At 61.4% G+C, this 56147-nt stretch carries 55 protein-coding genes and 2 pseudogenes (1 of these 57 cut by a window edge); 25 read left to right on the forward strand and 32 right to left on the reverse strand.

What is annotated here, in order from left to right; all coding sequences use genetic code 11:
* On the forward strand, positions 1-580 hold the 3' portion of the coding sequence (locus C0Z19_RS11745) for a hypothetical protein (RefSeq protein ID WP_102609989.1). It extends 461 nt beyond the left edge of the window; only the last 580 of its 1041 coding nucleotides appear in the window; its start codon lies off the left edge, out of view; it ends in the stop codon at positions 578-580.
* A gap of 94 nt (positions 581-674) precedes the next feature.
* On the opposite strand, the gene C0Z19_RS11750 is transcribed toward C0Z19_RS11745, so the two are convergent.
* Complete coding sequence (locus C0Z19_RS11750) at positions 675-1046, reverse strand: hypothetical protein (protein ID WP_102609990.1); 372 nt, start codon at positions 1044-1046, stop codon at positions 675-677.
* 30 nt (positions 1047-1076) lie between these two features.
* Between C0Z19_RS11750 and C0Z19_RS11755 the strand changes: the two genes are divergently transcribed.
* Complete coding sequence (locus C0Z19_RS11755; protein WP_102609991.1) at positions 1077-1355, forward strand: 7(1) septoil knot domain-containing protein; 279 nt, start codon at positions 1077-1079, stop codon at positions 1353-1355.
* A 69-nt stretch (positions 1356-1424) separates the two neighbouring features.
* Here the strand turns inward: C0Z19_RS11755 and C0Z19_RS11760 are convergent, their stop codons facing one another.
* Positions 1425-1673, reverse strand: coding sequence for a hypothetical protein (locus C0Z19_RS11760; protein ID WP_102609992.1), 249 nt, complete (start codon positions 1671-1673; stop codon positions 1425-1427).
* Positions 1674-1735: 62 nt separating this feature from the next.
* Positions 1736-2707, reverse strand: a complete 972-nt coding sequence (locus tag C0Z19_RS11765; RefSeq protein WP_102609993.1) for a sigma 54-interacting transcriptional regulator — start codon at positions 2705-2707, stop codon at positions 1736-1738.
* A gap of 713 nt (positions 2708-3420) precedes the next feature.
* On the opposite strand from C0Z19_RS11765, the gene C0Z19_RS11770 reads away from it, so the two are divergent.
* Entirely contained in the window at positions 3421-4371 is a 951-nt protein-coding gene (locus C0Z19_RS11770) for a hypothetical protein (RefSeq protein ID WP_102609994.1), read from the forward strand.
* Positions 4372-4481: 110 nt separating this feature from the next.
* Here the strand turns inward: C0Z19_RS11770 and C0Z19_RS11775 are convergent, their stop codons facing one another.
* A complete protein-coding gene (locus C0Z19_RS11775; RefSeq protein ID WP_175083945.1) occupies positions 4482-5882 on the reverse strand; it encodes a sigma-54 interaction domain-containing protein in 1401 nt (466 codons plus the stop codon).
* A gap of 267 nt (positions 5883-6149) precedes the next feature.
* Between C0Z19_RS11775 and C0Z19_RS11780 the strand changes: the two are divergent.
* The 3 genes and pseudogenes from C0Z19_RS11780 to C0Z19_RS11790 all read left to right on the forward strand — a co-directional run bounded on the left by C0Z19_RS11780 (position 6150) and on the right by C0Z19_RS11790 (position 9627).
* A pseudogene (locus C0Z19_RS11780) lies at positions 6150-7032 on the forward strand (MBL fold metallo-hydrolase).
* Between the two features lie 38 nt (positions 7033-7070).
* Positions 7071-8738, forward strand: a complete 1668-nt coding sequence (locus C0Z19_RS11785) for a bifunctional protein tyrosine phosphatase family protein/NAD(P)/FAD-dependent oxidoreductase (RefSeq protein ID WP_102609995.1) — start codon at positions 7071-7073, stop codon at positions 8736-8738.
* An 82-nt stretch (positions 8739-8820) separates the two neighbouring features.
* Positions 8821-9627, forward strand: a complete 807-nt coding sequence (locus tag C0Z19_RS11790) for a sulfite exporter TauE/SafE family protein (protein ID WP_102609996.1) — start codon at positions 8821-8823, stop codon at positions 9625-9627.
* 175 nt (positions 9628-9802) lie between these two features.
* Here the strand turns inward: C0Z19_RS11790 and C0Z19_RS11795 are convergent, their stop codons facing one another.
* The 8 genes from C0Z19_RS11795 to hyfB form a co-directional block, all read right to left on the reverse strand.
* Positions 9803-10891 carry an ArsO family NAD(P)H-dependent flavin-containing monooxygenase gene (locus C0Z19_RS11795; RefSeq protein WP_102609997.1) on the reverse strand — a complete coding sequence of 363 codons (1089 nt, stop codon included), beginning with the start codon at positions 10889-10891 and terminating at the stop codon, positions 9803-9805.
* 126 nt (positions 10892-11017) lie between these two features.
* Positions 11018-11362 (reverse strand): hypothetical protein, encoded by a 345-nt coding sequence (locus C0Z19_RS11800; protein WP_102609998.1) that lies wholly within the window; start codon positions 11360-11362, stop codon positions 11018-11020.
* A gap of 135 nt (positions 11363-11497) precedes the next feature.
* Positions 11498-12013, reverse strand: a complete 516-nt coding sequence (locus tag C0Z19_RS11805) for an NADH-quinone oxidoreductase subunit B family protein (RefSeq protein ID WP_102609999.1) — start codon at positions 12011-12013, stop codon at positions 11498-11500.
* Entirely contained in the window at positions 12013-13575 is a 1563-nt protein-coding gene (locus tag C0Z19_RS11810) for a hydrogenase large subunit (RefSeq protein ID WP_102610000.1), read from the reverse strand. The genes C0Z19_RS11805 and C0Z19_RS11810 overlap by 1 nt, the downstream gene beginning before the upstream one ends.
* Positions 13576-13578: 3 nt before the next feature.
* Positions 13579-15042 carry a hydrogenase 4 subunit F gene (locus C0Z19_RS11815; protein ID WP_102610001.1) on the reverse strand — a complete coding sequence of 488 codons (1464 nt, stop codon included), beginning with the start codon at positions 15040-15042 and terminating at the stop codon, positions 13579-13581.
* Positions 15035-15694 (reverse strand): formate hydrogenlyase, encoded by a 660-nt coding sequence (locus tag C0Z19_RS11820; RefSeq protein WP_102610002.1) that lies wholly within the window; start codon positions 15692-15694, stop codon positions 15035-15037. Before C0Z19_RS11820 ends, C0Z19_RS11815 begins: the two co-directional genes overlap by 8 nt.
* Positions 15695-16645 carry a respiratory chain complex I subunit 1 family protein gene (locus C0Z19_RS11825; protein ID WP_102610003.1) on the reverse strand — a complete coding sequence of 317 codons (951 nt, stop codon included), beginning with the start codon at positions 16643-16645 and terminating at the stop codon, positions 15695-15697.
* Positions 16639-18645 (reverse strand): hydrogenase 4 subunit B, encoded by a 2007-nt coding sequence (gene hyfB, locus C0Z19_RS11830; RefSeq protein WP_102610004.1) that lies wholly within the window; start codon positions 18643-18645, stop codon positions 16639-16641. Before hyfB ends, C0Z19_RS11825 begins: the two co-directional genes overlap by 7 nt.
* Before the next feature lie 259 nt (positions 18646-18904).
* On the opposite strand from hyfB, the pseudogene C0Z19_RS11835 reads away from it, so the two are divergent.
* Positions 18905-19197, forward strand: a pseudogene (locus tag C0Z19_RS11835) (DUF1275 family protein); the annotation flags it as partial.
* Between the two features lie 180 nt (positions 19198-19377).
* Positions 19378-19563: a ribbon-helix-helix protein gene (locus tag C0Z19_RS11840; protein WP_102610005.1), complete on the forward strand. Its 186-nt coding sequence runs from the start codon at positions 19378-19380 to the stop codon at positions 19561-19563.
* 167 nt (positions 19564-19730) lie between these two features.
* Here C0Z19_RS11840 and C0Z19_RS11845 read toward each other — a convergent pair whose 3' ends face one another.
* The 5 genes from C0Z19_RS11845 to C0Z19_RS11865 are packed head-to-tail and all read right to left on the reverse strand — an operon-like array spanning position 19731 to position 23803.
* Complete coding sequence (locus C0Z19_RS11845; RefSeq protein ID WP_102610006.1) at positions 19731-20312, reverse strand: YceI family protein; 582 nt, start codon at positions 20310-20312, stop codon at positions 19731-19733.
* Between the two features lie 30 nt (positions 20313-20342).
* Complete coding sequence (locus C0Z19_RS11850; RefSeq protein WP_102610007.1) at positions 20343-20906, reverse strand: YceI family protein; 564 nt, start codon at positions 20904-20906, stop codon at positions 20343-20345.
* A 13-nt stretch (positions 20907-20919) separates the two neighbouring features.
* Entirely contained in the window at positions 20920-21474 is a 555-nt protein-coding gene (locus C0Z19_RS11855) for a cytochrome b (protein ID WP_425330245.1), read from the reverse strand.
* A gap of 40 nt (positions 21475-21514) precedes the next feature.
* Entirely contained in the window at positions 21515-22525 is a 1011-nt protein-coding gene (locus tag C0Z19_RS11860; protein ID WP_102610008.1) for a fumarylacetoacetate hydrolase family protein, read from the reverse strand.
* 6 nt (positions 22526-22531) lie between these two features.
* Positions 22532-23803 (reverse strand): MFS transporter, encoded by a 1272-nt coding sequence (locus tag C0Z19_RS11865; protein ID WP_102610009.1) that lies wholly within the window; start codon positions 23801-23803, stop codon positions 22532-22534.
* A gap of 531 nt (positions 23804-24334) precedes the next feature.
* On the opposite strand from C0Z19_RS11865, the gene C0Z19_RS11875 reads away from it, so the two are divergent.
* The gene (locus tag C0Z19_RS11875; protein WP_102610010.1) at positions 24335-25396 is read left to right on the forward strand and encodes a LacI family DNA-binding transcriptional regulator; all 1062 of its coding nucleotides are present in this window, start codon (positions 24335-24337) and stop codon (positions 25394-25396) included.
* Here the strand turns inward: C0Z19_RS11875 and C0Z19_RS11880 are convergent.
* From C0Z19_RS11880 to C0Z19_RS11905, 6 genes are read right to left on the reverse strand one after another with little or no spacing between them, the layout of a single operon-like run.
* The gene (locus C0Z19_RS11880; RefSeq protein ID WP_102610011.1) at positions 25371-26219 is read right to left on the reverse strand and encodes a 3-hydroxybutyryl-CoA dehydrogenase; all 849 of its coding nucleotides are present in this window, start codon (positions 26217-26219) and stop codon (positions 25371-25373) included. The genes C0Z19_RS11875 and C0Z19_RS11880 overlap by 26 nt on opposite strands.
* Positions 26216-26524 (reverse strand): hypothetical protein, encoded by a 309-nt coding sequence (locus tag C0Z19_RS11885; RefSeq protein WP_175083946.1) that lies wholly within the window; start codon positions 26522-26524, stop codon positions 26216-26218. Before C0Z19_RS11885 ends, C0Z19_RS11880 begins: the two co-directional genes overlap by 4 nt.
* A 48-nt stretch (positions 26525-26572) precedes the next feature.
* Positions 26573-27547, reverse strand: coding sequence for an electron transfer flavoprotein subunit alpha/FixB family protein (locus C0Z19_RS11890; protein ID WP_102610012.1), 975 nt, complete (start codon positions 27545-27547; stop codon positions 26573-26575).
* A 10-nt stretch (positions 27548-27557) separates the two neighbouring features.
* Entirely contained in the window at positions 27558-28319 is a 762-nt protein-coding gene (locus C0Z19_RS11895) for an electron transfer flavoprotein subunit beta/FixA family protein (protein ID WP_102610013.1), read from the reverse strand.
* Positions 28320-28346: 27 nt separating this feature from the next.
* Complete coding sequence (locus C0Z19_RS11900; protein WP_102610014.1) at positions 28347-29585, reverse strand: CaiB/BaiF CoA transferase family protein; 1239 nt, start codon at positions 29583-29585, stop codon at positions 28347-28349.
* A 6-nt stretch (positions 29586-29591) separates the two neighbouring features.
* Positions 29592-30779 (reverse strand): acyl-CoA dehydrogenase, encoded by a 1188-nt coding sequence (locus C0Z19_RS11905; protein WP_102610015.1) that lies wholly within the window; start codon positions 30777-30779, stop codon positions 29592-29594.
* A 130-nt stretch (positions 30780-30909) separates the two neighbouring features.
* Between C0Z19_RS11905 and C0Z19_RS11910 the strand changes: the two genes are divergently transcribed.
* Entirely contained in the window at positions 30910-31818 is a 909-nt protein-coding gene (locus tag C0Z19_RS11910) for a LysR family transcriptional regulator (protein ID WP_102610016.1), read from the forward strand.
* A gap of 5 nt (positions 31819-31823) precedes the next feature.
* Here C0Z19_RS11910 and C0Z19_RS11915 read toward each other — a convergent pair whose 3' ends face one another.
* The gene (locus C0Z19_RS11915; protein WP_102610017.1) at positions 31824-32978 is read right to left on the reverse strand and encodes a porin; all 1155 of its coding nucleotides are present in this window, start codon (positions 32976-32978) and stop codon (positions 31824-31826) included.
* A 299-nt stretch (positions 32979-33277) separates the two neighbouring features.
* Between C0Z19_RS11915 and C0Z19_RS11920 the strand changes: the two genes are divergently transcribed.
* Genes C0Z19_RS11920 through C0Z19_RS11930 form a run of 3 tightly spaced genes read left to right on the forward strand, consistent with a single transcriptional unit; the run spans position 33278 to position 36936 of the window.
* A complete protein-coding gene (locus C0Z19_RS11920) occupies positions 33278-34240 on the forward strand; it encodes a C-terminal binding protein (protein WP_102610018.1) in 963 nt (320 codons plus the stop codon).
* Positions 34241-34283: 43 nt separating this feature from the next.
* The gene (locus C0Z19_RS11925; RefSeq protein ID WP_269844839.1) at positions 34284-35312 is read left to right on the forward strand and encodes a phosphotransferase family protein; all 1029 of its coding nucleotides are present in this window, start codon (positions 34284-34286) and stop codon (positions 35310-35312) included.
* Between the two features lie 55 nt (positions 35313-35367).
* A complete protein-coding gene (locus tag C0Z19_RS11930) occupies positions 35368-36936 on the forward strand; it encodes a methyl-accepting chemotaxis protein (protein WP_102610020.1) in 1569 nt (522 codons plus the stop codon).
* Between the two features lie 109 nt (positions 36937-37045).
* On the opposite strand, the gene C0Z19_RS11935 is transcribed toward C0Z19_RS11930, so the two are convergent.
* Positions 37046-37849 (reverse strand): fumarylacetoacetate hydrolase family protein, encoded by an 804-nt coding sequence (locus tag C0Z19_RS11935; RefSeq protein WP_233196108.1) that lies wholly within the window; start codon positions 37847-37849, stop codon positions 37046-37048.
* Between the two features lie 162 nt (positions 37850-38011).
* Between C0Z19_RS11935 and C0Z19_RS11940 the strand changes: the two genes are divergently transcribed.
* The 6 genes from C0Z19_RS11940 (at position 38012) to C0Z19_RS11965 (ending at position 43511) form a co-directional block, all read left to right on the forward strand.
* On the forward strand, positions 38012-38587 hold the full coding sequence (locus C0Z19_RS11940; protein WP_102610022.1) for a cupin domain-containing protein: 576 nt from the start codon (positions 38012-38014) through the stop codon (positions 38585-38587).
* A 112-nt stretch (positions 38588-38699) separates the two neighbouring features.
* Positions 38700-40010, forward strand: coding sequence for a phosphopyruvate hydratase (gene eno / locus C0Z19_RS11945; RefSeq protein ID WP_102610023.1), 1311 nt, complete (start codon positions 38700-38702; stop codon positions 40008-40010).
* 69 nt (positions 40011-40079) lie between these two features.
* Positions 40080-41087, forward strand: a complete 1008-nt coding sequence (locus tag C0Z19_RS11950) for a VOC family protein (protein ID WP_102610024.1) — start codon at positions 40080-40082, stop codon at positions 41085-41087.
* A gap of 23 nt (positions 41088-41110) precedes the next feature.
* The gene (locus tag C0Z19_RS11955; RefSeq protein ID WP_102610025.1) at positions 41111-41644 is read left to right on the forward strand and encodes a carboxymuconolactone decarboxylase family protein; all 534 of its coding nucleotides are present in this window, start codon (positions 41111-41113) and stop codon (positions 41642-41644) included.
* Positions 41645-41741: 97 nt separating this feature from the next.
* A complete protein-coding gene (locus C0Z19_RS11960; protein ID WP_102610026.1) occupies positions 41742-42851 on the forward strand; it encodes an alcohol dehydrogenase catalytic domain-containing protein in 1110 nt (369 codons plus the stop codon).
* Positions 42852-43166: 315 nt separating this feature from the next.
* A complete protein-coding gene (locus C0Z19_RS11965) occupies positions 43167-43511 on the forward strand; it encodes a DUF4148 domain-containing protein (RefSeq protein ID WP_102610027.1) in 345 nt (114 codons plus the stop codon).
* Between the two features lie 45 nt (positions 43512-43556).
* On the opposite strand, the gene C0Z19_RS11970 is transcribed toward C0Z19_RS11965, so the two are convergent.
* The gene (locus C0Z19_RS11970; protein ID WP_102610028.1) at positions 43557-44507 is read right to left on the reverse strand and encodes a LysR family transcriptional regulator; all 951 of its coding nucleotides are present in this window, start codon (positions 44505-44507) and stop codon (positions 43557-43559) included.
* A gap of 70 nt (positions 44508-44577) precedes the next feature.
* Positions 44578-45138, reverse strand: a complete 561-nt coding sequence (locus C0Z19_RS11975; RefSeq protein WP_102610029.1) for an NADPH-dependent FMN reductase — start codon at positions 45136-45138, stop codon at positions 44578-44580.
* Between the two features lie 67 nt (positions 45139-45205).
* Between C0Z19_RS11975 and C0Z19_RS27950 the strand changes: the two genes are divergently transcribed.
* Both C0Z19_RS27950 and C0Z19_RS29070 read left to right on the forward strand, forming a co-directional pair.
* Entirely contained in the window at positions 45206-45964 is a 759-nt protein-coding gene (locus C0Z19_RS27950; RefSeq protein ID WP_146012045.1) for an AraC family transcriptional regulator, read from the forward strand.
* A 206-nt stretch (positions 45965-46170) separates the two neighbouring features.
* On the forward strand, positions 46171-46695 hold the full coding sequence (locus C0Z19_RS29070; protein ID WP_102610031.1) for a P-loop nucleotide/nucleoside kinase family protein: 525 nt from the start codon (positions 46171-46173) through the stop codon (positions 46693-46695).
* Positions 46696-46736: 41 nt separating this feature from the next.
* Here C0Z19_RS29070 and C0Z19_RS11990 read toward each other — a convergent pair whose 3' ends face one another.
* The 5 genes from C0Z19_RS11990 to C0Z19_RS12010 all read right to left on the reverse strand — a co-directional run bounded on the left by C0Z19_RS11990 (position 46737) and on the right by C0Z19_RS12010 (position 51290).
* A complete protein-coding gene (locus C0Z19_RS11990; RefSeq protein ID WP_233196109.1) occupies positions 46737-47996 on the reverse strand; it encodes an MFS transporter in 1260 nt (419 codons plus the stop codon).
* A 197-nt stretch (positions 47997-48193) separates the two neighbouring features.
* Positions 48194-48787 carry a malonic semialdehyde reductase gene (locus C0Z19_RS11995; RefSeq protein ID WP_102610032.1) on the reverse strand — a complete coding sequence of 198 codons (594 nt, stop codon included), beginning with the start codon at positions 48785-48787 and terminating at the stop codon, positions 48194-48196.
* Positions 48788-48828: 41 nt separating this feature from the next.
* On the reverse strand, positions 48829-49368 hold the full coding sequence (locus C0Z19_RS12000) for a cupin domain-containing protein (RefSeq protein ID WP_102610033.1): 540 nt from the start codon (positions 49366-49368) through the stop codon (positions 48829-48831).
* 83 nt (positions 49369-49451) lie between these two features.
* Positions 49452-50561 (reverse strand): alcohol dehydrogenase catalytic domain-containing protein, encoded by a 1110-nt coding sequence (locus C0Z19_RS12005; RefSeq protein ID WP_102610034.1) that lies wholly within the window; start codon positions 50559-50561, stop codon positions 49452-49454.
* A gap of 147 nt (positions 50562-50708) precedes the next feature.
* Positions 50709-51290, reverse strand: coding sequence for an amino acid synthesis family protein (locus C0Z19_RS12010; RefSeq protein WP_102610035.1), 582 nt, complete (start codon positions 51288-51290; stop codon positions 50709-50711).
* 128 nt (positions 51291-51418) lie between these two features.
* On the opposite strand from C0Z19_RS12010, the gene C0Z19_RS12015 reads away from it, so the two are divergent.
* From C0Z19_RS12015 to C0Z19_RS12030, 4 genes are all read left to right on the forward strand, one after another.
* A complete protein-coding gene (locus C0Z19_RS12015; protein WP_102610036.1) occupies positions 51419-52270 on the forward strand; it encodes a fumarylacetoacetate hydrolase family protein in 852 nt (283 codons plus the stop codon).
* Positions 52271-52302: 32 nt separating this feature from the next.
* The gene (locus C0Z19_RS12020) at positions 52303-52866 is read left to right on the forward strand and encodes a VOC family protein (RefSeq protein ID WP_102610037.1); all 564 of its coding nucleotides are present in this window, start codon (positions 52303-52305) and stop codon (positions 52864-52866) included.
* Between the two features lie 103 nt (positions 52867-52969).
* Positions 52970-54409, forward strand: a complete 1440-nt coding sequence (locus C0Z19_RS12025; RefSeq protein WP_102610097.1) for an aldehyde dehydrogenase family protein — start codon at positions 52970-52972, stop codon at positions 54407-54409.
* 83 nt (positions 54410-54492) lie between these two features.
* The gene (locus tag C0Z19_RS12030) at positions 54493-56106 is read left to right on the forward strand and encodes a bifunctional 3-(3-hydroxy-phenyl)propionate/3-hydroxycinnamic acid hydroxylase (RefSeq protein ID WP_102610038.1); all 1614 of its coding nucleotides are present in this window, start codon (positions 54493-54495) and stop codon (positions 56104-56106) included.
* Positions 56107-56147: the final 41 nt, after the last annotated feature.

Genomic DNA, 56147 nt, shown 5'->3' on the forward strand with positions numbered 1-56147 from the left:
TGGCCCGGGCATGGTCACGGCCCTGCTGCCCGAGCATCACTATGTCGCCATGGACGCATTGAACCGGCGCGCGCAGCATGCCACCGCAAGTCCCGCACTCAAGACGGCGAACGAAGTATTGCGTTCAGAAGTCACGCATCCGCACTTGTTGGACAACATCGACCTCAGTTCGATGGTCATGAAGATCGGCACCACGACCGAGCGACGCGGCAAGCCCTCCATGAAATCGAATGACCCGGGTTCCGACTTCAAGCTGCGCGAAAACGCGACGCGCTATCAATCGTTCATGAACGCGCACGGCGCCGAGCAAACCGACATCCACAATGAAATGGCCATCAACTACCGGGGGACAGGTCATTCGACAGCCGCGATCGAAATGAAGACTCGAATGATTCAGCCGACGAAGAAGCTGCCGGATACGACCGTGTTCGGCGTAGTGGTTAGACGAGGAAAGACGGTGCCGGATCTCGACTCTCCCATGGTTCCGGTCATGCAGCCGGAGGACTCGACCCGCAATACGAGAGCGCTGAGCACCGTTCTGAACCAGCCGCACGCGCCGTATCCGGTGCTGAAAAAATAAGGCGGCAACCTCGATGAGATGGGCGCATTGGGCGGCCCCGCTCTCCTGCTCCGTCCATGTCCCCGAAGATCTCGGCGCTTGAAGATGCAAGCCGTCACGAATCGATCGTCGGGTCCGGCACGATCAAAGGCTGGCTGCCGGACTTCGCGCTGTCGTCATTGCGCGTGTGCGACGGACTCGAGCCGCCGCCGTCGAGACAATCCTGCACGGCGCGCGGCAGGCGATGCGTCAGTATCGTTTGTGCGCGCCGCGGCAAGGGGAGTTCGATCGACGCGAGCGGCTGCTGACGCGGGGAGCGTCCGGCCCCGCCGGCCTGCTCAATGGTGGCGGCGCGCCTGTCTTCGTCCCCCGGATCGCGTGTTCCGAGCACCGGGCGCGTTGAGCCGTTGGGAACGATCATCTCGACGCGATGGGCATCACCGCGCAGACGCATCGTCGGAGCCTTGAATGGCTTATCTTTTCGCATGATTTCACTCTACGCGAGGTGGCACATCACATGGCGCGCATTTACCAAACACCAAGCATGGGAGAAGCCCATGTCAGGGTCAATTTGTCCGAACGCGGCACGGCGGACCTGCTCGTGCATCGCGTATCCAGTTGGGGCCTCGCGCGTGGAGACGCGCTCTGGTTCATCACGAAAGACAAGCAAGTCGCCGATGTATGGCTTTACTTCACGAGCCCGGGCATGGCCGAGGTCAGGATTTGCTTCGTCGACAGTTACGGCGAAGCGGGCTGGCAAACCCCTCATCGCCTCCAAGGCCGCTTCGGCCGCTGATGGTCGCGCTCTCTCACCTCATCACGCCGCGGCACCGCGAAACCTTCGGATACCGCTTCGCGCACCCTGTCACGGGCCTGCTCGATCGCTCTGCCGTATCGCCCGCCACAACATGCGGTTGCCGACCGGCACGTTCATGATCGCGCCTTGTTCGAGCAGGTACTCAAGCGCCGCCTGAGTGACATCGAGAGATTCCTGCGCGCACTGCGCGCCGATCCAAAAAGCATGCACGCCTTCAACCGTGTCGGCGGCGGCGGGATTGCGCTCGAGATAGCGCGCAATATGGGCGGCGACGCGTTCAATCAGCTCGTCGTTCATGGTGCACACCCGCCGTCAAGGAAATGTAAAGCTGTGAGCTTACCTCAATGGCCGCGCGTCGCTTAATCCGAGCGGTCGCGCGCTAATCCATGTTTGCGCACGAGTTTGCCGAAGGCGCTGCGCTCTTCGCCCGCCAGCCGCGCCGCTTGCGAGAGGTTGCCGTTCGCCTCGACCAACAGGCGCCGCAGATAACCGACCTCGAAACTTGCGATGGCCGCGGCGCGCTCGGTCTTGAACGGACGAGCGCCCGAGAGCGCGTCGGCCTGCGGATCGGCAGCTTGCGCCGGCTCGCCGAGCCGAAGAAAACCATCATCGGCCAGCAAGAACGCCCGATGCACGGCATTCTCGAGCTCACGCACGTTGCCGGGCCACCGATGTTCGCGCAAATGCACGAGCGACTGGCTATCAAAGCGCATCTCATGCTTTGAATACCGCGAACGCAACCGTTCGAGAAACGCTTCGGCCAACTCGATCGCGTCGCCTCCACGCTCACGTAAAGGTGGAATGCGCAGCGTGACGACATCGAGCCGATAAAGCAGATCGCGCCGGAACTGCCGCGTGTCGGCAAGCGCATGCAGATCGGCGTTGGTCGCCACGACGACGCGCACATTCGCGTGCCGGATCTTCGTGCCGCCGACGCGACGATAGGTGCCGTCTTGCAAGAACCGCAGCAGCGCCGCTTGTGCTTTGAGGCTCAATGCGTCGACTTCGTCGAGAAATAGCGTGCCGCCGTCCGCTTCGCCGATCAGCCCGGCGCTGTCGAACTTGGCATCGGTGAATGCGCCGCGCTCGTGACCGAACAGTTCGCTTTCGACGAGCGCTTCGGGCAAAGCGCCGCAGTTGACGGGAACGAACGGCGCCTGATGACGGCGGCCGAGATAGTGAATCGCCCGCACCGCGAGCTCTTTGCCTGTCCCCGTGTCGCCCAGCACGGTCACCGGCACGTCGACGCTCGCGATTTTTTCGATCTGCCGTCTAACCGCATCCATGGCGGGAGACGAGCCGATCATGTTGAGACGGGCGAACTGGTTCATACGCACTCCGAAGCTGGTCTTTGACCCTTGGCGACGCAATTGCAACGTCGCGGCAGATCTGTTTATGGTCGAGCGGTACGGCGGTGCAACATAAAACGGGCGAAACTCGACGGCGAATGGCCGTCGACATCGGGCGCTCCCCGGACGGTGACGTGCGACACACGGCACCAAAGCGTCCTACGCGGGCATAATCCTAATTTCAATCTTCTGACGTGAAAAGCTGTATCTGAAAAATATCCGTGAAATACCGATTGCAAACCCTTACAGATGCATAACCGCCGCCCAATTTCGCGCTACATAACGCGGCCGGATCACGATACCTCGTGGGGAAGCGGGCACGCAAAAACTCACGATAGGTCGAAAAACACCCACTCAGTGAAATCCTGAAATCCCCTGATTCCATGATGCCTTGCAACGCTGGAAAAGCGTCTGGACGGCGCCTTCGCTGAAGCGGATGGGTATAAATCGACCCAGCATCGATAGCAAAATAAGAAATCAACGTCGAATCGATGGGTTGGTCGCCCTGATTCAAATGGCACACACATTGCTTTTGCGGTGTCCGAAGCGATCTTGGCCGCGGCGCACGTTCACTGAAGCCATTGCGCGGATGTATGACACTTCACGAGGCGGTGCGCATAGGCCAGAAGCAGCCGCCCCCGAAACAGGTGCTTGGCGTCGTGCAAAGTATCCAAAAAAATCATTGAAACCGATTCATGTTGCCGAAATCAGCTAAAAAGCAGGACGATCCGAAATCCGCCGGCAAAAAAAAGGCAAGCGGTTCGGGCCAAGACTTTCCGGATGCGAGTTCGGTCCTGGGCAAACGAGCGCGAGACGCCGACGTTGCAAGCCGCGGCGGGCGACTCTCTGCGTTCAATCACACAGGCCCCATCAAGTCCTCAGTGCTTGCAATGGGCTCGGGTGGAAAAACAACCGCCAAGCAATTCAGGGACGATTCGGCCCACTCGTCGGAATTGCCGCCCAATATCGGCCGGGGGCGGCACGAGATATCGTCCACGTCCAAGCGAGACGTACTATCGGGCAACCCGGTGGCCGTGAGCGTTGCAGCAACGGCGCGCATCTCGACGGCGCTCGCGCCGCTCGTCAACGGCAGCGGCGAGGTCATCGGCCACACCGGCGAATTCTCGCCTGAAATGACGTCGGGCCAGTCCGGCGCTCATCAGATATTTCACGATTTCGGACCGACCCTGGCAACGCAGACCGACCCATTCGTGGCCGCCGCCTTGGCGATTCACACCGCGCTGACGGGCACTGCGACGCCGGACCAAATACGGGCCTCAGGCACCTTGACGGGCGCCAGATGGGTGGGAGGAAACGCAGCGATCGAGCCGCCGGACACGTCGCGCGGCACGGACGACGGCTACGACAGCGATACCGAGCGCGGCCGCTATGCCCGCCGCGTCGGCGTTGGCCGGGAACACTTGAAGGATTCGCTTACGGCCATCCGGGCTGCGTCACAAGACGCTTTCGACACAGTCCCGCCGCCGAGCCCGAGACGCACGCGCGGCGGCAGGCCCGACCCGACGGTGAGCGCAAGCCGCGCGACGCTCACGCTGCCCGACGTGTCGGCCGATTCGGACGAGGATGCCGCGGCGAAACTCACGACTTTCGCGTTCGCGGGTTTTCAGACGCTCAAGCACAAATAGTCGATGTGCCCCCGGCAAGCGTGACCTACCCGCAACCCTACCCACAGATACATTTCAGATCAGATAGGTCTCATCTCCATCGCAAAGCACCCCCACAGGGAACGACGGCGCTAGCTCAGGCCAAGCCCCTTGAGACGGCGGTAGAGCGTGCGCTCGCTCCATCCGAAATGCGATGCAAGTTCCTTGCGCGTCCCGGAGAAGGTCTTCACGAAGGTCGCCAATTCGTCGTCTGACGGCGCCGGCGCGGCATGCGCAGATGTCGGGCGCTCGATCAAGCCCCCCGATAACGCCGCACCTCGCTGCACGTTGTCAGGCAAATGCGCCACGCGAATCACGCCGTTATCGGACAGCAGGCAAGCGCGCTCAAGCACGTTGCGTAATTCCCGGATATTGCCGGGCCACGCATAGTTTTCCAGTCTCTCAAGCGCATCCGGAGTGATCACAAACTTCTCATTCGGCGCGCGGCCGGACGCATCGCCTGCATTACCGATGCGCTGGAGCATCGAATCGACAAGCAGCGCGATATCACCGCGCCGTTCGCGCAGTGGCGGCAACTGAATGGGGAATGCACTGATCCGATAGTAGAGGTCTTCCCGGAATCGCCCCTCACGCGCCATGTCGAGCAAAGGCTTGTGCGTGGCCGCAACGAGGCGAAAGTCGGCATGCAGTGCTTCCGTTCCGCCAACACGGCGAAACGTGCCTGTCTCGATCAGACGCAGAAGTTTGACTTGCATGGACAAAGGCACGTCGCCGATTTCATCCAAAAACAGCGTACCGCCTTGCGCCGTTTCGACAAGGCCCGGCTTTCTCGTCATCGCTCCCGTGAACGCCCCCTTCTCATAGCCGAAGAACTCGCTTTCGAACAACGACTCTGTAATGCCCGAACAATCGACAACGACCAGCGGACTCTGCGCGCGCGGACTTGCCTCGTGCAAGGCAGTCGCAAAAAGCTCCTTTCCGGTTCCTGATTCGCCGAGCAACAGCACCGGCAACTTCGAAGGCGCGACGCGCTCGAGCGCTGAAATAGCGGCGTTAAACGCTGGCGATCGCCCGACAAGCCCGTCGGCGCTTGGTTTGGCCGACGCACTGCGCACCGTGACCAACCGCTCAACATAGGCGATGACGGCATTTGTCGAGTCGTAGATCGGACGCAACTCGACATCGACGTGCTCGGGGCCACGCGGCGTGTGATGAATGTGAAGCACGCGATCGGGACCATGCAGTTCTCGTGCACGCTTCATGGGGCAGTGCTCGCCCGCTTGATCACACGGCACGTCGTAGTGGTGCGAGATCTGGTAGCACGTGTGACCGATGTACGGGTGGCCGACCACACCGAACTGACGCTGGTAAGCGGTATTCGCGGCGAGGATTCGATACTGTGGATCGAGCACCATCATGGGCTGCGGGTCATGCTCGAGGTACGAGACGAGCGCGCCAATGTCTGGTGCCTGCTGCTCGGCCCAAATGATCGCCGATAGCTCGGAACCGCTGGGGGGAATGCGTGATTTCATGCGCGACTGCATCCAAAAACAGAGCGCCACTATAGCGGGCCGCCCCACCTCTGCCAATCCGGCAAAACCACTGCCACGTCACTGCCAGAAACTGCCAATCCCCGGCGGTGACACGGCTGGCCGCATCCCAATCGACGAGAGCCATGGCCGCGTCGAAACGGTAAACGCAGTGAAATCAGGGCGTTGCCGGACCCACCCGCACGGGGACGGCTGATGGCACGAGACTTGTATAAGCCCGCCGTCAATGACCGATATCAAGGAAACATGATGAACAATACGGGCCCCATGGTCATCGAGGGCTTCTTCGATCCGGAACCTTCACCATCAGCTATTTGGTCGTGGACGCGGACACAAGCGACTGCGCTCTGATCGACAGCGTGCTGGATTTCGATCCAAAGTCCGGTCGCACCAGCACGGCACACGCCGACAAGCTGATTGCCCGGGTTCGCGAACTTGGAGCCCGGGTAACCTGGCTGCTCGAGACGCATGTTCATGCCGATCACCTCTCGGCCGCGCCCTACCTGAAGCAACAGACCGGCGGACGAATCGCAATCGGCGCCAAGGTAATCGAAGTCCAACAGGTCTTCGGCAAGCTGTTCAACATGGGGCTCGATTGCGCGAGCGACGAGAAGCCATTCGACAAATTGCTCGCCGATGGTGAGCTGTTTGAGATCGGCAGCCTCAGTGTGCGTGCGATTCACACGCCTGGCCATACCCCCGCATGCATGACCTATGTGGTCAGCGACGGTCGAGAAAGCGCGGCTTTCGTGGCGACACGCTTTTCATGCCGGACTATGGGACGGCACGCTGCGACTTCCCGGGCGGAGATGCGAGGACACTGTTTCGCTCGATCAAGCATCTGCTGAGCATGCCCGCGGAAACCAGACTGTACATGTGCCACGACTATCAGCCAGGCGGGCGCGAGGTGCAATTCATCAGCACCGTCGCGCAGCAACGCGAGCGCAATCTGCACGTGTGCGACGGAACCAGCGAAGAAACGTTCGTCGCCATGCGCACCGCACGGGATGCGACGCTCGATGTGCCGCAACTGATGCTGCCATCGGTACAAGTGAACATGCGGGCCGGCCGACTGCCGGAAGCCGAGGACAACGGCATCTCGTACATCAAGATTCCGCTGAACGCGCTTTGAGCACAGCATCGATGGACGAATTCTTTGGAGACAGCAGCATGGAGTTCAAGAGGTTGACGGACACGTTGTCAGTGTCGCCGCAGATTACCGTGGCGGATATGCCGGCCATTCGCGCCGCGGGATATCGCGCCATCATCTGCAATCGCCCCGACGGGGAAGGCGCCGATCAACCGACGTTCGCGGAAATCGAGGCGGCGGCGCTCGAGTACGGCATAGCGGCGCATTACCTCCCGATCGAGTCGGGCGCGATACGCGACGATCACTACGTTGCGTTCGCCGACCTTACGCAGAAACTCGGCAAGCCAGTGCTTGCCTACTGTCGTACCGGCATGCGGTCAGCGACACTTTGGGGCCTTTCCAAGGCATCCTCGACACCCCTGCCCGAGATTCTCAGTGTCGCGCAACTCGCCGGCTACGATTTACGCGGCATGACCCGCCGTATTGTCAACGGCGGCAAGGCGCCGCTGCAAGTCTCGACGGCAAGCCATGACATCGTCATCGTTGGAGCGGGCGCCGCTGGTCTCGCCACCGCGGCGAGTCTGCTGGCGCGTGACAAACTTCTCGACATCGCCGTGATCGATCCCGCCGACACGCACTACTATCAGCCCGGCTGGACGATGGTGGGCGGCGGCATCTTCCAGCCGCAGACGACCGCGCGCCAGATGGCGGCCGTCCTGCCGCGAAACGTTCACTGGATCAAAGCGGGCGTCGCCGCATTCGAGCCCGACGATCACGCGGTGATTCTCGAGGGATGCCGTGTCGTCAAATATCAAAGACTCATCGTGTGCCCCGGTCTCAAGCTCGACTGGGGGGCGATCGCAGGGCTGCCGGAAACGCTCGGCCGCAACGGCGTCACTTCCAACTATCGCTATGATCTCGCGCCGTATACGTGGTCGCTCGTGCGCAATATGAAGCAAGGCCGTGCGCTCTTCACGCAACCGGCGATGCCCATCAAGTGCGCCGGCGCTCCGCAAAAGGCCATGTACCTGTCATCGGACCACTGGCTGAGAACGGGGCGATTGCAGGACATCGACGTTCAGATGTACAACGCCGGGGCCGTCTTGTTCGGAGTCGCAGACTATGTCCCAGCGTTAATGGAGCACGTCGAACGATACAACATCGATCTGAACTTCGGGTACAACCTCGCGCAGATCGATGGCCCGAACAAGCGCGCCACCTTTCGCCGCGCATTGCAAGACGGCACATTCGAATCGATTACCCGCGAATTCGACATGATCCATGTCGTGCCGCCGCAAAAGGCGCCTGACTTTATCCGCGTCAGTCCATTGGCCGATCAAACCGGTTGGGTCGACGTCGACCCGAGCACGCTGCGCCACAAGACGTTCCCCGACGTTTTCGCGCTGGGCGACGTCATCAATGCACCGAACGCGAAAACCGCAGCGGCTGCGCGCAAGCAAGCCCCCGTCGTCGCGCACAACGTGTTGGCCAGCCTGGGGAAGGCGCAAGGGCTCGCCGCGTATGACGGTTACGGGTCATGCCCCCTCACGGTTGCACGGGGCAAGATCGTGCTTGCCGAATTCTTGTATGGGGGCAAACTCGCGCCGTCATTTCCCGAATGGCTCATCGATGGAAAGCGCCCTTCGAGATTGGCGTGGCTGCTGAAGGAGCGGATATTGCCCATGGTCTATTGGCGCGCGATGCTCAGGGGCCGCGAATGGCTCGCGAAACCCGAGATCGTCGGCTAACGCTGGCACCCTTCCGATCCTGCCGTTGCCGCGTAGCCTTGGCGCATAGCCGGCTCCGCGGCCGATTCTTTCTTACCGAATCATGTTGACTTCACTAATACTGGGCGCCCTTGTCGGCGCCGTGCTCGGTTTGACCGGCGCCGGCGGCGGCATTCTGGCCGTGCCGGCTCTCGTCGTGGGAATGGGTTGGCCTATGCAGCAGGCGTCCCCCGTCGCGCTGATCGCGGTGGCCGGGAGTGCTGCCATTGGCGCGATCGAAGCGTTCAGGCGTGGCCTGGTGCGCTATCGCGCCGCGTTATTGATGACGATCACCGGCGTGCCGGTAACGGCGCTCGGCGCCCATCTCGCACACGAACTGCCGCAACGATTTCTGATCGAGTGCTTTGCGGGCGTGATGCTGCTCGTCGCGTTTCGACTTCTGAACCAGGCAATGGGCCGCAAAGCCTCGGGCGAAACGACGTCGCCATTGTGCGTCGGGCGGATGGACCCCGACACGGGACGCTTGTCGTGGAACTGGTCAACGGGCGCCGCGCTGGCGGGAACAGGCGCACTGACGGGGCTGATGACTGGCCTGCTGGGCGTGGGCGGCGGCTTCGTCATCGTGCCGATGCTACGCAAGCTCACGGACGTCTCGATGCATGGCATCGTCGCCACTTCCCTCATGGTGATCGCGTTGGTCGGCAGCGGGGGAATCGTCTCGACAATACACGCGGGCGTGTCTCCGCCCGTCGTGCTGACGCTCTTGTTCAGCATCACCACGGCGGCCGGCATGATCGTGGGGCGCTTCGCTTCGCATCATCTTTCCGCTCGGCGCGTACAAATCGGCTTCGCGGGCGTGCTGATCTGCGTGTCGCTGGGGATGTTGGCGAAAGCCGTGTTCAGCGGCTGAGCGCGAAAGGGGCAGCGGCAGAGCCCCGGGTTCGACGTTCGACAGGTAATCGGCCTCGCTGCCGCCTTTGCCCCGCAGTTGCTATACCGTCGCTGGCGCGGATCAGTTCCTCGCCGCGCCGTCCGCGACCAAAAGCGAGAACCGTGGGAGGTTTTCGCGCAGGCCGAGACGAGTGTCAGTCGAGTGCATGGCTCAGTTCGCCAGACTCAGGTGAAAGAAGAAATTGCGCGATTTCCTGCGCCGTGTCACGGGCACCGCGCATCACACCGATCAGGGTTGCCGACGCGGCGCCGCACCATTCGCCGTAGCCGACAAACCACAAGCGAGGCTCCTCTCTTGCCCGTGTCCCATCGGTCCTCGGCACGCCGTCGACGTCTCGGAGTTGCAGCGGGCGCAGGAAGTCGAGCGCGGGGCGGAATCCCGTACACCAGATCACGGCGTCCACACGCGAATGGACACCGTCATCCCACACGACGCCGTCTGCGTCGAAGCGGCTAAACGGGCGCCGCGCATTCAAAACACCTCGGTTACGCGCCTCCCGTACGGGCGGCACCATGACGATGTCGCCCAAACCGCCTACCGGAACAGCCGGCGTTAGCCCGTCACGCAGGGCCTTCCATCTGGCCGTCGCGCGTTCGAACAGCACTTGACCATCGACGTCGTCCGGAAGAAACACCGGTTCGTGCAACGTCACCCAGGTAGCCTTGCACTCCTTGGATACCTCCGCCAAGATCTGTGCGCCCGAGTTGCCGCCGCCGACCACCAGCACTTGCTGTCCTTGGAACTCGTTAGGGCTGCGATACTGCGCCGAATGCATCTGACGACCGCGAAAGACCTCACATCCGGGATATGCGGGGATGTAGGGCGCGCTCCAGGTACCCGTCGCGCTAACGACTGCCTTGGCTGACCATTCTCCGCGATCGGTCGTGACGAGCAGCCCTTTCGTGAGCCGCGAGACCGATAGGACGTGTACCGGGCGAAGGACCGGAAACTGATAGCGTTCCTCATACTTCGTCAGATATTCGATGACCTCATTGCGCGATGGGTACTCGTCCTGCGACGCGGGCATGAGCCAGCCCGGCAGTGAACTCCACTGCGCCGGCGAGAACAGGTGCAGCGAGTCCCATGTATGCCGCCATGCGCCTCCGGGCGCGCTTTGGTCATCCAAGACAACATAGTCGATCGCCGCGCGGCGCAGGAAGTATGAGGTAGCGAGCCCTGCCTGCCCGCCGCCGATCACGACGACGTCAACCTGCGTAGCCATAAGCGATTGTCCTGTCTGCTGACCTGAATGCTGTCTGCGGCCTCGGGTACCACGCTCAACAACGGGTGCGAGCGACCAAGCTACAGCCCCATAACGAAGGCCGCGGCAACCAATGGGCCGTCACGTTCAATGCGGAGCGAGATCGGAGTCAGCTTGAACGTCGGCGGCCAGCTTCTGCCGTTCAACTGCCACGTCAGCCACGCCGGCCGCCGGCCAATCAAGGGCGACACCGTTGACCAGTGACTCCCGAACGAGCGACTGATACGCCCAATCGGTGATCATGCCGTGCTTCATTCGATCGGCGATCTCGCGTCGAAATGTCAATGGAAAGCCCGCGTATGCGTGTGACAATGCTGCATACTGCCTCGCATCGATTTCCTTCGACGACGGCACGGCTACCCAGATGACAACCGTCATGATTGCCATGAATGGAATCGCTGTATAGCGAAAAACAAATTTGATCGGGGTCATGAAACACTAGGATTGGTCATTACGAACAATTGTTGCTCTGCGGTGGTCGTCAGCATGGATGATCCGAATCCCGATGGGCAGCGGCTTCGCATGTTGCACATGCGTCGAAAAAATGTATCTTCACGCAAATTCGACTCAGCTTCGACGCGTTTTGCAGGCCGTTAGGATGCCCCGCAGCAAATCTGCAGGCGGAGGCGGGCATCCTGGGATCGTCACGTCTACGGGCAGGATTGACGACACGGGTCCGCACACGGCGTAACTGTCGACGAAAATGCCGCCCGTGCATGCGCACTCGCCGGCAGCCACGACGAGCTTCGGCGCCGGTGTCGCCTCGTACGCGGCAAGCACGGCTGCCCGCATGTTCAGCGTTACGGGTCCCGTCACGAGCAGCATATCTGCATGTCGAGGGCTTGCGACGAATTTAATCCCCAGCCCTTCAATGTTGTAGTACGGGTTGTTCAGCGCGTGGATCTCCAGTTCGCAGCCGTTGCACGAGCCGGCGTCGATCTGCCGGATACACAATGCCCGGCCGAGCAGATCCAAAATGTCCTGACGGAACTGACGCTCCTTTCCGTGCCAGGCGTCTTCGACCGCCGGCACAGGTTCGTCGGGAAAATCGGTGCGCGCGAATTGCCGGATGAGTTGCCACATCAGAGATCGTGCCCCGCATAGTTCAGATTGAACGATTTGTTGATCAACGGGAAATCGGGAACGATGTTGCCGATGATCGCGTGCTCGAGCGCCGGCCAGTTTTGCCAGGACGGATCGTGACAATGGCAGCGCGCGATTACGTCGCCCGGTTCGATCTCGAGCGCGACAAACACGTCTCCGCGCCAGCCTTCCACCCAGCCTACGCCCCTGGCAGCGGCCGTTGCGGGCGTCACGTCCACGGAGATCGGACCGTCCGGAAGACCGGCCAGCAGCGCGCGCATCACGCGCAGAGACTCGTCGATTTCGGCAAAGCGCACAGCGACCCTCGCCGCAACGTCGCCACGTTCGTCGCTCGTCGGATCAACGCGCACGGTGTCGTACGGCGCCGGCCGCATGTTCGCTCGTACATCGAACGTCTGTCCGCTGGCACGGGCAGCCATCCCTCGTACGCCAAAGTGTTTGACGACGTCAGAGGTTAGCCGGCCGGCGCCGAGAAACCGATCCTGCAGTCCAGACTGATCCTCGTAGACCTTGCGCATCACGTGCACCTCGTGATCGATGCGTTCGCACTGTGCGGCCAGGACGACCGCATCCGCGGGATCAATGTCCACTGCCACCCCGCCCGGCACGATCCGATCCATCAGGTATCGATGCCCGAAGGCGCAGGCGTTCGTTCGTATCCAGTCCTCCTTGAGCCGCGAGAACTGGGCGAGTCCGAACCCGAACCCTGCGTCGTTGCCGAGCGCACCGAGGTCGCCGAGGTGATTGGCAATACGCTCCCGCTCGAGCAGGAGTGCCCGCAGATAAAAGGAGCGCTTCGGCAATACCGCATCGCACGCCTGTTCGAGCGCCATGCAGAAGGCCCACGAGAACGCCACCGTCGAGTCGCCCGCGATCCTGCCAGCGACGCGGTGGCCGTCCGATGCCCGCGTCCGCTCGAACAACCGCTCGACGCCGCGATGCAGGTATCCGAAACGCTCTTCGAGGCGCAGCACCTTCTCGCCGACGACCGAGAACCGAAAGTGCCCCGGCTCGATAGTGCCGGCGTGAATGGGCCCGACCGCGATCTCGTGAACGCCATCGCCGGCCACCGGCACGAACGAATAATTCGCCTCGTGCGACTCGAATCGTTCATTGCCCAGCACCTCCTTGCGCAGCGGAAAATAGTCGCCGGGCCAGTTTCCATGATTGAGCCACGGGCGCGTGTCGCAGGCGCCGCGGGCGCGCAAGCCGCTCAGATCGAAGATCGCACGCTGCATACGCGTTGCACAGGGAAACAGACGGGCGAGATCGGGGTAGTCACCGTCTGCTTGCGGTGTGGGCCCCGTCGTGAGGCGTGTCCACAGCACGCCGTCCTCGCATTCATAGGCTGCGTTTACCGAAAATACGCTTTCGGGCGCTTCGCCGCCCCACATCGCGATGAGCCGACTCTGCTGCGAGTGCGCAATGCGCGCGATCTCGTACCACCGCCGCTCGTCGACCTCGACGACGATTGAGGGAATGTGGCCCTCGCCGTCCATAAGGCGGGTCGATCCATCGATTCGCGTCAAGTCGAGTCGCATCTTCTACCCCAGCAGCATAGTTGCGGCCTGGCGATACCACATCGCCAAGTAAGGTGGCACGTAAAGGCCAAGCATAAGACCCAGCCCCAGGTGCACGAACACCGGTAACAGCGCCGGCCGGTGCTCGAGCGACACCGCCGTTGTCGTTCCGCCAAACACCATCCCCTGCACGCGTGCGAAGATCGCCGCGAATGCGACGGCGAGCCCGAGCAGCAAGAACGGCGCGGCCCACGGCAGCGTGTTCATTGCGGTCGTCAGAATCAAGAATTCGCTTGCGAAGACGCCGAATGGTGGCAAGCCGAGAATCGCGAGCGTGCCGAGCATCATCCCCCAGCCAACCGTCGGACTGACTTGCAGCAGCCCGCGAATGGCATCGATCGCTTGCGTGCCTGCCTTCTGTGCAGCATGGCCCACCGCGAAGAAGATCGCCGACTTGATCAGAGAGTGAACCGTCATGTGGAGCAGTCCAGCGAACGTCGCGACCGGGCCGCCGAGGCCGAAAGCGAACGTCATCAGCCCCATGTGTTCAATTGACGAATACGAAAACAGGCGCTTGACGTCCTTTTGCCGGAACAGCGAGAACGAAGCGATCAGCACCGACACGAGCCCGAACCCGATGAGCAATCGCCCCGGCAAGCCATTGCCGAGCGCGCCGTCGGCGAGCACCTTACAGCGCAGCACCGCATACAGCGCGACGTTAAGCAGCAGGCCGGACAGTACCGCCGAAATCGGCGTCGGCCCTTCGGCGTGCGCGTCCGGCAGCCAGCTATGCATCGGTACAAGCCCGACTTTCGTGCCGTAGCCGACGAGCAGAAACACGAAGGCGATCGACATGATCGTCGGGTCCAGGTGCGTTTTGATCGCGGCAAGGCTCGTCCACAGCAGCGCGTCACCGTCGGTCAGCTGCCGGCTCGCGGCGAGGTACAGCAAGATCGTGCCGAACAGCGCCTGGGCAATGCCGACGCCGCACAAGATGAAGTACTTCCACGCCGCCTCGAGACTGGCGGCAGTTCGGTAGACGCTCACGAGCAGCACCGTCGCGAGCGTTGCGGCCTCCATCGCCACCCATAGCACGCCAAGGTTGTTGGTCAAGAGCGCGAGCAGCATCGCGAATATGAAAAGCTGGTACATGCTGTGATAGAGCCGCATTCGCGGGGCCGTCATCCGGCCGCGGGCTTCCTCCACTTGCATATACGGCCCGGAGAACAGCGATGTCGTCCACCCGACGAACGCGGTCAGCGCAACCAGATAGACATTGAGCGGATCGACGAAGAATGCCCGCCCAAATGCGAACGATGGCCCCTGTTCGACGGTGCGCGCGGCGAGCGCGAGCGTCGCCGCGAACGTCAGGAGGCAAAAGCCGATGTTCAGGCTGCGCGCGAGGCGGCTCGCCCGCACACACGCGAGGCATGAGGCGCCCGCGAGCGGCATGCCCAGCACGGCGAGCACGACCTGAGCGTCATTCATCTTTGAGTCTCTCCAGATGATGGATGTCCAGGCTGTCGAACTGCTCGCGAATCTGGAACATGAACACGCCCAGAATCAGGATGCCGATCAGCACGTCGAGCCCGATACCGAGCTCGACGATCATCGGCATGCCGTTAGTGGCGGCCGTGGCCGCGAAGAATAGCCCGTTTTCCATCGACAGAAAGCCGATCACTTGCGGAACGGCCTTCGCGCGCGTGATCATGGCCATGAACGACAGCAGCACGCACGCGAGCGCGATGCCGAGCGTGCCGCGCGCGACCGAGGTCGCAAGCTGGCTGATCGGCGACGCGACGTTGAACGCAATGATGACGAGCACGATGCCGATCAGCAGCGTCGTCGGGATATTGATGAGCGGCTCGACGTCAGCCCGGACGTTGAGCCTGCGCACAAGCCGATACAGGATCCACGGAATCAGCCCGACCTTCAGCACCAGCGTCAGCCCCGCAGAGACATACAGGTGCGCATCGCGCGTCACGAAGCCGAGAATCAGGTTTGCCGACACGAGCGCGACGCCCTGCAGCGTGTAGAGGTGGATCAGCGACAGGATTCGGCGCTGGCTTAGCATCGCGAACGAGAGCATCAGCAGCACCGCCGCGAGGAAATTGATGAGTTGCGTCGCGTAGCCGTGCATTCACGCTCCCAGCAGCAAGTGGACGAGCATGCCGATCACCGCCAGCAGAAAGGCGGACGCGAGGAACTCCGGCACCCGGAAGATCCGCATCTTGGCGTTGGCGGTCTCGACCACGGCGAGCGCAGCGCCGCCCACCATCAGCTTGACGAAGAGCGCCGGCACCGCCAGGAGAAGCGCGAGCGGATTGCCCGCATCGGCGATGCCCCACGGCATGAACAACGCGAGGCCGATGCACGAATAGGCGAATAGCTTGAGGCTGGCCGCCCACTCCATCAATGCAAGGTGTCGTCCCGAGTATTCGAGGATCAGCGCCTCGTGGATCATCGTCAACTCGAGGTGGGTGGTCGGATTGTCGACAGGTAATCGCGCGTTTTCGGCGAGCGACACCATCGTAAACGCGATGCCGGCGAAGGCCAGGCTCGGGTAGATCACGAGCTCGCTGCGACCCAGCGTCGCGACGATGCCCGTCAGCAGCGTCGACTGCGTAATCAGCGACGCAGAGAGCAGAACCATCAGCAGCGCCGGCTCAGCGAGGAAGCCGATCAGCATTTCGCGACGGGCGCCCAGTGTGCCGAACGCAGTGCCGACGTCCATCGCCGCGAGCGACAGCGCAAAGCGCGCAAGTGCGAACAGGCCGACCAGCGCGATCGCGTCCGCGGCGGGCGCCAGCGGCAACTCAGTGGACAGCGTCGGCACGATCGCGCACGCAAGTGTCATCGCGGCCCAGACGACGTAGGGTGCGCCGCGAAAGATCGGGCTCGCGCCGTACGCGATGACCGATTCCTTATTGAACAGCTTGTGGAGCATCCGGTACGGCTGCCAGATGGCTGGCGCGTGCCGGTTCTGCAGCCACGCGCGGCATTGGTTGACCCAACCGGTGAGCAACGGCGCGGCAGCAAGCGCGACGACGATTTCGAGGGTCTGCGATATCACGCCGGACAGGGTTACCATCGTCTTACCACCATCAACAACAGAATCAGCACAACGAAACTGTAGGTCAGATAGACGGCGATCTTGCCGGTCTGCAAGCGGCTTGCCCAATCGGCGACACGTTGCGTGAGCGCGGCAATACGCTCGTAGAGCGCAGACCAGGTGCGATCGGTGACCGACACCCGGTAGCTCGGCTGTGTGTCGAACGGGGACGGCAATTGCCGTTCGATGCGCAGTAGCGGTGCAAAGATCTCGCGGATCGGCTGCCCGAACCCTTCGGCCGTATCCTGCATTCGCGCGTTCGTGAATGGGAAGCCGCAACTCCATGGCGCGGCGCGCCGCAGGCGGCCGTGGTACAGGCGCCGCACCAGCATCCACGCAAGAGCGCAGCACGCCATGAAGAACAGCATGAATACGGCAGGCATGTAGCTCGCACGTGCCGTCGAAACCGGAACGAACAGAAGCCAGCCATGATTGGTGGCGCCGATGCCGCTGCCCACCAGGGTACGCGTGACCCGGTCCAACAACCTGACGAACTGCGCGGGCATCAGTCCAAGCACTACGCTGGCGATCGCGAACCAGCAGAACCCAAGCCGTTCCCACGCGTTCGCATCGCGCGCGCGGTTCAGTGCTACCTCTCGCGGTTGCCCGAGGAACACGATGCCGAAGAATTTGACCATGGTGTAGCCGGCCAACGCGGCGGTCATGGCAATCAACGCGGCCACTATCGGCACCGTCATGGCGAGCATCGAATCCGGCAAATCCGGTGCGAACAGAAAGCTCTGCAGCAGCAGCCACTCCGCGACGAAACCACTCAGCGGCGGCAAGCCCGCGCTCGCCGCTACGCCCGCGAGCACCGCCCACGCCGTCCAAGGCATGAAGCGAATCAGCCCGCCGAGCTTGCCGAGGTTGCGCTCGCCCGTTGCGTGGAGCACTGCGCCCGTGCCCAGGAACAGCAAACTCTTGAACGCCGCATGCGCGACGATCTGATAAAGCATCGCGGTCAGTGCGAGCGCGCAGAGGCTCGTCATCCCGTACGCGCGAAACAACACGGCGAGTCCGAGCGCGACGATCATCAAGCCGACGTTGTCGATCGACGAATATGCGAGCAGGCGCTTCATGTCGGTCTGTATCGTGCTGAACACGACACCGAGCAGCGCGGTGCCGACGCCGAGCACGAGCAGCAGCACGCCCCACCACGCGATCTGCACGTGCAGCAGGTCGAACACGATGCGCAGCAGGCCGTACAGGCCGACTTTCAACACAAATCCGCTGAGAAGGGCCGACACGGGCGACGGCGCGGCGGGATGAGCTTCCGGCAGCCACACGTGCAATGGGAAGATACCCGCCTTCGCACCAAATCCGACAAGTGCGAACAAGAACGCGAGCGACGCCCAGAACGCGTCGAGCGACTGCGCGCGCAGGTTGGCGAACGTGTAGTCGCCGGTGCGGGCCTGCAGAATGCCGAAACAGAGCAACAGCGCGAGCGCGCCGATGTGAGAAATCAGGAAATACAGGTAGGCTGCACGGCGGATCTCGCCGATCCGGTGGTTGGTCATAACGAGGAAGGTCGCCGACAGCGTCAGCGTTTCCCAGGCGACCATGAACACGTACGCATCGTCCGCGACGAGCACCAATGCGATGCTCGAGATGCAAACGTGGTACTCGAAGCAGATGAGCCCGGGCGCCGCCCCTTCGCCCTTGCGAAAATAGCCGGCTGAGAAAGCCCCGATCCCCGTGCTGACGATGCCGAGTACGAACAGGAAATAGCCGGACAACCGATCGACGCGCAGATGAAATGGCAGACCGGGTAACCCGATCGGCAGCACCGCCGTGGAGGGCTCAGCGAAGATGCCCGCGAGCCCCGCCGCGCTCAGCAGCAAACCGCCCAGCGCGCCGAGCGGAAACAGCCCGTGCGCCACGAGCCGCGTGCGATGCAGAACCCCGAGGCCCAGCGTACCGACCACGAGCCAGGCGGCGACGTCGAGCAGGACGAGATTGACGACAGGCACAGGTGCCATCCGGAATGTCTCCAGTACGCTCGCGTTGGACGAGGTGGATGGATAGCTGCGGATTCAACGGCGAGATCCCGTTCGCATTATGACATCGAAAGACCAATCCGGATAACAAGGCATGATAATGACGTTATCATGCGAACCTCATGCGCCGAAAGCCGGCGCACACCGCAGCGGCTCGCCTCGTCGCTGAGTTCTGCGCCGACCGCTACGTCCTTGCCCCCTTTCCGGGCGAATAGATGAAGAGCCTATGCCAGCGCAGTGCTATATGACCGGCATTACGGCCGACCTCGGTATCGAGCTGGGCAAGTTTTTTTACTGGAATCGGTCGAACGTCGATGTGGACGCGCACGCAGTGATCGCAAACCGCGCGAAGCTCGGGATTCACCGGACAATGCTGGCGTCGTTCTTCGTCGGAGGCTTGGTCGGTGCAATCGCTTCAAGCACGTTGGCTATGTGTCAACGGGTCCGCTCGCCGCGGCGCTCGCCACGCTCGCAATCGTGCCTATAGTCGATGACGTGCTGACGTATCTCTATGGCCTTAACCACAGGCATTGATTCCGTATGACGTAAGGCGACTCGCATTGGGTCAACGCGCTGTCGGTGGCCGATCCCGCTTGAAGCGCCTGCACCGCCCGTCGCGACCCAGCGCCTCCGCACCGAAAATCCATTCCGTCGTGCGATCGAGGGCTGACGCATTATAATTGCATTAACATAGTTGGCAGACTCTTCCTCGCGATGGAAACGAAAACCGCACGCCTGACCATCCTGATCGATCCCGCCAAGAAAGAGGCGTTTGAAATGCTCTGCGCGGCGCAAGATCTGACGTCGTCGCAAGTCGTGCGACAGCTGATCCGCGAGTATCTCGAGCGGCACGGTGTGAGCTACAAGACAAAAAGCCCGCTCGGCAAGCGCGTCAGGTGAAGCGTGGGCTGAGTGAAAGGCGAACGACCGTCGAATTGCTTGCGCCAGAGGCGACGATCGAGCGGTTGGGATTGCGCTGACGGCGGGCATACCGTCCGTCGACTCGACCAGCAGCGCAATGCTGGCTGGCGAGCGAAAAACAGGCTGCAATCAGGCGCGTTACCGCACTATTCCTGCTTGATGCCTTCGGCCTGAATGTGCAATTTTGTGAGCATGTTAAACCCCAACTTTTTCCCGATATCAATTCCGAAGTCGGCACGATTGAACCGCCCGCTCGCCTCGACGCCACACACCTCGCGCTTGAAGAAGGGGTTCATGACGCACTTGAACGATTCGATCTTCAGATTGAGCGGAAGCGTGACGCCGTGCAGCGTCAGCGCGCCAATCACCTCGGCAGGCTTGTCGCCATCGAATTCGATTCGAGTGCCCTTGTAAGTCGCATTCGGAAATTGCTTGATATCGAACCCGTCCTTTCCCCGCAGGTTTTCGTCAAGCTGTGCGCTACCGGTATCGATCGAAGCCGGATCGATCGATACTTCCACCCCGCCGGTCTTCTTCGCGAAATCGAGCGTCACGGAACCGCTCGACTTCGTAAACTTTCCGCGCCAGATGGACACGCCGCCAAAGTGATCGACGGCGAAGCTGGGATAGGTGTGCGTCGGATCGAGCTGGTAAGTGGTGGCGAATGCGGTCGCCGAAAGCGACGCAGCAATCAGGCCGGCCGCGATGCAAAGGTTTCGTTTGCTCATTGTCTCCTCCTGGTTTCAGGTGAATCTCTGTCAAAACTTCGTTGCAACGATATGAAATTTGATCGCCACGTCGTCGGCAACGATCGAGGTATCCCGCCACTCGCCCGTGCCGATGCCGAAATGCAAGCGCTTGATCGGTAACGTGCCGTCCAGGCTTTGCATGTTGTCGCGCTGCGTGAGTGTCACGGGCACCACGACGCTCTCAGTTTTCCCCTTGATCGTGAGCTTGCCGGTCACGTTGTAGCGATTGCCGCCGACAGCGGCAATCGAACTCGAGACGAACGTTGCCGTCGGATACGTCTTGGCGTCGAACCACACTTTTCCGATGACCTGACTGTCGTAACTCGCGTCGCCGAGGTCATAGCTGCCAACGTCGACCGTCAGTTGCGCTGTGCCTTCGGCCGGCTTGGCCGGATCGAAGCTGATATGCGCGCTGAACTTCTTGAAGACGCCTTCGACTGGCACATTCATTTGCTTCGAGATCGCGGTGATCGAGCTTTTTGCCAGGTCGACCTCGGCGAGCGCATGACCCGACTCGACGAACGACGCAGCCACGAACGCAGCCGCCATGCAGTAGTAAAGCGATGTCTTCATCGGAAATCCTTCGTTACTTGAGGAAAGGCAGCATGCGATAGAGCAAACCATCGCCGTCTAACCAATGATGTTTGACCGCGACCGCCACGTGCCCTATGACGAGCACCAGCAGTCCGTAGTCGAGCGTGATGTGAATGCTTTTGAGCCAAACCTTGAGCTCCGGGTCGGGAGCGATTATCGGCGGCAACGGCACGATGCCCAGGTAGACGACAGGTATGTTGGACGCGGAACTGTAGAGATAGCCGGAAACCGGGATCGCAATCATCAGCACGTAAAGCAAGATGTGCCCGAGATGTGCCGCGCGACGCTGCCAGACGCGCATGCTGTCCGGCAGCGGTGGTGCACGATGGGTCAGCCGCCAAAGAACGCGCAGCACGGCAAGCGCGAGCACTGTCACACCGATCCATTTGTGCCATGAATAAAAGCGCAGCTTGTCCGGGGTGATGCCGGGAATCCGGGTCATCATCCAACCCAGCGCAAAGCCGCCGAAGATCAACGTTGCAATGATCCAATGCAGCGCGATCGCGCCTGCCGTATAGGCATTGCGCTGAACATCGTTCGAATGAATACCGCTGGCTGCGTCTTTACCGATATCGTCCTGGCCGGCGTTACTCGCCATCGCCTGATTCATGGCACCTTCTCCTTCCGTTAGTCGAATCCACGCACACGACACGCTGCGCGCCGAGTCCTGCAACGCCCGCTTCCACAACGTCGCCCGCATGCAGGTATCGGCCGTAATGACTGCCGATCCCGGCAGGCGTACCCGTACAGATCAAATCGCCCGCACGCAAAGCGGCATGCCTGGACAAATACGCGATCTGTTCGGCAATTCCAAAAATCATGTCGCTCGCCGCGCCGTCCTGCATCAATTCACCGTTGAGCCGCAGCCACGGACGTAGTGCGGACGGATCCTCCACCGACCACGCAGGCACGAGCCAAGGCCCGCTCGGCAGCCAGCCGCCGCGCGATTTGGACTGCAGCCAGTCCGTTCCAAGCGTCGGCAGGTCCTGACGGATGATCCGGTCCCGCAACGTGATGTCGTTGACGACGCAATAGCCAGCGACATAATCCAACGCACACGCCGCCTCTACGTTGCATGCAGTGCGGCCTATCACCACGCCAATCTCGACTTCCCAATCGAGCGTGGCATCGCCCCTTTCGACGTGGAGTCCGTCGAACGGCCCCGATACCGAAGCCGGTCCCTTCAGGCAGACGTACGGTGCCCCCTCTTTGCGACGCTTTTCAATCGAAGCCAAGAAGGCCTCGCGACGAACCGGCTCGTTTACCCCGCCATCGGCGTCGAGCGCCGCTTGCAACACCTGCGAGCGGTAATTTCCGATCGTGCAATAGACCTGCCGCGGCGAGACCGGCGCATGGACTCGAAACGCCGAGAGCTCGACCCCTTGCTCCGCGAGGAGCGCCTGGGTCGCCGTCGACCGGCATAGCTGCTGCAATCGCTCAACATTGACGGCCCAGTCGTCCAGCAACTCGACGATCGACGACGTGCCGCGCAATCCCTCGGAGCGCCAGTGCGCCAAAGCCATGACTCGATCGTTGAAGAGCAACGCCGGAAAGGGGTCGCTCGCGGCAATCGAAACGTTGACAATCACGGGAAGCATGAGCGTTCAAAGATCGGTGGTGGACGCAGCACAGACAGGATCGCTTTCGCGACCGGCGAGCATGCGCCGGCGCGGCGCGGTTTCGACGAGGAACACGACCACGCAGGCACCCGCGACGAGGCTGCAGAAGGCGAAGTCGAGCGTCCGCGCCAGGCCAAAATGCTCGGCGATGAAGCCGGCGATCGCAGGGGCCACGCCACCGCCGAACGTCTCGCCGACACCCGACACGAAACCAATGGCCGACGCGACGAGGCCAAGCGGGGCAGCCTCCGTGGCGACGGGGCCGCTGAGCAGAGACAGCAATCCGATCGAGAACATCGATACGCCGAAAAGCAACGCGAACAACAATTTTGGATCGGGACCGGTGCGGGCAAAGCAGTACAGGAAAAGCGTCGCGACCACGAAACCGACGAGTGCGGTCGGGCGTCGGCCCACGTAATCCGAGATGCCGGGCAAGAGAAACGAGCCGGCGAACCCACCGAAGCCGATCGCCGAGGCAACGAAGCCCATGCTGCGCGTATCGAGGTGAAGCACTGCAACCAGATACGTGGGTACCATCGCGCCGATCACGAAGATGCCGCCCATCGCGCACAAAATCGCTGCCGTCGCGACGAGCACGTTGCGCGTGCGCAGCAATTGCATCCAGGTCGCCTTGGTCACGCCTGAGTGGAGATCGATGGCCGATGCGCCGTTACGGCCGTCCTTGCGCAGCAGTCGCCAAATGAGCGCGGACACGATCAGGCCAGGCACCGCCGAAATCATGAAGACCCAGTGCCATGACGGCACGATCCGCACCAACTGAGTGGCCACGATCGGTGCGAAACCAAGCCCGACGAGCGGAATCATGCTCAGTTGCAGCCCTTGATTGAGCCCGCGGCGCGCGGGCCGCGACGCCTCGCTGTTCGCAGCAAGGCTCGCGGGCGTGAACGCGCCTTCGGCCACGCCCATCGCCGCGCGTAGCAGCACGAGGCTCGCAAATCCGCTGGCAAATCCCGACAAGCTCGAAAGCAGCGAGAAAACGATCATCGTGGCAACGAGGATCTTCTTGCGACCGATGCGGTCCGAAACCGGCCCCATCACAATCGACCAGAGCCCCCACGCCACGCCGAGCACGCCGATCAGGCTGCCCAGTTGCGAATAGCTGAGCCGCAAGTCGCTCATCATGTACGGGAACATGGGCGCCATCAGCCACCGGTCGAAGCCGACCAATCCGAACCCTAGGCCCAGCAATACGAGCGTTCTGCGCTCATAGCCGACGTCATGTTGAGGGGCAGTCATGAAATGTCTCCGGGGTTTGAGTTATCGTTCATTTAGTCAGGCAAGTCGCGCGGCTGGCTCGTCGGCGGGACGACGCTCCAGCTTCCGTCGTCGTGTCGAAAGAAAAAGATGGCGATCGCTTGGGCGCGCCCCGGGAGCGATACCCGAATGCAACGATTCCGCTTGGGCATGATGTGCGGCACGCGGCTCACTTGCACAGGCTCGGTCGAGGTCCTGCCGAACCACTTCTCGACCACGCATCGCAAAGTTCTGTCCTCTGCAAACACTTCACCCTCTCCTTCCCGCAACCGACCGAGACGGCAGCGCTACGGTGCTCCGTCACTGCGCTCGCAGTGCTAACGTTAGCGCATATTAGATGCAGCTTTTGCTGATGTCAAATGCATTCATTAGTTCATAAAAATGCCTACGTAAGCATTGATCCGAGGCCCCTGACCGAATGCAGTGCGGCCCCGGCCATCCGGTTTTGCTATCGATAGCAGCAGCGTGCCGGTTTATGCTATCGTTTGTCCCGATTCGCCTCATTGGAACGCCATGGTCACCATCAAAGACATTGCCGCCCGCCTCCAGGTCTCGCCGTCGACGGTGGGACGGGCTCTCGCCGACGATCCGAGAATCAGCGCCGCCACGAAAAAGAAAGTGTCGGAAGTCGCGAATGAAATGGGCTACGTGGCCAATCTGGCCGCGCGAATGATGCGCGGCGTCTCGAGCAATCTGGTCGGCCTGGTGCTGCCTGACATTCGCAATAGCTTTTATTCGACGATCGCGCACGCGCTGTCCAAATGCGTGCAAGGCGCAGGTTTTCAGCTCACTCTGTCGGAGACCGGAGACGACCGCATGGTCGAACTGCAGCACATCCGAGAACTGGCGAGTGCGAACGTAGCCGGTATCATCATCGTTCCGACTGCGAAGCCTCACAGGGAAGCGATACGGCTGCTCAAGATGTTGCCCCACGTGCAGTTGATCCGCCGGCAAGCGGCGATCGGCGATCAATTCTTCGGAATTGACGATACGAAGGCGCTATACGAAGCGACGGACCATCTCGTTCAACTAGGCCATCGCCGGATTGCGTATATCGGTGGCCCTGACGATCTGCCCACGGGCGCGGCGCGGTTGCAGGGCTATCAGAAGGCGCTTGATGCCCTTTCCCGCAATGGAAGGGCCGGCCCGGAACACGTACGGCTCGGCTCCCCTGGCTCCGTCGAGTTCGGCCGCGAGGCCATGCGTGCTTTGCTATCGTTGGCAAATGCGCCGACGGCCGTGGTGGCCGGCTCGGTGCGCATTACGCAAGGCATTCTCGAAGAACTGATGTCTCGTCGCATCAGCGTTCCCGATCAACTTTCCGTCGTGGGTTTTGGCGATGAAGTCGGATTCAGTTGGTGGGGGCCGGGACTCACGACGATCGGCCTGCCCGTTCATGATCTGGCGACCGCTTGCGGCCTGTGGTTCGTGCATCAAATCCGCCAAAACGAGTCTGCGCGCGCGCCCTACTCGTCGATTGCCACGTCGACGCTGATCGTGCGCGGCAGCACGTGCGCGCTCGGCACCGCTCAGCGCGAGCGCGCACCGCTCAGTAGGAGTAAAAGCCCTGCTTAGTTTTGCGACCGAGACAGCCCGCATCGACCATCTCTCTGAGCAACGGCGCGGGCCGATATTTCGTATCGTTCAGGTCGCGGTGAATCACCTCCATGATCGAAAGCACCGTATCGAGCCCGATCAAATCCGCCAGCGCCAGCGGCCCCATCGGATGATTCGCGCCCAGCCGCATCCCCGCATCGATTTCCTCTGCGCCTGCGCAGCCCTCCTGCAGGACGAAGACGGCTTCGTTGATCATCGGCACCAGGATGCGATTGACGACGAAGCCTGGGGCATTCTTGACCTGAATCGCGGACTTGCCGAGCCGTTCGGCCAGCACGACCGTCGCGTCGAACGTGGCATCGCTGGTCTGCATGCCGCGAATGACTTCGACAAGCGCCATCGCAGGGACCGGGTTGAAGAAATGCATGCCGACGAATCGGGAAGGATCCGCAAGCGTTGCCGCGAGCTTGGTGATCGATACCGACGATGTGTTCGTGGCGACAATCGCATCGGGGTTGGCGACGGCGTCCAGGCCCTGCAATATCTGCTGTTTGATTCGAACGTTTTCCGTCGCCGCTTCGATCAGGACATCGCATGCAGCGAACGCGCCGAGCTTGGGCGCTGCATGCACGCGCGTCATGGCGCCGGCGGCCTCACCGGAGGTGATCTTCCCCTTGGACACCAACCGGTCGAAGCTGGCCGATAGTCGGTCCACGCTGCGCGTCAACGCGCTCGCATCGACGTCGTTGAGCATGACGTCCAGGCCAGCCGTAGCACAGGCCTGAGCAATGCCGATCCCCATCTGGCCTGCGCCGACGATTCCTATCGTTTCGAATTTCATGGATGCCTTACCTGCTCTGAAAAGAGTTCGGATAATTTAGTCCGCCGCTGTTCCCGCCCTGACCGTTCTCCCGGCTGCCCGACGCCACGCAGGTCGGCCTCGTCCTTGGCCGCCCGGATTGCACCGTCGAAGGTGGACTCGCTCGCGACGCGCGCTCGATCAACGTTAATTACCCAGCTATCGAACGCATAACGCCACCGAATGCGACGCTCCTCGAGCAGCGCGGAAAACCAGCGCCAGAGCGCCGCATCCTGCGCATTGGCCGCCGCGGCGGCATCAAGGCGGGTTCGCTGCATGGCGTTCATCGTTGCTCCGGTTCGTGCATGGCTTCGATCGAAATGCGGGACCCACGCTTAGGCAAGGGCGGCGACCAGCTCCGGGACGGCTGTGAACAAGTCGGCTGCGAGTCCATAATCGGCCACGGTGAAGATCGGTGCTTCGGAGTCCTTATTGATCGCCACGATCACCTTCGAATCCTTCATCCCGGCCAAGTGCTGAATCGCCCCCGAGATGCCGACCGCCACATACAGCTGCGGCGCCACGATCTTGCCGGTTTGGCCCACTTGGTAGTCGTTCGGCACGTAGCCTGCGTCCACCGCCGCGCGCGAGGCGCCCAGCGCCGCGCCGAGCTTGTCGGCCAGGGGCTCCAGCACCTGCATGTAATTCTCGCCGCTGCCAAGACCACGACCACCCGACACGATGATGCTCGCGCTTGTCAGCTCGGGACGGTCCAGCTTCGTCACTTCGCGATTCACGAACTGCGAGACGCCGGCATCGGGCGCGGCTTCGATCTTTTCAATCGATGCGTTGCCGCCTTCCGCCGCCACCGCGTCGAAGCCCGTCGCGCGCACGGTAATCACCTTGATCGCATCGCTCGATTGCACCGTGGCAATGGCATTGCCCGCATAGATCGGGCGCTCGAACGTATCGCCCGATACCACGGCCGTAATTTCGCTGATCTGAGCGACGTCGAGCTTGGCCGCAATGCGCGGCGCGACGTTCTTGCCGTACGCCGTGGCCGGCGCCACGATGTGCGAGTAGTCCTTCGCCACGTTCAGCACGGTCGCTTCGACGATTTCCGCGAGGCCTTCGGCCAATTGCGGCGCATCGGCCAGCAACACCTTCGATACGCCGGCGATCTTCGCCGCCGCGTCGGCCGAGCCTTGCGCGTTGTGCCCGGCAACCAGCACATGGATGTCGCCACCGACGAATTTGGCAACCTCGTGCGCGGCAGCAACAGTATTCAATGTCGCACCCTTGATCGACGCGTTGCCCCCCGAGGAGGGGGGTTTCAGGGCATCGTGTTCGGCAATAACCAGAATCGTCATGTCTCTCCCCTTACAACACCTTCGCTTCGGTCTTCAGCTTCTCGACCAGCGTCTGCACATCCGGCACCATCACACCAGCACTGCGCTTGGGCGGCTCAGCCACCTTCAAAGTCTTCAAACGAGGGGCTACATCCACGCCGAGATCCTCGGGCTTGATCGTTTCAAGCGGCTTCTTCTTCGCCTTCATAATGTTGGGCAGCGTCACATAGCGCGGTTCGTTCAAGCGCAGATCCGTCGTCACCACCGCCGGCAGGGTCAACGTCAGCGTTTCAGCGCCGCCGTCCACTTCACGTGCGACCGTCGCGCGCTTTTGTCCCCCCTCGTCGACAATTGCCACCCTCGAGGCAAACGTCGCTTGCGGCAGACCTGCCAGTGCCGCCAACATTTGACCCGTTTGGTTCGAATCGTCGTCGATCGCTTGCTTGCCGAGGATCACGAGCTGCGGTTGCTCTTTGTCCACCAGTGCTTTCAAAAGCTTCGCCACCGCCAGCGGCTGCAGATCCTCGTTCGATTCGATCAGGATCGCGCGGTCCGCGCCGATCGCCAGCGCGGTGCGCAGCGTTTCCTGACATTGCGTCACACCGGCCGAGACCACCACCACTTCCGCGGCCACGCCCGCTTCCTTCAGACGCACCGCCTCTTCCGCGGCGATTTCGTCGAACGGGTTCATCGACATCTTCACGTTCGCGATGTCGACGCCCGTACCATCCGACTTCACTCGGACCTTGACGTTGTAATCGACCACGCGTTTCACCGGCACCAGAATCTTCACGTTCGCCCTCCCATCAGGCTGCGTCCATCAAACGACGTTGCTTTCCCGCAAAGCGGCGATCTGCTCCGCATTCAACCCGAGCCATTCGTCGAGCACCGTTTCCGTGTGTTCGCCCAAAGTCGGCGGCGCATTCCGGTATTGCACGGGTGTTTCCGACATTCGAATCGGATTGGCGACGAGCGGCACCTTCCCCGCAACGGGATGCGCCATCTCCATGCGCATCGCGCGCGACTGAACATGGGGGTCGGCAAACACCTGATCCATCCGATTGATGGGGCCGCACGGCACACCGCGCTCCTCCAGCATCGCCACCCACTGAGCCGTCGTGCGTGTCACGGTCACGGTATGCAGCAGCGCGACGAGTTCGTCCCTATGCAGCACGCGCTGCGGATTGCTGACAAACCGCGCATCGCTGGCCCATTCCGGCCGGCCGAGCCCGGCACAGAGGCTCGAGAACTGCGAGTCGTTTCCGACCGCGATAATCATGTAGCCGTCCGCCGTCGGAAAATCCTGGTACGGGACGATGCTCGGGTGCGCATTGCCCATTCGCCGAGGGACGTTGCCGCCGATCAAATAGTTGGCTGCTTGATTGGCCAAGCACGCGATCTGCACGTCGAGCAGCGCGAGATCGATGTGCTGACCTTGTCCCGACCGTTCGCGATGCGCCAGCGCCGCAAGCACGGCAACGCTCGAATACAGGCCCGTCATCACGTCGGTCAGCGCGACGCCGACTTTGATCGGACCTTCGCCGGGCGATCCATCCGGCCGGCCTGTCAGGCTCATCAAACCGCCCATCCCTTGCATCAGGAAGTCGTAGCCGGCTCGCGCCGCATAGGGTCCGGTCTGCCCGAACCCGGTGATCGAGCAATAGATGAGGCGCGGATTGATCGCCGCGAGGCTCGCGTAGTCGAGCCCATAGCGCGCAAGTCCGCCGACCTTGAAATTTTCAAGGACGATGTCGGCCTTGCTCGCAAGCTGCCGGATCAGCGCCTGCCCGTCAGGCTGCGCCATGTCGATCGTCACCGATCGCTTGTTGCGATTGGCGCTCAGATAATAGGCGGACTCACCGGTCGGGTTGCCGTCGGCATCGCTCAGCCATGGCGGGCCCCATGCGCGCGTATCGTCGCCCACGCCGGGGCGCTCGACTTTGACGACATCCGCGCCAAGGTCAGCCAGCAATTGGCTGGCCCACGGGCCGGCCAACACGCGCGACAGATCGAGCACCCGCAGGCCCGAGAGCGCACCTCGTTGCGTCAATGCTTCCATATCCGTTCAGAACGCGGCGATGCCGGTGATGGCTCGTCCGAGGATGAGCGCGTGGACGTCGTGCGTACCCTCGTACGTATTCACGACTTCGAGATTCACGAGGTGCCGCGCAATGCCGAACTCGTCGCTGATGCCGTTTCCTCCGAGCATGTCGCGTGCGTGCCGCGCGATGTCGAGTGCCTTGCCGCACGAATTGCGTTTCATGATCGACGTGATCTCGACGGCGGCGGTACCTTCGTCTTTCATGCGGCCGAGCCGCAGGCATCCCTGCAAGCCGAGCGTGATCTCGGTTTGCATGTCGGCGAGTTTCTTTTGGATCAACTGGTTCGCGGCAAGCGGCTTGCCGAACTGCTTGCGATCAAGCACGTACTGCCGCGCACGGTGCCAACAGTCCTCGGCCGCGCCGAGCGCGCCCCAGGCAATGCCGAATCGCGCACTGTTCAAGCAGGTGAACGGACCTTTGAGCCCGCGGACGTCCGCAAACGCATTCTCTTCGGGGCAAAAGACTTCGTCCATCACGATTTCGCCCGTAATCGACGCGCGCAAGCCGACCTTGCCATGGATCGCCGGCGCCGACAGTCCCTTCCAGCCTTTTTCCAGGACGAAACCTCGGATCGCGCCTTCATCGTCCTTCGCCCATACGACGAAGACATCGGCGATCGGGCTGTTGGTGATCCACATCTTGCTGCCGGTCAACAGATAGCCACCGTCGACCTTCTTTGCCCGAGTTGTCATGCTGCCTGGATCGGAGCCGTGATTCGGCTCGGTCAACCCGAAGCACCCGATCCATTCACCCCGTGCGAGCCTGGGCAGATACTTGCTCCTGATGGCTTCGGTGCCGAATTCGTAGATCGGCACCATCACGAGCGAGGACTGCACGCTCATCATCGAGCGATACCCGGAATCGACTCGTTCGACTTCCCGTGCGACGAGGCCATAAGAGACATAGTTCAACGCCGAGCCGCCGTATTCCTCCGGAATCGTCACGCCAAGCAATCCTAATTCACCCATCTCACGGAAGATGGCGGGGTCGGTACTTTCCTTGCGAAACGCGTCGAGCACGCGCGGCAGCAGCCGTTCCTGACAGTAATCGCGCGCAGAATCACGCACCATTCGCTCTTCGTCCGTTAGCTGCCGATCGAGCAGCAAAGGATCGTCCCAATTGAAGCTCTCTGATTTGTGCTGTCCACGCATTTCAAACTCGCAGAAGAAGGTATGTGGCACTCACTCTAATGGTCGCGTGCTCATCAAACAAACGATTTGTTCTCACTCACTTGTGCGAGAATTGCACTCGTTGTTGTAACCACGGCAGGAGTCGAGAACCATGCGCAGAAAGATCCCTTCGACCGGTGCGATGTGCGCGTTCGAATCGGCCGCACGGCATCAAAGCTTTACGAAGGCGGCCGATGAACTTGCCGTGACCCAAAGCGCCATATGCCGCCAAATCGGGACGCTGGAAGCATTCTTGGGCGTCAAGCTCTTTCGCCGCAGCCGTCGCGGCGTCGCGTTGACCGAGGCGGGGGTCGCTTATAGTCGCAAGGTCGCGGCACGTCTGGACGATTTCGAGCGCGACACGCTCGAACTGATGGCGAAGGGGGGACAAGGGGCGACACTGGAACTCGCGGTCGTGCCGACTTTCGCCACGAAATGGTTGCTGCCGCGCCTGCCGATGTTCCATGCGCACTACCCGGACATCACAGTGAATCTGACGTCGCAGGCACGCCCGTTTTTATTCGAGGGGACTGAATTCGACGCGGCGATTCACGCGGGCCCTGGGATCTGGCCCGGCACGGAAGGTCTGCGGCTGATGGGAGAAAGCCTCATTGCGGTCTGCAGCCCGGCGCTCATTGCGCCGCGCAAGACCGTGGGCCGGACAGACTGGAGACGCTACCCGCTATTGCAGCAAAGCACGCGGCCGTATGCGTGGCGCGAGTGGTTCGCGTCGCGCGGCATGGAAGTCGAAGGCGACATGGCTGGACCGAGGCTCGAGCTGTTCTCGATGCTCGCCGAGGCAGCCAGGCAAGGGATGGGGATCGCCCTCATGCCTCGCTTTCTCGTGGAGGATGAACTCGATCGCGGCGTACTGATTCAGGCGTCGGCGCACGAACTCCCGAGCAGCCGCTCGTACTATCTGATTTTTCCTGAGGAAAAAGCCGAACACGCAGCGCTCGGCCAGTTCCGCGACTGGATCGTCGCCCAAGCCGGCGCCAACAGCGCCGGCTCGGCTGTCTAGCTCGCTCAGAACTTGTGGCGCAGCCCGACGCTGGTCAAGAACTGATGATTCGTCGACGAAGGGCCGCCGCTGCCGCCGATGAACGCGCCGTTGAATATTGTTGCGCCGGCCCCGCGCACCGTCTGATACTCGGCCATCAAATACAGGTCCGTGCGTTTGGAAAGCGAATATGCCGTCATCAGATTGAACTGATTCCAGCGCGGTTTCGCATTCACGGTAGCGTTCGAATAGCGGCCATCGGTGAACGTATATGACGCGGCAACGACCCACGCCGGATTGATCAGATAGCGGATGTTCGCCTCATAGTTGTCGAACGTCAGATCGGTCAGCGATCCGGTCGACTGCGGAGCCAGCGTACTGCCGCGGTAAACCGCGCTGCTGCTGCCGTAGTGCGAATGACTCCAGACGAGCCCTAGCGTCGCCGGCCCGATCGTATAGCCCGCCCCAACGCCCCAGACCTGCTGAATCGCGGCATGGAACGTGGCGTCACCCGAGGTCGATGAACCGTCGAGTGCGCCTGCCGCGCCATCGCCTGGGTTGTCGATGCGCATATACGCCGTGCTGATCGTGAGTGGCCCCCTGCTGTAACTCGCCCCTGCGCTGAAAGCGCGATTGTCGGAGTAATCTCCCGCTTTGTTCGAGAACGCGTACAGGCCACCAAACTTCAGTCCACTAAAATCCGTACTCGCAAATTTGACTGCATTGTCGAGCCGGAAGAAATCGCCGAAGTTGTCGTTGTCCATCGGGTGCATGAACTCCAGCCCGCCGACGAAGCTCTGGGCGAGGCTTCGCGGCGCCAGGTAATCGACCACGGAGTCATACTGGCGTCCCAATGTCACCGCGCCGTATGCGTTGGACATGCCCACCCATGCCTGCCGGCCGAACAACCGCCCACCTTGCTGCAGCGTGCCGTTGGTTCCAGTGAAGCCGTTTTCCAATTTGAAAATCACCTTCAACCCACCACCGATCTCCTCAGCCCCCGTCAGCCCCCAGCGATCGCCGACGATGTTGCCGGTGGAAGCGAAAACGGCACTGTGCCCCCGCTGGTTATTGACATACGAAATGCCGTTATCGATCAGGCCATATAACGTCACCGAGCTTTGCGCGTGAGCCGCTGCGCATAGACAGCTTCCGATCGCGAGTGCGAGTTGCCGCTTCATACATGTCTCCTGATTCTTGTGTATAGGTCGTCGAGGTCGTCTTCATTGTGTTGGTGCGATCGAGCGCGCGACATCGCGGGGTCACCGTGTGGTAGCACGCGCTAACGTTAGCACTGAAGCGGAGCATATTTGGTCGGCGCCCGTTGTCAAATCGGGGTTTTCGATAACCTTCATTCAAGCCGAGCCCAGACTTGGTAGCACGAGATTGCCTGCAGATGGCGCAACACCTCGCTTGGCACCTGGGAATTTTAATGCTAACGTTTGAACATATTCATTCGTTTCTACGGACAGAGCCCCTCATGAGCGACACCGTTTTTCTGACCGACTACGCATGGCCCGACGACAGCGTCGAGCGCGCGATCATCGAATCCGCCGGGATGACATTGGTGAGCGGTCCGGCGTCGCCGGCTGCGGCTTCATCGATCGAAGCGCTTGTGCAAGAGCATCGCCCGACCGGCATCATGACCTGCTGGGCGCCGGTATCGGCTCGGGCGATCGAGGCCGCCCCCGATCTGAAAATCGTCGCGAGGCTCGGCGTGGGGCTCGACAACATCGCCGTCGAGGCGGCCACGGCGCGTGGCGTTCTCGTCACGAACGTGCCTGACTACTGCGTCGAGGAAGTGTCGGATCACGCGATCGGTTTCGCGCTGGCGTGGACGCGCGGCCTCGTGCAGTTCGATCGCGAGGTTCATGCCGGACGATGGATGCCCTCCGGTGCGCGGCTGCGCCGCTTGGCCTCGCTCACGTGCGGATTGATCGGCTATGGCCGCATCGGGCGGGCGACGGCACGCAAGTTCGCTGCCTTTGGTTGCCGCGTGCTGGCGCATGATCCTTTCATGCCCGCCGACGCAGGCGGCGTAGAGGCGGTAGGCCTCGATGCATTGCTCGCGCGAAGCGACATCGTGGTCGTTCATGCGCCGCTGACCAACGGCACGCATCACCTCATCGATCGCGAGCGGGTTTCGCTCATGAAGCCCGGCAGCTTGCTGATCAACGTGAGCCGCGGCGCGATCGTCGATACGGATGCTGTCGTGCAAGCGCTGCAAAGCGGCCGACTCTCCGCGGCCGCGCTCGATGTCATCGAATCCGAGCCGGCGGTGCCGCCTGCATTGCTCGAACAGCCGGGCGCCATGCTGACGCCGCATGTTGCCTTCTCCTCGGATGCATCGCTGCTGGAATTGCGCAGGCGCGCTGCCGAAGAAGTCGTGCGCGTCTTGCGCGGCGAAGCTCCACTCAACCCGTGCAATCTGCGCAAGCCATGATTGCCGCACTGCGTATCCGTTTCCAATTACTGCGCCGCACATGATGAATGAACGAAACAGCCCGGACCCACGGCTCGACGCCTTTCTTATCGAGCATCGGCTCGCGGCGCCGAATGAATCCGCATCTTGGCACCCTTTGACAGGAGGCGTGTCGTCCGATATTTGGCGTGTCGATCTGGCTGATCGCTCGCTGTGCGTGAAGCGCGCGCTGTCTACGCTGAAAGTTGCCGCTCAATGGCAAGCCCCTGTCTCGCGCAACGCCTATGAATGGGCCTGGATGCAGTTCGCCGCACAGCACTGCCCGGACAACGTCCCCACGCCGCTTGCCCATGACCCGGCGCTCGGCGTATTCGCGATGTCTTTTCTTTCGCCTGCCGAACATCCTGTCTGGAAGCAGCAGCTGATGGCCGGTCAAGTCGAGATCGAGACGGCAAAGGCCGTCGGCCATCTCATCGGCAGCTTGCATGCGGCAAGCGCCGAGAGCAGCGAGCTTGCCAAGGCATTCGACACGCGCGAGAACTTTCATGCGCTGCGGCTGGACCCTTATCTCATCGCCACGTCCGCACGCCACCCGGCACTGGCCTCGCGATTGGAGGCGCTCGCTCGTCGCACGGCCTCTGTCCGCACGGCCCTCGTGCATGGCGACGTCAGCCCGAAGAACATCCTCATCGGCCCGATGGGTCCGGTGCTGCTCGATGCCGAATGCGCCTGGTTCGGCGATCCGGCATTCGATCTTGCCTTCTGCCTGAACCACTTGTTGCTCAAATGCCTCGTTCGCCCCGATCAGGTCGATGCGTTGATCGTTTCCTTCAAGGCGCTGACCGAAGCCTACTTCGACGAAGCCGACTGGGAACTGCGCGCCGGCCTCGAAGCACGTGCCGCGGCATTACTGCCGGCGTTGCTGTTGGCTCGCGTCGACGGAAAATCCCCGGCAGAGTATCTGAACGACGAGCGGCTGCGAGATCAGGTCCGACGGATCGCCGTTCCACTTCTGTACGAGCCCGTGGCGGATCTTTGTCAGGTCGCGGCGGCGTGGGTAGAGGGCATCGGTCGGCATAGGCTGCAGCGCTGAAGATGCCCCGCGCGAGCGCGCAATCGAAGAACAATAATCTCGGAGACCGGCGGCCATGCACGCTGACAAGACGACCAGCGGCGTCGAGTATGTGCTCGACGATTCGATTGCCATGATTTCGAAAGGCAATCTCGATGGCAAGATCACCTACGCCAATCGGGATTTCATCCGCGTAAGCGGGTATGCCGAAGAGGAACTGCTCGGTGCGCCGCAAAGCATGCTGGCGCATCCCGACACGCCGCATCAGGTCTTCGAGGACTTCCTACGCACGGTCAAGTCGAACAAGACATGGACGGGCATTGCAAAGGGCCTGCGCAAGAGCGGGGATCATTTCTGGGTAGAAATGACCGCTGCGCCGATCTACCAGAATCGCCGTGTTGCCGGGTACATTACGATCCGCGCGAAGGCAACTGCCGAAAGGATCCGTTTCGCCGACGAAGCCTATACGGCAATGAAAAACGGAAGCGCTGACGTCGCCTTGGATGGAGGCAGGATCGTCAAGCGATCCACGTTCAGGCGCTTGCGAAGCGTGCAGCACCTTTCCGTCGCGGCGAAGATGAATACCCTCATTGCACTTACGGCCGCCCTGTTTGGGAGCAACCTGGCTGTGCTCGCGCATCCAGGCAGCGCCTCCGGCCGATGGATCGTATCGTCCTCGGCAGCAGGCATCGCCTGCTGCCTGCTCTCGTCACTGCTTTTTCGTCACGGCCTGATCAGGCCGTTCGCGCGGATCAAAGATCATATCGACGATTTGGGCGAAGGCAACCTCTCTCGAGCCATCGAAGCATATGGCGACGGCGAAGCCGCGCAGATTCAGCACGCGTTGCGCATTCTCCAAATCAATCTCACGCTGCTGGTTTCGCAAATCAAGGAAACGACTGCGCTCGTCAGCAACGGCGTCGCCGAAATCGCATCGGGCAACACCGATCTTTCCGCGCGAACGGAAGCCCAAGCCGCTTCCCTGACTCAGATCGCCGCCTCGATGGCAAAGCTCACTGCGATGGTTGCGAACAATTCGGAAAGCGCACGCGAGGCGAATGTGTTGTCGACGACCACTTCGAGCGTCGCGGCAAAAGGCAGGCAGGCCGTCGGCAAAGTCATCGAAACCATGGTGTCGATCGAAGACAGTTCGCGCAGAATCGTCGACATCATCGGCGTAATTGACGGCATCGCTTTCCAGACCAATATTCTCGCGCTGAACGCCGCCGTGGAAGCGGCACGTGCCGGCGTGCAAGGGCGCGGCTTCGCGGTAGTTGCGGGGGAAGTGCGCAACCTCGCACGGCGTTGCGCCGATGCCGCGAAGGAAATCAAATCGTTGATCGGAGACTGCACCACGCGAGTCGAAGGCGGCAGCCAGCTCGTCAGCAATGCGGGAGAAATCATGACCGACATTGTCGCAGCCGTCGAGCGCGTGACGATGGTGCTGGGCGATATCGCGACCGCGAGCCGATCGCAAAGCGACGGAATCACGCAAGTCAATGAGGCACTGGCTCAGCTCGAGCATACGACGGAGCGCAATGCAGGCCTCGTGGATCAGGCCGGCATCGAATCTCGGCGCATGCGGGAAGAAGCCGGCAAGCTGGCGAGATTGGTCGAGGCGTTCAAGCTTTCGAGTCTCGCGTAGATGGGTTCTGCGACGCCCTCAAGACGCTTGAGGGCGCCCTGCTCCAGCGCCGAGAAACGAACTCAGGTACCCTGGAACCGGGTCGAAGCAAGCTGCGAGACACACCACTTCAATCGCGGCGATCTCGAGGCAACGCCTCCGCCACGACGGAATTGCGCAGCACGCCGATCGCAGGAATCTCGACTTCGATCGTGTCCCCCACCTGGATTGGGCCGACCCCGGCGGGCGTCCCGGTCATGATGACATCGCCGGGAAGCAGCGTCACGAATCGGCTCAGGTAAGCGATCAGGTAAGGCACTGGAAACAATAGATCGCGCGTGTTGCCGTTCTGCCGCACCTCTCCATTCAAACGCGTGATGATCTGCAGATTCGACGGATCAAGCCCGGTTACGATTGCTGGCCCGAGCGGAGCAAACGTGTCATACCCTTTGCCCGCGAATAGACATCCGAACGCACTCTCGCGTCGTTGCAGCACTCTGTCGCTGACATCGTTGCCGCATGTGTAGCCGAGCACGTAGTCCAATGCCTGCACTTCAGGCACATGACGCGCAACTTTGCCCATCACGACGCACAACTCCCCCTCGAAATGGATGATCTCCCCATCCGACGGATAGACGATCGACTCGTCGGGACCGATGACCGCGGTGCCCGGCTTCATGAAGAGAACCGGCAGATCGGGCACCGGCTTGCCGACCTCATTCGAATGCGCCTTGTAGTTGTAGCCCAGACCGAAGATACGAGGCTGATCCACCGGCGCGAGTATTCGTAGGTCGCTTACGAGATCGAGTTCGCCGCTGGGTCGCAGCCCCTCAAACGGCGAGGCCGCCAAGCGAGCGATCGTGCCGTCGCACTGCACCATGCCGTAGTGGATCGATCCGCCCAATGCGTATCGAACAATATGATGGGATGACAAGAAGACCTCCTCTCTTACTTTAATGTGCTAACGTTAGCGCATCGGGCAAGCACAGTCAATCGACGGTTTATCGGGGCAAACCGCTCGACACCCTATTGACAATTGGCGCGCCCCTCTGCCAGAATTTATGCCAACGTTAGCACTTCAGGAGGCACGGCCGCTATGAGCACATCGGGTTCTTCCGCAACGAACGGCGTGCCCTTGGCGATCCGCCGCATCGTCACCGGTCACGACGAGCATGGCGCGTCGATGGTTGCCCTCGATGGCGCCGCACCGCGCTCCGACGCCTTCGTCCATATCCGGGGCATGATGTCGCGGCTCATCTGGGCGACCGATCCGCTCCCTACGCTGCCGTTCGACGCCCAGGACCCGACCGTATCGGTCAAAAGCATCGTTCCGCCCCAGTCGGGCACGCGGTTCCTCGTGGTGACGTTTCCGCCTGACAGCGTGTTCTTCGCGCCGGACTTCGACCCCGCCGCTGCCACTGCGGAGAACCTGGCTATGAGCCCGGGGCTCGCCGAGTTGTTCGAGGCCGACGGTATGCACGCGACGCCGACCATCGACTACGGCATCGTCCTCGATGGCGAGATTTGGCTCGAGCTCGACGACGGCCGCGCCGAACTCCTGCATCAACATGACGTGATCGTTCAGAACGGGACACGTCACGCTTGGCGCAACAAAAGCCATCTATCGGCCACCCTTGCGTTCATCTTGATCGGAGCCGCTCGGGAACGCTGACCTTGGTGAACCGGGTGAGCTCGTTCGACATAGTTGCGAACCCAACTGCCTTGTCGAACCAAATACACGTAGCACTTTACGCAAGTCTATATAGAGAAGATAGAGAAGACATATGACCGATACGACAATCGCGCAGGTACGCGGCCGCCGCGTGTGGGATTCACGCGGACGCCCGACGGTGGAAGTGGAAGTCACCTTGAAATGCGGCGTGAGCGGTCGTGCCATCGCGCCCGCCGGCGCCTCGATGGGCACAGGCGAAGCCGTCGACCTGCGCGACGGGGGCGACGCGTTCGGTGGCCTCGACGTCAACAATGCGCTGGCAGGCGTCAACGGAGAAATCGCGAGCGAGCTTCGTTCGATGGACGCCTACGCCCAATCCGAAGTCGACACGCGCCTCGTCCAACTCGACGGCACGCCGAATCGTAGCCGCCTCGGCGGCAATGCGATCGTCGCGACGTCGATGGCTGTGCTACACGCCGCCGCCGCGGCTAGCGGCCAGCCGCTCTGGCGCTATCTGGCCGGAGATGGCCCGGTCCGTACGCCGCTGCCCGAGATCCAGATCTTCGGCGGGGGCGCACATGCGGCGCGCCGCGTGGACGTGCAAGATTTCATGGTGATGTGCCCGGCGGCGGCCAACTTCGGCGAGGCTCTGGAATGGACGGCGGAAGTCTATCGGGCGGCTGGCGCCCTGATGAAGCAAGCAGGCAGGTTGCAAGGCGTGGCAGACGAGGGCGGCTACTGGCCCGCTTTCGACACCAATGAAGAAGCCCTGGAAACGCTCACGCGCGCTATCTCCGACGCCGGGCTGCGGCCCGGTAAGGACGTGGGCATCTCGCTCGACATCGCCGCATCCGAATTCGGCTGCGATGGGCGCTACACGCTGGCGCTCGACGGCCGCACGCTCGACACCGCGCAAATGATCGATATGCTCGGACGCTGGCTCGACGCCTATCCGATCTTGTCGATCGAAGATCCGCTTGCGGAAGACGATGCCGCGGGCTTTCGTCAGTTCACCGAAATGTACGGATCGCGCTGCCAAATCATCGGCGACGACTTCCTCGTCACCAACGCCGAGCGCGTCAAGGCAGCCGCATCGGCCGGGGCACTCAACGCGGTCTTGATCAAACCCAACCAGGCAGGCACCATCAGCGAAGCGCACGCGGCGCTGACGGCCGGCAAGCAGGCGGGCTTCGGCACGATCGTCTCCGCGCGCTCCGGCGAAACGGAAGACGTAACTATCGCGCATCTGGCGGTCGGCTGGAACGCGGGGCAGCTCAAAGTGGGCTCGTTTTCCCGCTCCGAGCGCATGGCGAAGTGGAACGAAGTGTTGCGCATCGAAGAATCGCTCGGCCGACAAGCACTGTTCAGCGGCTGGACGGCACTGCCCTTCCACGGCCGTCAAGCGGCCGCTTCCGGGCGTTAGCATTTTAAGTGCTAACGTTGGCACTAAATTGCACAATTTGCTTGAACGACAATTCCAGCGAGGTCAATCATGCTACCCCCAGTCAATCTCAAACCGCCGTTCAACATTACGCGCGCAAGTCACATCGTATTGAACGTTGCCGACTTGGCGAAAAGCCGCGAGTTCTATGTCGATATCGTCGGTCTCGTCGTCACGGAGCAAACCGCCGACACCTGCTATCTGCGCGGGCTGTCCGAGGCTTGTCACCATAGTCTCGTGCTGATTCAGTCGAAGAAGGCCGCCTCCACCTGCAAGCGCATCGGCTTTCGCGTCTTCCTCGAAGAGGATCTCGACCTCGCCTATGCATTCTTCAAGGAGCAAGGGCTACCGGCCGAGTGGGTCGAAGTTGCGCATCAAGGCAGAACGCTGCATGTATCCGACCCGTTCGGCACGAAGATCGAGCTGTGCGCGCAGATGGAAACCCGCCCGCGTCTCTACCTCGATCGCGACAAGTTCAAGGGCGCGCACGCGCAGCGGCTCGATCACTATCAGATCTTCTCGCCCGATACCTATCAATCGTGCGAGTTCTACAGCAAGCTCGGCTTTCGCAATTCCGAATACCTCGAACATGGCGACACGCTGCTCGGCGCCTTCATGTATCGCAAGGGAACGTGTCTGGACTTGGCGATCGTCCAGAACGACGGCCCGTGCATGCATCACTTTGCCTACATCGTGCCCGAATCGCACAACATCTTCACCGCCTGCGACCTGGCCGGCATTTACGGCTACGCGCATGAAGTAGAGCGCGGCCCAGGCCGTCATGGCCCCGGGGGCATGCTGTTCGTTTATCTGCGCGACCCGGACGGACATCGCGTGGAATTGTGCGATGGTCACTATCAAACGATTGACGCCGAGATCGAGCCGGTCCGCTGGGATGCCGCTTCGCTCAACACAAGCGTTCGCTGGGGGCTGCCGGCTCTTCACCGCTGGTACTTCGAGGCATCGCGTTTCGAGGACGCTGCGCTTATCGAGACGCCAAGCAAGCCCAAACCCGAAACACTCGAAACGTACATCCAGAAACAATTGGCTCTCGACTGAATCTTAGAAACGGTAACGATCACATGGCACGCGTCAAATATCTTCAGCGTTCGGATGTCGCAGGCACCCACGACGCCCTCTTCGACCGGCTCGAACGCGAGCGAAAGGTTCCGACCGCAAACATCTTCCGCGCCCTCGCGCATGCACCCGATATCCTCGATCAGTTTCTCTCGTACGCAAACGCGATCCGGGCATCGTCGATCAGCCCCAAGCTTCGCGAACTGGCGATCCTTACGGTTGGGCACTGCACGGGATCCGAGTATGAAATCGCGCATCATCAGTCGCACGGCCTGAAGGCCGGCATCAGCCCGGAGCAGTTAAAGTCCATCGCCGACTTCGAAACGTCGCCGCTCTTCGACGATGAAGAGCGCGCCGTGATGGCGGTGGCAAAAGAATCCACATTGAAGGTCGACGTCAGCAACGCCACGTGGCAACGCGTCGCCGTATTCCTCGACGAACGTCAGCTCGTCGAGTTGGCGCTCAACGTCGCTTGGTACAACTCGGGGGTGCGCATCATGGGCGCGCTCGGCATCGAGCTCGAGGAGGGCTATCGCTGATCGGCTCGGCGATAGTGTATGCGTGGTTGTACTGCCTGCCGTTTCGATGAGTGGCATGAACGCAGGCACCAGGATTTGATAAGAGATAGAGGTAGACATGGAACAAACAATGGTTGCAGCACGGCTGCATGCGCTCGGCACTCCGATGACGCTCGACACGATCCCCATCCCGAAGCCCCGGCCGACGGACGTGCTCGTGCGCGTCAAAGCATGCGGCATCGTGCCGAACATGGCCAACGTCATCAACAATTGGCCCACCTGGTTTCCGCACCAGCCGCTGCCGAAATTTCCCGCGATTTTTGGCTTGGATCCGGCCGGCGTGGTCGAACAAGTCGGCGAAGCCGTCATCAACGTGAAACCCGGCGATCGCGTTTATGTGAGCCCGTTGCGCTCTTGCGGCTCGTGCAAAGCATGCCGTGCAGGCAAGCGCAGCGAGTGCCGCTACTACACGCTCAACGGCTACTTCAGCACGAGCCGCGACGGCCAGCGCATTTTCGATTTGTATCCGTACGGCGGGTTCAGCGAGTACATGACCGCCCCGGAATACGCGCTAGTCAATATCCCCGACAACCTGAGCTTCGAGCAGGCCGGACGCTTCGGCTATCTCGGCACCGCTTATGGCGCGTTGAAGAATGCCGGCGCAGCGTCCGGCCAGGTTGCATTGATCGACGGCATTACGGGAACGCTTGGCGTCGCTTCGACCGTCCTCGGCCTTGCGATGGGTCTGACGCGCGTGCTCGGAACAGGACGCGACGAGAGGTTGCTCGAACGCGTCAAATCGCTTGCGCCCGATCGGATCGAAGTCATGAAGCTCGGAGAAGGATCGGCCGGCGATTGGGCCAAGTCGCTTACGGGCGGTGACGGCGCCGATTTCGTCATCAGCGCGCTCGGCGCGAAGGCCCCGGCGGCCACGATGCTCGATTCGATGAAAGGCGTGCGTCGCGGCGGCAAAGTCGTGAACGTAGGCGGCGTTGCGGAGGATCTGCCCATCGACGTCAAGTGGCTGATGGACGAGCAGGTTCACTTGATCGGCTCGAACTGGTTCACGACCGCGCAAGGGCAAGAGATGGCCGACATGGTCGGCACGGGTGCGCTCGATTTGTCCTACCTCGAGCATCGCCGATTCCCGCTGGCGCGCGTCAACGAAGCAATCTCCGGCCTCAAGGATCGTGATGGCGGCTTCAGCAACTATGTCGTCATGCCCTGATTGAATCCGGCGTGCGCTGCGCACGGGCGCAGCGACTTTGCTCCGGGTGTCCATGCCCCTGTTGGCCAGCCGCACGGCTGGCTTTTTTTATGTTCCGGAGCGATGCGCCTCGTTCATGCAACATCGACACCGACATCGATAGGCGCTGTTGCATCGAATGGAACGCGATTACCGCTGCGGCCTGCAACAGTGCGTTCCCTGACATAGGTATTCACCCTGATCACTCGCCTCAGTACACTGCAGACATCGGTTCGGCAAACGGGCCGACAACGATAACGCGACAATGAATGTCGCAGTCAAATGCAGAGGCTGGTTATGAAGAAATCGCTGATCCAGGGGATCGTCGTCGCAGCCGTCGTGATGGCGCCTGTCGTCTCGTTTGCGCAAAAAAACGCGCCAGTCACGCGGGCTCAACTCAAGAGCGAAATCGTCCGGCTCGAAAAATCCGGCTACTCTCCCGCCGGCAGCGACATCGACTATCCCGCCAATCTGCAGGCTGCCGAAGCGCGTACGGATGACGACGAGCGCACCGCTGTAAAGACGACCTACGGCGGCGAGGTCGTGGGAGCGACCGAAGCGGGTTCGCGGGCACCGGCTTCGTATCGCGCAACGTCGCCCTACCTCGACAACGCCGCCAACGCGCTGTATGTCGGCGACTGAACTGCGCGCCGGCCCTATGCGCTTGACGCGCGGATCAACCAGGCGTCATCCTCGCGGTGCAGCCCCTTCGATCCCGGCTAGCGCTTGGCGGTCCGCCTCGAAGGTCGCGGTCAAGTCCTCGCGAAGAAACGAGATCCAGGTGCGAATCTTCGCGTCGACGAATTGCCGCGATTGGTACAGCGCGTGAACCACAACGGGCTGCACATCGTAGCCGCACAGAACCCGGACCAGCGATCGCGAAGTCAGTCCCGGCAAGGCAATGCCAGCGGGCAGAATGCCGATTCCGAGACCGGTTCTGATCGCAGGCTCGAGCGCTTCGATGACATTAACGGCATAGCGAGGTGCGCCGATGTCAACGGCGAACGGCACCTCTGCACCATCGAACATCCATTTGTTGAACGGAAACACCGGGGTCGCAAGTTGAAGACAACGGTGATCGCGCAAATCCTCGGGTTTCTTCGGCTCGCCGTGCTTCGCCAGGTATTGCGGAGACGCGCAGACGATGCCCGGAATGCTGCCGAGCCTGACGCTGATCAGTCCCGAGTCCGGCAACGTGGGGGCAACAACGATCGACACGTCATACCCGTCCTCCAAGATGTCCGGCACCGCCCCCGATAACGTCAGCTCGACTCTGAGGGCAGTGAACTGCTCTTGGTATCGCAGCACAGCCGGCACGACGAGGTGATGGCCGAAGCTCGACAGCGCATGCACGCGCAAGCAGCCAGTCGGATGTTCTCGCGCTGAACCGGCCTCCGCTTCCGCCTCGTCGATGTTGGCTAGAATCTGGCGGCATCGATGCAGATAACGCTCGCCCGCTTCGGTCAGGGCAATGTTCCTCGTAGTTCTGTATAGCAGGCGGGACCCCAGGTGATTTTCAAGCGCCGATATGGCACGCGATGTCACGGATGTCGTCAGATTGAGCTTGCGCGCAGCCGCCGCGAAGCCGCCCTCCGCAACGACCTTCGCAAAGACGCGCATACAGTGAAGTGTATCCATAACCATTTGCTGGCAGCGTTCGGCGAGTGACGCCATAGGTCTCGCCGGCGCCGCAACGCAGCGGCATCCTCTAGCGCGCCGAAAGTCTTTCAATCCAAGTGGAGAACGCGATTGCGAACCGCGTCAAAAATTCGATCGTGCCCGCATGAGTCAAGGCGCCGGCATGGTCAAACAGCGCAGCCACGTTGCCGACATAGACTTCTGGACTCGACATGACGTTGACGCCCATAGACACCAACGATTGCCTGAGGTGATGACTCGCTCCGAATCCACCCATCGCGCCGGGCGATGCGCTCACGATGGCGGCCGGCTTTCCGCTGAGAACGCTGGCGCCGAACGGCCTCGAGAGAACGTCCACTGCGTTCTTCAGGACGGCAGGGACCGAGCGGTTGTATTCAGGCGTGACGAATAGAACCGCATCGGCGGTAACGATGCACTGACGAACCTGACGCCAAGTATCAGGCGCATCTGCTTCCAAGTCATCGTTGTAGAAAGGCAGCGCGCCGATCTCGACGATCTCAAGCGAGAGCGTGGGGGGCGCGAGTTCCGAGAGCGCATGAGCCAGCATGCGACTGAACGAGTTCTGACGCAGGCTTCCGACCAATACGGCGACCTGATACGGCGGGGACATAGAGAGGCTCCTTTTCACGAATCCAATGCTATCGTTAGCATAGCATAAACGATCCGTAGGACGGGGCTTGGCACGCAGGCCGCTGCCTCACAACTACTACACGCCCTCAGCAGCCGTTGCCTCATTCATTGACCATCACTGGATTGTCGAATGGGATCTGACCGGACGACTACCGGAGCAGCAGCGTGCCCTCCTATCTCCGAATGCACACCTGGTGATCTGCCCTGGCCAGTCTGGCCTGTTCGGAGTCGTGCGTGGCGCCTATTGTCGCACTTTGGCGGGTTCGGGCTGTGTGCTGGGGCTACGTTTTCGTACGGGCGGCTTACGCCCGTTCCTGAACGGTCCCGTAGCAAAGCTGACTGATAGGAGACTTCCCGTCTCCGTTATTACGGGAGTTGACGGCACGTCTTTGGAACGCCAGGTACCAGGTGCGTGCGGAAACGAAGCGATGATCCATGCGGCCAACTCGCTTCTCGAGCATCGGCTGCCCCCGCCCGATCCGACGATAGACGAGGTGTGTGTCATCGTCGCATGTGCGCGCCGCGACGGGGGTCCTCTGCGGGTTCAGGCACTCGCCGACGAGGCCCGCCTGAGCGTCAGGACACTTCAGAGATTGTTTCACGAGTATGTAGGCATCTCGCCGAAATGGGTGATCCGCCGCTATCGTCTGCAGGAGGTGGCCCAACGGCTCACGACCGGACACAATGTTAAGCTCGCCGACCTCGCTGCCGAGCTCGGCTATTTTGATCAAGCCCATCTCGCGCGCGATTTCACCCGGCTGTTCGGCTGCTCGCCGTCGAATTACCGCCGAACGCAGATCAATTAATGCTGAGTGATCGCATCGTTAGTTAGTAGATGTATTGCGTTTCGAACGCTCTGTCGCTGTCTGTTCAGCAGGGCCAAACAGTGCGGTCGACGCGCTCGCTACGGCAGGACAACAGAACGACCGCGCGGATATCAGTGAGTGCGATCGTCTGGTCGTAATGCGACACCAACGGGTGTATCTTCGCTTATTTTCGACCCCGCTGAAATATGTCACGAAAACCCTTTGTCATCGTCAGCGGCCTACCTGCCAGTGGAAAATCAACTTTGGCTCGCAAAATCGCGAGCGTGTTGGACCTACCTTGCATCGACAAGGATGATCTTCTCGAAAGGCTTTTCTTGACCAATGCAGTCAGTGAGCCGGCTCAACGCAGATCGCTTAGCCGGTTGGCTGATATCGAGTTAATGGAAAGTGCAAGACGATCAGGAGCAGCAGTCCTTGTGTCTTGGTGGCGGCATCCCAAGTCGAATGCAGATTCGGGTACGCCCGTTATGTGGCTGAGCGAGCTTCATGAGCCAGTGGTCGAGGTTCACTGCGTTTGCACGCCTGATGTAGCGGTGGAGCGCTTTCTCGCGCGCGAGCGACATCCTGGCCATTTAGACTCGCGATGGTCCCGCGGCCAACTGCTGGATATGTTTCACGATGAGGCAGCATACGGGCCCATATACGCGGACAGAGCAATCTGCATTCCAACCGATCATCAGATGGACGTCGGTCCAATGACCGACGAGTGATTGCTGTGCGTGATAGCGCGCGCTACGCGCGCTGCCGCAATTCAGGCCGCTTGCCGCGGTTCGTCGGACGACACCGCAAGGGTGCCCTTGTGTCGAGGCGCCGTTTCGATCAATGCCGACGCCACAAACACACCGATGACAAGACCAGCCAGCGCAAAATCGAACACGCGGGGCAGCCCGAAATTCTGCGCGATATATCCGGCAATAGCCGGTGCCACTCCTCCGCCGAACATCTCTCCGATACCGGAGATCAACCCGATCGTCGAAGCCACCAGCCCCGCGGGCGCCGCTTCGGCCGCAATGGGACCGCTCAGCAGGCTGAGCAAGCCGATCGAGCACATCGAGATGCCGAATAGCAATGCGAAGAGCGCCATAGGATTCGCACCCGTTCTGGAAAACGCGAAAAGCAGAACTGCTGCGACGGCGAACGCGCCGATAGCCGCGGCCTTGCGCCCGATGTAGTCGGATATCCCCGACAAGCCGAACGAGCCTATGAAACCGCCGAAGCCGAGAGCCGATGCCACGAACCCCATGCTTTGCGCGTCGAAATGCAGCACCGCCATGAGGTACGTCGGCACCATGGCTCCGATGACGAAAATGCCGGCCATCGCGCAGAGCATGGCCGCAATCGCAACAGCTACGTTTCTGTTGGCGAATATCGAGCCCCACCGGACTTTGACCCGATTGTGCGGACTCGGGGCAACGAACGACGTCTGCGGGCGATCGCGAAGCGTCTTCGCGCACAACGCCGCCACGATCAACCCGGGTACGGCCGAAATCAAGAACACCCAGTGCCATGACGGTACAACGCGCAACAATTGCGTCGCGAGAATCGGCGCCACCCCGAGGCCGAGCAATGAGAACATGCTCATTTGAAAGCCGAGATTGAAGCCTCGCCGTCCGGGAAGCGACGCCTCGGTCGTCGCGGCGACGCTCGCAGGCGTGAAAGCGCCCTCCGCGACGCCCATGATGCCGCGGATCAGCATCAGACTCGCAAATCCTGTCGCGAGACCTGACAAGCTCGAGAGTAGCGAAAACGCAATCATCGTCCAGACGAGGATCTTCTTGCGTCCAATCCGATCCGAGATCGGTCCGCTCGCGATAGCCCAAGCCCCCCATGCGACGGCCAGCACACCGATCAGATTGCCCAGTTGCTGAAAATTCAATCCCAGGTCGCGCATCATGTACGGAAACAGTGGCGCAACCATCCATCGATCAAGACCGACCAATCCGAAGCCGACGGCCAACAACAAAACCGTCTTGAATTCATAAGCACTGTCGTGCTTTACCATCGTATCCATGCTTTGTCTCCTCCAGTAAGGCATTCATCAGGGTCTTCTCAAATGCAGATAAGTGACGATTTATCTTTATTTATTTAGTATTCCTAAATTATTTTTCCGAAAGCAACACCGCGTGGCGTCGCGCGCCGCGCCCGGGTGTTCGGACGGCGCGCGCACCCTGAAAAGCGGTCGCTGTTTCGAAAGGTTGACGCGACGAGCTAGACGATCACGCAGGCTTCATCGAATTCCAGCCGAGGACTGCGCGGAAACAGCCCGGCCGGATCGCCGTAGCCGAGGCAACAGAGGAAATTCGCGCGCAACGACGTCCCTTCGAAGAACAGTGAATCGACGCGGCCGGCATCGAAGCCCGACAGCGGTCCGCAGTCGAGACCGAGCATTCGCGCCGCGAGGATGAAGTAGCCGCCCTGCAACGAGCTATTGCGGAAACAAGTTTCGGCGGCAAGCGCAGGTTGATCGCGAAAAAGCTCGCCCGCATTCGGACGATGCGGAAACAGCTTGGGTAGTTGCTCGTAAAACGCCGTGTCGTAAGCCACGATCGCCACGACCGGCGCTGTGCGCACTTTCTCGACGTTGCCTGGAGAGACGGCCGAGACCAGGCGCGCACGCGCATCCGTCGAGCGCACGAACGTCAGCCGCATCGGCGAGCAATTCATGCTCGTCGGCCCCCACTTCGCCAGTTCGTATAGCTCTTGCAGCAATTCATCCGGCACGGGGTGAGCAAGCCAGGCATTCTGACTCCGTGCCTGGGTAAACACCTGCTCTCGCGTGCGGCTGTCCAAACGTTCCCTCATCGACTCGCGCTCCGGTTCATCTCGATTCATGGCGCCCCGGCTTACGTACGGCTCGCGCCAACCATGAAGAACGCCACCGTCGCGGGCGCATCGCTCTTGTTGCGCCACGCGTGCCGCGTACCCTGTTGCACAGCGACGTCCATCGGGCGCAGCACAGTATCGTCTCCATCATCGACCTCCAACCATACTTCGCCCGATAGCACGAGCGCGTAGTCGATCGTGTCGGTCGCATGCATGCCCGGGCAATCAGGCTCGAACGTCTGTGCGAGATCGGGCATGCGCGCAACGCATTCCTCGCCCGCCGCGACTGGATCGAAGCCCGATGCGCTCATCGTGCTGTCAGGCGGAAACGTCACGATCAACAAACTCGTCCCACCAACCGGCGGTAGCAATGTGGTTTGTCCCACGGTGGGGTCGCCGCTGGCCGCCGGCAAGACAGGCGAAGGCGCTGTCGTCCAGACCTGCGCGAACGCATGGCCGGGAATAGATTGAAATGCAACCGTACGCGGCGGCGTGCCGTCCGAAAGCAACACGGAGCGGCCGCTGTTGTCGTGACCAGTTACGACTCGTCTAATGTGCATGAATACGCTCGATGCGTGAGAAGGGAATGGCTGCGCCTGCCTGGCACGGCCGGCACTGCGCCGGCCAGGCGCCGGTGTCACACTCAAGGACAAATCACGTAGTTGCTGAAGCCGCCGTTGCGATTTTCGATGCCGCCGAGTGCGGTGTTAATGTCTTCGAGCTTGAAGCTGCAATGCTCGAACACCGAAAGGTCGACGACGCCCGACTCGACCATATCGGCCATCTCTTGTCCCTGGCCGGCCGTAAACCAAGCCGAGCCGCTGAAGCGCTGGTCGTTATCCATCATGTAATGCAGATTGATCGGAACTTCGCCCGCGACGGCGCCGATGTTGATGAGATGGCCACCACGCCGCAGTGTCTTGAGCGTCTCCCGCAGCGTCTCCTGCGGCGCGCCCGGTCCTAACGCATCGATCACCGCATCGGTACCCGCACCTTGCGTCACGCGTGCGGCCCATTCGCTGACCGAGCCGTCATCGAGCGACATGACTTCGATGCGCTCCGGCGCGAGCGCTTTGACGCGCTGCAGGAGTTCCCGGTTGCGCGCCGTACCGAGGATCTTCTTCGCGCCCATCGCCAGCCCGAACAGGGCGGCGCCGAGGCCCAGCGTTCCACTGATACCGCTGACGAGTATCGTGCTGCTCGGCCCGACCTCCGCCTTTTTCAACGCTCGATAGGCCGTGCCCAGGTAGCCGAAGCGCGCCGCCGTTTCGTGACTCAGGTTGTCCGGAATCTTGACCAGGCTGTACTGCGGCGCGGTCATGTACTCGCAGAGGCCACCGTACGGATAGTCGTCGAAGATGACTTGCGAGCGTTCGCTGAATCCGAAGTATCCGTTGAACGTGTAGTACGGACATGACGTCGTCTCGCCGGAACGGCAGGCACGACACCCGCCGCAATAGCGCGCGGGGTTCACGTAGACGCGATCACCCGGCTTGAATGCATGGACCTGGCTACCCACCTCTTCGATGACCCCGGTTGCATCGAGACCAAAGATTGCCGGCAATTTCGGCAACGGAAGATGCGGAAACCACTTCTCCCAATTGCTCAAGACATTGCCGAGATTCGGCACGATGCCGCATGCCTTCACCTTCACCAGTACGTCGGTGGGTCGAGGGGACGGAACGGGGATGTTCTCGATCACCATCGGCTCACCTACGTTATGCATGCGCGCTGCTCGCATCATCTTCGTCATTGCTCGTCTCCTGTCTATCAATCTTCTAGAGGCAAGACCGGGCGAGTTCGTCGTCAAGAAACGATCGATCCCGCGGTGTGCTACGCCTCAATTAACATGCACGATAAACATATTTGTGCATAAACCAAATCATCGTTTACCTGAACGCTACCGAAGGCCGTCCAATCCTCTCACTTCCGATGCCTGCAATCCGCCGAGCCGCGCATGGACGCGCCCGCCCGTTGCCATGGCCAATGCGAATGCGATTTCGTTGCGACGCGGGCCATCCCAGACCGTGACCTCGCAGGTGCCAAAATGGCTGCGCACGTAGGAAGCCTGAATGTGCCCCAGCGGCACCATCAAACGCGAGCCCACGCCGCCAATCGTCTTCGCCGACGGGACGATCGCCTTCGGGCCGCCCAGTGTTTCCCGCATGGCCCAACCGCCCGCCTCATGCCAGACGGCGCCATGTTCAAGTTCGCCGTCTTCACCGACGATGGCGCCCTTCCCATACGCCTGCACTTTGGAGATCCCGCCCAGCTGAGCCACGAGACGCAATGACAGATCAGCCCCCAACTCCCGTAGCGCGCTCATGAACGGCAAGAGATCCGGCTCGTACCGTCCGGCGTACGGATTCGCGACGATGGCGGTCGCCACCGCGATCACCAACGGCTCGCCAAGCCGTTTACCGCCTTCGTGCCAAACCTCTTCTACGTCCAGCTTGATCTTTCTCACATTGACTAACGACATGCCTTGCTCCGAGGAAATGGTTCGCGTCGACTACACCGGGCGTCCTCTCGTACGCCGGCGCTTGCATTATATCCATCGCCGTGTAATATGCACAAAAATATCTTTTATGCCCAACAGGAGAAAAACCCATGAAACTGGTCTCGTACCGACACCAAAACCGGCCCGGGTTCGGTGCAGTCAAGGACGAAGGCGTCATCGATCTCGCGAAGCATTTGCCTGCCGTCGCGGATCTCGCGGCGCTCGTATCGAACCCGGCCGCGCTCGCCGAGGCCCGGCGGCTGGCTGCCACGGCGACCGCCGATTTCGCGCTTGCCGCCGTCGAGCTCGAACCGGTCGTTCCGCGCCCGAACAAAATCATTTGCGTCGGCATCAACTATGTCGCGCACGCCGCTGAGGCCGGCCGGACCGTAGGGAAATACCCGGTCATCTTCCATCGCTATGCGCAAACGCTGGTCGCACACGGCGCACCGATCATCCGTCCTCGCGTCTCCGACAATTTCGACTTCGAAGCGGAGCTTGCCGTCGTGATCGGCAAAGGCGGCTCGCACATCAAGCCGGAAGAAGCCATGAACCACGTAGCCGGCTACACGTGCTTCAACGATTCGAGCGTGCGCGATTGGCAGTTCCATACGCACCAGTACGGGATGGGCAAGAACTTCCGCGGCACGGGCTCGCTCGGCCCGTGGCTCGTTACCGCAGACGAAATTCCCGACTATCGCGAACTCTCGATCAAGGGGATGCTCAACGGCGAATGCATGCAGGCAGGCAAGCTCTCCGAACTTGCGTTCGACATCCCCGCCCTGATCGCCTATGTATCCCAGGCGCTCGACTGGCAGCCCGGCGATATCCTGGCGACCGGCACACCGAGCGGGATCGGTTTCAAGCGCCAGCCGCCGATCTTCCTGAAGCCGGGCGATACGTTCGATGTCGTCATTCCTGGCGTCGGCACCTTGTCGAACCCCGTCGCAGACGAAGCGTGAACATCACATCAACGAGACATTCGGAGACAAACATGGCGGCCTTGCCGAAAATTCAGTTCACGCATTGCGGAATCTTTTGCAGCGACCTCGAGATGATGGTCGACTACTACCGCAAGTATCTTGGCTTCGTCGTCAGCGACAAGGGCGTCGCTTCGACCAGCCATCGTCTGTACTTCATGACGCAGGATCCCAAGATTCATCATCAGCTCGTCCTGTTCGACGGCAAGCCGACCGACCTGCCGTTCAATCCCGTCAACCAGTTGTCGTTGTTGCTCGACTCGCTCGCCGATCTGCAGTCGTATTACCGCCGTGCGGTCAGTGCCGGCGTCACAGGGATCGAGCAGGTCGACCATGGCAACGCATGGTCGATCTACTTCAAGGACCCCGAAGGCAATCCCCTCGAGTTGTACGTCGACAGTCCGTTCTTCACGGCCCAACCTTGCCGCGAGCCCCTGGATCTCAATCTTTCCGCTGAGGAAATCATCGGGCGAACGGAGGCGATGTGCCGGCGCCGGCCCGGTTTTTTGTCGCGCGAGGCTTGGATCGCTGAAATGCGCGAGCGAATCGCGGCCCAACGCACGGCATTCGACGCATAAGAACACGCGCATGGGCTGGCCCGATGGGCGGTTCGACCACGGATCGGCGATAGGGACGAATACGGGCCTCGTGCGAACGTGGTTTTTCTTGGAGCAATATCTGATGAAGTGCAATTTCATCGGCGGGCAATGGCGTGCGAGCGCGGCATCCCGCAGCAATATCAATCCGTCCGACCTGGACGATGTCATTGGGCAATACGCTCAAGCCGACGCCGACGATGCGCGCGCCGCGATCGATGCGGCTCGCAATGCTCAAAAGACGTGGGCGCATGACGGCATCCAGGCGCGCTCGAGCGCGCTCGACTTCATCGGTTCCGAACTACTGGGCAGACAAACCGAGCTCGGGACACTGCTGTCTCGCGAGGAAGGCAAGACCCTCGCCGAGGGAATAGCTGAAGTCGCGCGCGCCGGCCAGATATTCAAGTTCTTCGCCGGGGAAGTGCTCCGCACAGGCGGAGAAAAGCTGCCGTCGGTGCGCCCGCTTGTGGAGGTCGAAGTCACGCGCGAACCTGTCGGCGTCGTCGGCATCATCACACCATGGAATTTCCCGATCGCGATTCCCGCCTGGAAAATCGCGCCGGCGCTGGCCTACGGCAATAGCGTCGTATTCAAACCGGCCGATCTCGTGCCGGGATCGGCATGGGCGCTCGCGGAAATTATCTCGCGCAGTGCAATTCCCCACGGTGTGTTCAACCTCGTCATGGGGCGCGGCAGCGTCGTCGGTAACGCGATCGTCTCGTCGCCCGATGTCGATGCTGTTTCGTTTACAGGATCCGTCGAAACCGGACGCACCCTGCTGCAGCGCGGCGCGCAACAGTTCAAGCGCATGCAACTCGAGATGGGCGGCAAGAACCCGCTCGTCGTGCTCGATGACGCCGACCTCGAGGTGGCGGTCGATTGCGCGGTGCAAGGCGCCTATTACTCGACAGGGCAACGCTGCACGGCCTCGTCGCGCTTCATCGTGCAGAAGGGCATCTATCCACGCTTCGTCACTCGTCTGACAGAAGCGATCGAACGTCTGCGCGTTGGCCATGCGCTCGAACCGCAGACGCAGATCGGCCCTGTCGTTGACGAGGGGCAACTGCGGCACGACGAGGGGTATCTCAACATCGGGAAGAATGAAGGTGCAAAACTTGCCTGCGGAGGTCAGCTCGTCAAGCGCGACACGCGTGGACACTTCCTGTCGCCCGCGCTGTTCATCGACGCGACACCAAAGATGCGCATCGCGCGCGAGGAAATCTTCGGTCCGATCGCCTGCGCTATTGCGGTCGACAGCTATGAAGAGGCCCTTTCAGTTGCAAACGATAGTCCTTTTGGGCTCTCGTCGGGCATCTGCACGACTTCGCTCAAATACGCGACGCATTTCAAGCGGCATGTGAAGAGCGGCATGACGATGGTGAACGTGCCGACAGCTGGCGTCGACTATCACGTGCCGTTTGGCGGAACAAAGGCGTCCAGCTACGGGCCGCGCGAACAAGGAACATACGCAGTGGACTTCTTCACGACCGTGAAAACTGCGTATACGAAGGCATACTTTGATTAACCCCAGCGCCGGCCAAAACGGTCGGCGCTTTGCAAACGCATCCGCGCGTGCGGCTGCAAAGCAGCATTGGATAGGGAGGAGACGTGGACTTCGATTTGATTATCGTCGGCCTGGGACCGGTTGGCGCCGTGGCCGCGAACCTGGCCGGCGAGGCTGGGCTGCGCACGCTCGTGCTGGAAAAGTCGCTAACGGTCTTCGATAAGCCTCGCGCAATGGGTTTCGATCAGGAAATCATGCGGATCCTGGGTGATCTCGGGCTTGCCGGCAAGATCTCACAGTACGTGATGCCCTATAGGCCATCCGAATATCGCACGACCGACGGGCGCGTGATCCGCCGGATCGAGGCGGCCGAGCCGCCGTTTCAGCTCGGCTGGGCGCCCAACTATGTGTTCATGCAGCCGCAGATCGAAGCCGCGCTGCGCGAGAATCTCGGCCGCTTCCCGGCGGTGACGGTCAAGCTCGGCGCACAAGTCGATGCCGTGGCGTCCGGTGAAGAGGAGGCATCGGTTACGGTGGTGGATTCGTCGAGCGAGCCGCACACGTACCGATCCCGCTATGTGCTCGCGTGCGACGGTGGAACGAGCCCGACTCGGATGGGACTCGGTCTCGACATGGAGGACTTGGATTTCGATGAACCGTGGCTCGTGGTCGACGTCGTCCTCAAGGACGGATGCGGTGCGAATCTGCCGACGACCAACGTCCAATATTGCGAAATCGAGCGCCCTTGCACTTTCGTGGTCGGGCCCGGTCAGGTCCGACGCTGGGAATTCATGATCAACGCCGACGAGACGCCGGCACAGGTCATGGAGCCCGCGTTCGTTCGCCGGCTCATCTCGCGCTGGCTCGACGAAAGCGAGTACGACATCTGGCGCGCTTCCTCGTATCGTTTCCATGCGCTCGTCCTGAGCAAATGGCGATCGGGCCGGGTGTTCTTCCTCGGCGATGCCGCGCACATGACGCCGCCGTTTCTCGCGCAGGGCATGTGCCAGGGCATTCGCGATGCGGCCAACCTCATCTGGAAGCTCGCGCTCGTCAACCGCGGCGCGGCAGGTCCCCTGCTCCTCGACACCTATCAAGCCGAGCGGCTTCCCCACGTCAAGCAGACCACGCTCGTCACGAAAGGGCTCGGCAAGCTGATCTGCGAACGTGATCCCGCCGCCGCTAGCGAGCGAGATACGCGTCTGCTCGAGGAAATGGCGGCCAACCCGCGCGGCACCGTGCGGCAATCGCTGATTCCTGGGCTCAGCGCGGGCTTCCTGTCCGCATCGGCTCACGGCCCACGCGGTCAATTGTTTCCTCAGCCGCGCGTCAAAACATCGGATGGTCGTGAATGCCTCCTCGATGAAGCGACCGGCGCAACGTTCCGCATTGTCGTCGACGCGCAGACCGATGCATCCGTTGTCGCAAGCATCGCACGCGAATGCGATGCGCTGCGCGACTTTGCTGTCGAGCTGGTCGTCATCGGGACGAAACCGCTTGCCTCGAGCAACCTGCCGCAACACTATCAAGATGTCGATGGAGTACTGGTCGACTGGATGCGACGGCACGACTGCGGCGCCGTTATCGCGCGGCCGGATCACTATGTGTACGGCGCTTGCCGCAACGCAGACGATGCGTGCCAAATGATCCGCGAGTTCGCCGCAGCGTTACGGCCAGGCAATCCGCACGAAAATCCGACTGCGGCTTCTTGCGCTTGATCGGTACCGCAAACAGTGCTGCGCGAGGCGATGGCGAGCCT

The sequence above is a fragment of the Trinickia soli genome, from assembly GCF_002879855.1.
Taxonomy (GTDB): Bacteria; Pseudomonadota; Gammaproteobacteria; order Burkholderiales; family Burkholderiaceae; genus Trinickia; species Trinickia soli.

Coding starts and splice junctions, on each gene's coding strand:
- C0Z19_RS11750 (WP_102609990.1), bottom strand. CDS start 1,046: ATGCGAAAAGATAAGCCATTCAAGGCTCCGACGATGCGTCTGCGCGGT.
- C0Z19_RS11755 (WP_102609991.1), top strand. CDS start 1,077: ATGGCGCGCATTTACCAAACACCAAGCATGGGAGAAGCCCATGTCAGG.
- C0Z19_RS11760 (WP_102609992.1), bottom strand. CDS start 1,673: ATGAACGACGAGCTGATTGAACGCGTCGCCGCCCATATTGCGCGCTAT.
- C0Z19_RS11765 (WP_102609993.1), bottom strand. CDS start 2,707: ATGAACCAGTTCGCCCGTCTCAACATGATCGGCTCGTCTCCCGCCATG.
- C0Z19_RS11770 (WP_102609994.1), top strand. CDS start 3,421: ATGTTGCCGAAATCAGCTAAAAAGCAGGACGATCCGAAATCCGCCGGC.
- C0Z19_RS11775 (WP_175083945.1), bottom strand. CDS start 5,882: ATGAAATCACGCATTCCCCCCAGCGGTTCCGAGCTATCGGCGATCATT.
- C0Z19_RS11785 (WP_102609995.1), top strand. CDS start 7,071: ATGGAGTTCAAGAGGTTGACGGACACGTTGTCAGTGTCGCCGCAGATT.
- C0Z19_RS11790 (WP_102609996.1), top strand. CDS start 8,821: ATGTTGACTTCACTAATACTGGGCGCCCTTGTCGGCGCCGTGCTCGGT.
- C0Z19_RS11795 (WP_102609997.1), bottom strand. CDS start 10,891: ATGGCTACGCAGGTTGACGTCGTCGTGATCGGCGGCGGGCAGGCAGGG.
- C0Z19_RS11800 (WP_102609998.1), bottom strand. CDS start 11,362: ATGACCCCGATCAAATTTGTTTTTCGCTATACAGCGATTCCATTCATG.
- C0Z19_RS11805 (WP_102609999.1), bottom strand. CDS start 12,013: ATGTGGCAACTCATCCGGCAATTCGCGCGCACCGATTTTCCCGACGAA.
- C0Z19_RS11810 (WP_102610000.1), bottom strand. CDS start 13,575: ATGCGACTCGACTTGACGCGAATCGATGGATCGACCCGCCTTATGGAC.
- C0Z19_RS11815 (WP_102610001.1), bottom strand. CDS start 15,042: ATGAATGACGCTCAGGTCGTGCTCGCCGTGCTGGGCATGCCGCTCGCG.
- C0Z19_RS11820 (WP_102610002.1), bottom strand. CDS start 15,694: ATGCACGGCTACGCGACGCAACTCATCAATTTCCTCGCGGCGGTGCTG.
- C0Z19_RS11825 (WP_102610003.1), bottom strand. CDS start 16,645: ATGGTAACCCTGTCCGGCGTGATATCGCAGACCCTCGAAATCGTCGTC.
- hyfB (WP_102610004.1), bottom strand. CDS start 18,645: ATGGCACCTGTGCCTGTCGTCAATCTCGTCCTGCTCGACGTCGCCGCC.
- C0Z19_RS11840 (WP_102610005.1), top strand. CDS start 19,378: ATGGAAACGAAAACCGCACGCCTGACCATCCTGATCGATCCCGCCAAG.
- C0Z19_RS11845 (WP_102610006.1), bottom strand. CDS start 20,312: ATGAGCAAACGAAACCTTTGCATCGCGGCCGGCCTGATTGCTGCGTCG.
- C0Z19_RS11850 (WP_102610007.1), bottom strand. CDS start 20,906: ATGAAGACATCGCTTTACTACTGCATGGCGGCTGCGTTCGTGGCTGCG.
- C0Z19_RS11860 (WP_102610008.1), bottom strand. CDS start 22,525: ATGCTTCCCGTGATTGTCAACGTTTCGATTGCCGCGAGCGACCCCTTT.
- C0Z19_RS11865 (WP_102610009.1), bottom strand. CDS start 23,803: ATGACTGCCCCTCAACATGACGTCGGCTATGAGCGCAGAACGCTCGTA.
- C0Z19_RS11875 (WP_102610010.1), top strand. CDS start 24,335: ATGGTCACCATCAAAGACATTGCCGCCCGCCTCCAGGTCTCGCCGTCG.
- C0Z19_RS11880 (WP_102610011.1), bottom strand. CDS start 26,219: ATGAAATTCGAAACGATAGGAATCGTCGGCGCAGGCCAGATGGGGATC.
- C0Z19_RS11885 (WP_175083946.1), bottom strand. CDS start 26,524: ATGAACGCCATGCAGCGAACCCGCCTTGATGCCGCCGCGGCGGCCAAT.
- C0Z19_RS11890 (WP_102610012.1), bottom strand. CDS start 27,547: ATGACGATTCTGGTTATTGCCGAACACGATGCCCTGAAACCCCCCTCC.
- C0Z19_RS11900 (WP_102610014.1), bottom strand. CDS start 29,585: ATGGAAGCATTGACGCAACGAGGTGCGCTCTCGGGCCTGCGGGTGCTC.
- C0Z19_RS11905 (WP_102610015.1), bottom strand. CDS start 30,779: ATGCGTGGACAGCACAAATCAGAGAGCTTCAATTGGGACGATCCTTTG.
- C0Z19_RS11910 (WP_102610016.1), top strand. CDS start 30,910: ATGCGCAGAAAGATCCCTTCGACCGGTGCGATGTGCGCGTTCGAATCG.
- C0Z19_RS11915 (WP_102610017.1), bottom strand. CDS start 32,978: ATGAAGCGGCAACTCGCACTCGCGATCGGAAGCTGTCTATGCGCAGCG.
- C0Z19_RS11920 (WP_102610018.1), top strand. CDS start 33,278: ATGAGCGACACCGTTTTTCTGACCGACTACGCATGGCCCGACGACAGC.
- C0Z19_RS11925 (WP_269844839.1), top strand. CDS start 34,284: ATGAATGAACGAAACAGCCCGGACCCACGGCTCGACGCCTTTCTTATC.
- C0Z19_RS11930 (WP_102610020.1), top strand. CDS start 35,368: ATGCACGCTGACAAGACGACCAGCGGCGTCGAGTATGTGCTCGACGAT.
- C0Z19_RS11940 (WP_102610022.1), top strand. CDS start 38,012: ATGAGCACATCGGGTTCTTCCGCAACGAACGGCGTGCCCTTGGCGATC.
- eno (WP_102610023.1), top strand. CDS start 38,700: ATGACCGATACGACAATCGCGCAGGTACGCGGCCGCCGCGTGTGGGAT.
- C0Z19_RS11950 (WP_102610024.1), top strand. CDS start 40,080: ATGCTACCCCCAGTCAATCTCAAACCGCCGTTCAACATTACGCGCGCA.
- C0Z19_RS11955 (WP_102610025.1), top strand. CDS start 41,111: ATGGCACGCGTCAAATATCTTCAGCGTTCGGATGTCGCAGGCACCCAC.
- C0Z19_RS11960 (WP_102610026.1), top strand. CDS start 41,742: ATGGAACAAACAATGGTTGCAGCACGGCTGCATGCGCTCGGCACTCCG.
- C0Z19_RS11965 (WP_102610027.1), top strand. CDS start 43,167: ATGAAGAAATCGCTGATCCAGGGGATCGTCGTCGCAGCCGTCGTGATG.
- C0Z19_RS11970 (WP_102610028.1), bottom strand. CDS start 44,507: ATGGATACACTTCACTGTATGCGCGTCTTTGCGAAGGTCGTTGCGGAG.
- C0Z19_RS11975 (WP_102610029.1), bottom strand. CDS start 45,138: ATGTCCCCGCCGTATCAGGTCGCCGTATTGGTCGGAAGCCTGCGTCAG.
- C0Z19_RS29070 (WP_102610031.1), top strand. CDS start 46,171: ATGTCACGAAAACCCTTTGTCATCGTCAGCGGCCTACCTGCCAGTGGA.
- C0Z19_RS11990 (WP_233196109.1), bottom strand. CDS start 47,996: ATGGATACGATGGTAAAGCACGACAGTGCTTATGAATTCAAGACGGTT.
- C0Z19_RS11995 (WP_102610032.1), bottom strand. CDS start 48,787: ATGAGGGAACGTTTGGACAGCCGCACGCGAGAGCAGGTGTTTACCCAG.
- C0Z19_RS12000 (WP_102610033.1), bottom strand. CDS start 49,368: ATGCACATTAGACGAGTCGTAACTGGTCACGACAACAGCGGCCGCTCC.
- C0Z19_RS12005 (WP_102610034.1), bottom strand. CDS start 50,561: ATGACGAAGATGATGCGAGCAGCGCGCATGCATAACGTAGGTGAGCCG.
- C0Z19_RS12010 (WP_102610035.1), bottom strand. CDS start 51,290: ATGTCGTTAGTCAATGTGAGAAAGATCAAGCTGGACGTAGAAGAGGTT.
- C0Z19_RS12015 (WP_102610036.1), top strand. CDS start 51,419: ATGAAACTGGTCTCGTACCGACACCAAAACCGGCCCGGGTTCGGTGCA.
- C0Z19_RS12020 (WP_102610037.1), top strand. CDS start 52,303: ATGGCGGCCTTGCCGAAAATTCAGTTCACGCATTGCGGAATCTTTTGC.
- C0Z19_RS12025 (WP_102610097.1), top strand. CDS start 52,970: ATGAAGTGCAATTTCATCGGCGGGCAATGGCGTGCGAGCGCGGCATCC.